Below are 40,812 nucleotides of genomic sequence, written 5' to 3'. Positions count from 1 at the left end.
CCGATTATAATAAAGCGATTGAACTTCAGCCTGACTTAGCTCAAGCCTACTACAACCGGGGTCTAGTCCGTAGCGAATTAGGAGATAAAAAAGGGGCAATCGCCGATTTTAATAAAGCGATTGAACTTCAGCCTGACTATCCTCAAGCCTACTCCAACCGGGGTGTAGTCCGTGATGATTTAGGAGATAAAAAAGGGGCAATCGCCGATTTTAATAAAGCGATTGAACTTCAGCCTGACTTAGCTCAAGCCCACAACAACCGGGGTAGCGTCCGTAGCGAATTAGGAGATAAACAAGGGGCGATCGCCGATTATAATAAAGGGATTGAACTTCAGCCTGACTTAGCTCAAGCCTACTACAACCGGGGTCTAGTCCGTTATGATTTAGGAGATAAAAAAGGGGCTCTTGAGGATTTACAGAAAGCCGCACAATTGTTTAAAGCACAAGGCCAAATGGCTTACTATGAAAAGGCAATGGAACTATGGTACAAGGTGATAGTCACAACAGGGTAAGGATTAAAGTTGTTGATGTTGGTCGTTCTGGTAATCCTGAGTATGATGAATATACCCAGGCACAGATTGAAGAGTTCCGCTCCACAATCGTCACAGTGCTGACAAGAAACTTGATGCCTACTGCTGATGATTTTATTGAGACAGTTTTAGGTGCTTTTCTTGCGTGTCATTACTGGCGCAAAGATTTAAGTTTTGTTGGTGCTGTTGAACAAGTTGTACAAGATATAGAAAGAACTATGGGAAGAGGATATTGACATGGGAAAGGCAAAACGCCTCAAGCAACTTGATCCTAAAAGCCAACCTTAGATGCTAGAAAGAGATTACACATGAAGAAACCTATGCAACCACCCCCAGGATTTATTATAGACTCCGATTATTTATTTGAAATTGCAAAAGATGGATACCAGAAAGCAAGTAAAGGTAATGAAAAGCATAAACAGAGGGATGCAATGGTCGCAATTGTTTTTTCTGCTCTGGCACTTGAGGCATTTATTAATGAGTTGCTAGCCATTGCAAAGATGGAAAAGCTGTCTGGATTTAGTGAGAATTGGCTTGATAAGTTAATCGATGCAATAGAGGAATCTAGCACAGACGGTATACCTGCCAAAAAGCCTAATGGTAAGTGGAAAAGTACAGGGGAAAAGTTTATGTTAGCCAGCGAGGCATTGGGAAGCAAGTTTGACAAAGGAAGTTCCCCTTACCAAGACTTTGCAGACTTATTCAAATTACGTGATTGCTTAGTCCATCTTAAGCCCGAAGATCTGATAGAGCCTGATGAAGATAAAATATATAAGTATGTAGGACGGAAACTCATAGAAAAGCTCCGAAGTAAGGGAATTTTTCAACAGCATACAAGTGTTCAGTCAATAACATTGCTAGTTAGCAATGCTAAGGCTGCTAAATGGGCTTGTGAAACTACTTCAAACATGGTTATTGCAATATTGGATAAATTGGATAAAACTGCCACATCAGATTTTACTCAAAATAATCAAGTATTGGCATTGTATAGGAAAACTTTTCAGTCTCCTACTTAGATGGCGTGGATATTCAGTTTATCGGCAGAGTGTGGCTCTGATGAAGCCAATGTTAATAAATTTGCTCAACACTTTGAGGGCATAGAATGGATGCTGTCAAATAATCGCAAATGTCTATGTCGAACAGATACTTTTCAAGATATGGATCGAAACTGGTGGTGTCGGGTTTATCCCAATAATGTTAGTGAAGCGGGAATAGATAGCCCTGAAAGTGCTTATGTGATGACTGAGTTAGGTATTTTATTTTATCTAAATCTACGGTTTGCTCCTTGCTTTCGCTATGCTTTGGTTGGGGTTGAAGTTGATGAATTCAGAACCTATAGTGAACTTATGGAGGATTTATCTAATTTATCTATTCCGGGATTAGTTTTGGCAAAGGAACTTACTCATGGGCTAGAAATATTACCAGTTTTTCGACCATTTAGTCCTAGTTATATATGGCAACCATATGAGGGGGAAGTCTATAATCCATTAATGGCATCCCCAGAGTTAAAAAATAAGCTGAATGAGCTTCTGGCTGTGAGTTGAATTTAATTCGTCTATCTAAGCCAACATAGGAGGAACTATTCGATATTTCATGTCAATTGACACATCAGGCCGATCGCCCTCTCCGCTAACCGCCACAATATGTTTTAATTTATATTTGAGCAAAATCTAAACAAAGCCAGCCATGAGTCCAAAATCCATAGCCGTAATCAACTTTAAAGGCGGTGTCGGAAAGACCACCGTCACCTGGAGCCTGGGAAATATTATATCCCAAAGCACAGACCTAGAAGTTCTAATGTTAGACTTAGACCCGCAAATGTCGCTCACAGAGGCGATCGGACTTAACGAAAATACAGGTCATTTAGATGACAAATTTGGTAAGTGGTACGAAAAATCTCTCAAGCATAGACTTACAATTTACGACGCCCTAGAAGTCTTTAAAAAAGCCGGACAGAATTTTAAATTTCCCGTTGGTTTCGACACCATTTATCAGATTGACGAACAGTTGCATTTTGTCCCTTCAGTTGAAGAATTGTATTGGTTGGATATCGATGGATTTGAGGGGAAAAGTGTTAAAGACTTCATCCGCCGATTCATCGGCAAAATCGCCAACTCTGCCAATCTCCCCAAATACGACTTGATGCTTTTTGACTGTTCGCCTTCCTTCAGTCTCCTCACCTACAGCGTACTCTCTTGCTGCGACTTAATATTAATTCCCGTCAATCCCGATTATTTTGGTTCTAGGGGATTGAGTTTAGTTTTAAACTCGCTTCAGAAACGGATTGAGCCTTATCCGTTTCCCAAGATAGCAGTCTTTATGAATAAAGCTAAAACCTATGGAGGATTGCTGACAAATGAAGTTCAGTTTTACATGAGAGAAGTAAAGAGACTTTGCGATGAGATATCCAAAGATAATAACATAGAAGTTAGATTTTTAGAATCGACGATTCGGGAAAGCGTCGGGCTAAAACGGGCGATTAATGAGGGAGAACTGCCGCGAGAATTAGTTAGAGAATTTGAAAAACTCTGGCGCGAGTGTGAGGAGTATCTGAAATGAGTAAAAAAGAAAGTTTGGCTGCTTCCGAACAAGAAAGCGGGGGGTTAGTTGAGGAAATTGGCGAACTTAAGGAAATCTTGCGGGACGTTGCTCGAAAATTAACCCGGCTTGAGACTCAAGTCAAGCGGGGAGTGATGTCTGCTGGCTCAAAAGCTTCGGATATCCCTAGGGGTGCTGATGTTAATAAACCTGCTAATTTATCGGCGGCTAATGTTCTAGAAGTTTATGAAGAACTGCGTTTACAAGCTAAGAATGGTAATGAAGAAGAGGTGAGGCAAAAGTTGTTGGCCATGAGTGCAACTGACTTGAACTTAATGTGTTGCGAGTTAGGGATGCCACCCAGCAGCAAGAATCCGTCCCGCAAAAAAATGTTTGAGCTAATTATTGGCAGAATTAAACAGAGTTTGAGGCTGTCGCGGCATATAGACCGACAAACACTTTGAAAATTAGCAGAGGAATCGATAAAATGCGTTTTAACTTGCATTTCCCTCTGCGATATGGAACAGGCAAGATGCCCGTTCCACAAAAGCTTGTTCCACAAGATTTTCAGTTGAGTGTGGGGACTAGGGGTTGGGAATCTTGGCCGCCCCTGAAAAGCTTGTGGCAAATTCTGCAACTTTTCAGCTTCCATAAATTATGGCCGATAAGTGCGATCGCCCTCATCTCCCTAACAGTCTTAATCAGCTTGTTTTTGAGCCTTCACAGCCCTCCCCCAACCGCAGCCCAAAAACCAAGGATACTAGCGTTTACCGCCCTCCAGATGCGGGGCAGCGAGCCCAGAAACAGTTTATTTGCCCTCAATGCTACCAGTTCCGGTCGCCGCGAACTTACACCTAATATAGATGTTAACAGTCCCCTCGTGTGGTCGCCCAACGGCCAGCGACTGGCTTTCGTTGGCGGATACAGCGACATCTATACAGTCAATGCTGACGGTTCTCGACTAACTAAACAGTTTGCTGAGGGTGGTTGCAAAGCACCTAATTTTGAAATAGCTTGGTTTTCCAACAGCCAGAAATTTATTTTTGCCCGTTCTTGCGACGGGTTTACCTCTGATACTCCCGGCAGTCAATCACTTTATACAAGCGACACTTCTGGCATCCAAGGAACTAAATTAGTTAGGAATTTGGAAGTAGGAGGAGAGCCGCCTAAAACAGAAATTTCATCAGAATTTTACCTTTCGCCGGACGGTCAGCAAGTAGCATTTGTCAAGGATAAAAATATCTACAAAATGAATGCCGACGGTTCGGTAATGACCAAACTAACTAAAACTCCCGGCGAATATATATCCGGCGGCAGTCAACTTGCTTGGTCGCCCGATCGCACAAAAATTGCTTTCCTGTTCGGCGCTTATCCGAAACAGCAAATTTACACAATTAATGCCGATGGAACCAACCTCAAAAATTTGACAAACAACCCGCAACATCAGGTTTACAACGTCAAATTATTTTGGTCGCCAGACAGCAGCCGAATTGCTTACTATTACAATAAACCAGGCGATTCAGCAGGCGAACAGCAAGATATTTACCTGCTCGACATTAACCGGGGGACAGCCAAGAACCTCACCCAAAAACCCAGAAACTACGACGAAATTTCGTGGTCGCCGGATGGCAAATTTATTGCTTTCGTCGCCGGAGAGTTCAACAATCAAAAACTCTACACAATCAATGCTGACGGCAACCAGCTAAATCAACTAGCTACCAGGCTAAAACCGTCACAAATTTCAGAATTAGCTTGGTATTCTGACAGCAACCAAATTGCTTTTATATATAATGAAACCGAAGGCAAAAAAAGCAAGTTGTATGTAATTAATCTGGACGGTTCAGGATTGACTAAATTGACAAACGACAAAGATTTGTATCCTGGCAATCCGGTTTGGCAACCGCAGTAAACTTAAGAGCCACAATATGCTGTAGGGGTGGGTTCGATCACAGATAAACCCAGCAGGGCGGGCTATATTGGCATTCCCCCGCAGCGAAAGCGGGTTACTTAACAAGAAAAAATCCACCAAACTCAACACTCAGAATAATTCTCAAATTGGGGAAGATGAAAGAATTTTTTTCTCCTTTAATGGCTGGTGAACTTGCAATTCATTTGACTCAACTTCCTGCTGTTTTTCATCCTGTACCTGTTTATCAATTTTGGGCAACTTTAAAATCGCTCCAGCTAAAACCCAATAATACACCGACACTGGATCTACATCCAGCGGATAGTATTGAGTATTGATCGTAATAAAGGCAACAAACACCCAAAAACTAGCTCCGTAACTCCGCAAACTTTTGTCCTTGACAGATCGGTAAGCTCTAAAAGTTAGAAAAGCTAAGTGTAAAAGCATCATCTGAAAACTAATCATTCCCGGATAACCTAGTTCGTATATCAACTTAGGTTGAAAAGTTTCAATTAGCTGCGTTGCACCAAATATTCGCGTTGAATTAGTTGCTCGTCCCACACCTCTGCCCAGAGGTCTATCAATGATAAAATTGTTGCTCTGCTCGAACTGATTAAAGAGAAACTGTTGGGGCGGTGCAGCATTCCAGCGACTAACAAAACTATCCCACCGCTGCTCGATAATTCCCGGGTTAATAGCTGCACCGACAAATAGCAGAATCGCCAGTCCTGCACCAATGGGAATAAATCGTTTTAAATTAACTAATTGACCGGTGAGAACTAGCAGGATTGCTGTAGCAACTGGAACCATAACTAAAGCAGCTCTTTGACCGGAAATAACTGCATTGGCAAATACTAATGCCATGCCAAATAAACCGATAACGCGCCACCAGAATGAAGGATCGCAAAAGGCAGAGGCAAAGGTTAAAAAAGCATTAGAAATTAAAAACCACGCCCACTGCCAAGGCGCGACAAAAGTTCCCGGCAAGCGGACAAACTTGACTTCTGGACTGAACACTAAAGAACCGCCGACAAAACATCTAGCTTCCAGCGTTGCTTTATATAATTCTGCTCCGATCATGCCTCTGGTTCCCGCACACTTTCCACTTTGCAGCAACAGGTACTGAATCAAACCGAGAAGGCAGCAAACGATCGCCAAAACGATGTGCATTCGACTAAAAAACACCAAATCCTTCTTAGTGCGGAGCAGATAATAGGTACAAGCAATCAGCGGTATGTAACCTATCAATACTTTTAAGCCGAGAATTCCTTGCAGAATTGGTTTGTCGCCGCCCCTAGGGTTGAGCTGCATCTCCCCGTTGACAAAAATTAAAGTCAGCATTGCCATCATCAACAGGATGCTGAAGGTAGAAAGCATTTGTTTGGGAATGAACAGGGGCAACTGTTTATTTTTGCAGCTTTGAATTAGGGCGATGAGAGCTGGTATGTAGAAAGCATCTTTGGCTACTTGAAATGCAGGATTGCCGCCGCCAATTGCGTAGGTAATTGTACCACTGAAAGGCAGGTAAATTAGAAAAGTCCACAAAGCTTGACGGGGGTATTTGTAGGAAAGCAGCAAGATGGCTGCGGCTGCGCCTCCTCCAATAGCAATCTTAGGGCCGGCTACGAAAAACAGGGGAATGCTGAGAGCAAAGGTGATTAAGCAGCTTATGGCGATCGCCTGCACCACTTCATTGCGCTTTTGGGAAATTTTGCGTTTTTGTGCAGTTACTTCTTTTTTGCTGAGCGCTGTGGTTTTTTCGCTGTGCTTGTGTTTGGATTTCTTGGATTTGCGCTTGGTTTTCAACATAATTTCTAAAAGGCACTTATGTAGAAGGCTGAAGGCACTCTGATGTAGAAGGCACTCTGATGTACAAGGTAGAAGGCAGAATGAAGAGAATCAAAAATAGGTCGGCAGATATGGTTAGGGATGAGAATTAAATAAAATCCACTTTTCATGACTGTTGTGGGATGGGCCTAAGAGCCCGTCCTTTCTGGGCGGGCTCTTAGGCCCATCCCACAAGAAAAAAGGGAAATTATTTAATTGACTATCCTTACTTATTCTTAAAGTCAAGATAAGAAAAAGTCTCGGTCGAGATTGTCGGTGTGACGCGGGCACAAATTAGACTGGCGACCTTGTAGAATATAACTGCTGCATCTATACTGTACAATGTACAAAAATGTACAAATCTCGAAAAAATAATTTTAATGTTGCGGTGAATATGAAATTAACAAAATTTGTATCGATCGGCATTGCCCTAGTTTTAGGAGCAAGCGGGAGCATATTATCTAGCAGCAGTAGAGCATTAGGGGCCGAAAAAGTAGTCCTCACATTTGGCCCGATCAGACAAGCCATCAATGTCAGCGACTTAGAAGAATTTGCTAAAAACGGCACGACGACGCCAACCCTCCAACAAATTATCCGGTTCTCCAAAATGGACGCGCAATTACTGCGGGGGTTCATGGGTTTAGAAATTGGTTTAAAGCCTGCTAATCTGGCGAGGGTAGTTTACAGCACCCCAGGAGAAAAGATCACTGACGACATCGGTCAAGCAATTCGGACTCAGCGCCGCACAGAAAGCGGGAAAGCTTTGCGGGCAGCGGTGATCCTGGCATCCGGGGATGACGGTAAGGTATCGCTGCTAGAAATCCTGAAAAAGTATCCTCTCAAGGAGGTTTACGTAGATGTTGCCAGCCTTCGCACCGCTGTTGGGAAAGTTCAGAGTATAGCTGGAACTCTGCGAAGCCTGCTTGAAGATGTGACGCGATCGACAACTCGCACAACTGAAACAAATCCCACCGAAAGGCCGATCGAACCTCGCCCCAGCGTGCAGCCAACAACTCCGCCTCCAGCGCCGCGCCGCGCCGCGCCATTGCCAGCACCCCAACCGCAGCCTGTGATGCCGGTCAGAGGGCTTTGGTAAAAAAATCATAAATGTGTCCTAAAGGCGGGTTGAAGCGGCTGTTGTGGCATTCTGCAGACACTTTTGATATCGTTTCCGGTTGCATCAGAATCATAAAATCGAGTCAACAGTCAACAGTCAACAGTCAACCATCATTCCGGTTTAACCGGAAATGATATGAGACCAAACCCGCCCCCGCCCTACCCTGATCCCAACCCCCAAGAGGGTTAGGACTTGTGTGAAAACTCCCAAAGCAATCAATTTTTCTTGAGCAATTTTTTGAGCAACTTAGGAATCTCGGAAGGTCGAGCCGCCACAGGTATGTCCGCCTCTTCAAAGGCAGCCATTTTGTTTGGGGCCGAAACTCCAAAGGCTTTCTGGGCAGCAGCGCGAGAACTGATCAGGATGCCGGCGTGGCCCAAAGACGGCCCCTTGGGAGCGTAGCGGCCGGCTAGATAAGCAACCACGGGTTTGTCGATCGCCGAGGCGATGTAAGAAGCTGCAGCTTGTTCACTCCACCCGCCAACTTCCCCCACCAAAACTATCGCTTCCGTACTGTCGTCTTCGTCCAAAATTTGCAGCCACTGCATAAAAGAAGAACCGACAATCGCGTCGCAACCAATACAAACCGCCATCGACTGTCCCAACCGGGCCTCCGTCAGTTCTAGGGCAACTTCGTAAGTCAAAGTGCTGCTGCGACTGATCACTCCCACCGGGCCGGGAGTGTAAAATTCCTTGGGGTGAGTTCCCAGCAGCAGTTTGTCGGGCACAATAATCCCCGGACTGTTGGGCCCGATTACCAAAGTTTCGGTGGCTTCTGCTTTTCTGACTAAGTGCACCATATCCAGAGGAGGCACTCCCCCTGTGACGATCGCGATTTGCCGAATTCCTCCGGCGATCGCTTCTAGAGCAGCATCCAGCACGGAGTAAGCGTCTACCAAAATTACCGCAGTGTCAACCTGACCCACTGCCGCCACTGCTTGTTCTACCAAATCAAAAATCGGAATTCCCTCCACTTCCTGCCCCCCCCGACCGGGACTAACACCGGCGACTACATTCGTGCCGTATGCTTTCATCATCAGGGCGGCGCGGGTGGACGCGGGAGATTCTGTAATGCCCTGTACTAGGACTTTGCTTTCAGGAGTTAAATTCATCTTTCTTCCCCCTTGGAGACTCCCGCTGTACCTGTACCCAGGTCAGCGGCGAGAGGAAAAGGGGGGCAAGGTTTATGCTGCATACGAATAACCATCTTTTCTGTGAATAACTGAACAATACTTGTGGCTAATCCCTGACACTAATTCGCTCGGCGGAAATATTGAATGAGCCACTGGTTCTTACGGCAACACGTCCAACGTATGTACCAATTTTCTTGCCAGAGGTTACAATCGCTTTGACAATATCTCCCGTTTGAAAACCTTTAACAAACTTAAACCGGGGAACATAGCGAGATGGAAAGCCGAATTTGCCAGTGCGGCACATTTGACGTGTCCCGTGACCAGTTGCTTTGATCGATAGTGGCTTGCTTGTTAAAATCTTCAATGACTCAACCTTTCCGACACAAGCTGCATCTAGCCAATGAGTTTTAGGTAAATTTAATTGAATGCGGTTGAACTTCGTTAAGCCACCACTACCTGTAGAAACAGGCAAGCCAGTTGTACGGAGTCGATTAAATAATGTCCAACGAGTCGAATTGACGGCTGCTGCGTCTTTTAACGGACGTTTTGCTTGAGATAGAATCCGCTTCAAAATCTCTGGCTTTTTAGACAAGAATTGCTCAACATCTTGAGTACCTTTCTTTTTGTTGCAAGCATCGCAAGCAAGGCAAAGATTAGAAATGCGATTAGCTCCGCCTTTGGCTTTGGGATGAATGTGCTCGACTTGTAATGGTGTATTTATTTCACCACAGTAAGCGCATTTTCTCTCCCATTTGTTCAACAAATACTCGCGGATATCATAGCCATGCAAAACGCCTTGTTGGTACTCGATTCCAGAAATTTCTGGGTTTTCTAATTGCTGTAAGTCAAATCGGACAAGCTCTTGAGCAATAGAAGCAATGGGGGCGAGTTTCATCAATCTAGTCACCCATGTCAGTGTTGTTTCGACGCGGTGCTGCAAACTTGGGGCTAGCCAACCTTTAGGGCGAGTCCTGTTTGAGAATCTAGCCCGACGATAGCGGGTATGGCGATTTCTCCTGACTCTACGCAATGAAAGGCGAGATTCAAGGCTGGCTTTAATAGCTTGTCCTCGGTGTGTTAGCTCTGCACCAAAGATTACGTTTTCTCCTTGTATTAACGCAATTCCAGTAGTTCGAGAGCCAGGATCTATTTTGAGAGTGATTGGTTTTTGCGGTACTGTTACCTCTACTTTCAAAATTAGCGTAAATGGATACCTTTTGAAGACAGCAGCTTTGCCAATAGTTAGCAATTTACGTGCCAATCCTGGGCGGATTGGATTGAGCGGTCGTTTTTTGGTATCAAGTACAAAAACCAAATTAGACATTTAAGTCCTCCCTTACGGGGTAATGTTTGCTTCGTCAATGTTTAAGGTCGGTAACTATCTTAAAAGCACTGGCTTAACCCTTACACCTGTTTAACTTTTAAGTTCTAGAGCGGAAGACTAGCACGCATCCTCCGGTAGGTACTTCAACACTTACCTTAAACGTAGTGGGCGAACCACTTAGACTGGTCAACTAGGCAATTTCTGTGCCCGCGCTGTCTCGGTACTCCGAGCAGCGCCGGGTGATTGACTTTTTCCCACTTGACACTCGATCTGTAAAAAGCAGAAGGCCTTCATCTGTAAAGAAATCTCATTTTTTGCCGATCGACTGCCCCTACTTGGCGGAGGATACAGAAGCGGCCGCAGCCTCATCCAAAGTGCTAGCTAGCTGCACCGGCAACTGTCCCAAACGCTTTTTAACAGCATCAGCATCGATCTCTACCAGTCGCAGCACAACTTGGATGTGGCGGTTAGCGCGAGCTTTCCGTTCCAAATAGCCGGCTACTGCAGCGATTATTTCCTCAGTCTTGGAGGCGCTGCCCAAAATATTTACAAGTATCACCTTAACGCTTTTATCCTGAGCGACTAACTCCAGACCCAACTCCACGCGATCGCGCAGGGCATTTGCTGCATAGTAGCGGTCTAGGGAACCAATATTCACAAAATTAGCTGGTTTTCCTCCTTGGTGGGTTACAGCATCTAGAGTTGCCATTGTCAGGCCCACTCCGTTGCACAAAATCGCAATATTCCCGTCTAGTTCGATTAATTGCAGGGATTCGGAATTCGAGATTGGGGATTTAGATTTGGGGTCAAACTCCGGCGACTGCTGAACCTTGGACTGGGAATGGGAGCGATCGCCCCCAGCATGGGGACTTCTTCTTTCCCGTGCCAACCCGCCCAAGAGCTTCTTCTCCGAGAGTGCTGCCAAATCTGGATGTCGTCCCAAGGCATCGTCGTTGGCGGTGACTTTACCGTCTAAAGCCATTACCTCTCCCCTTGGACTGATGCCGAGAGGATTGATTTCTACTAAATCTAAATCTTTTTCGACAAACAGTCGGTACATTTTTTCGACAATAGTGCTCACCGATTGAATCAAGTCTCCCTGCAATCCCATTTTCAGCGTGAGACGCCTCGCGTAGAATGGGGAAAATTCTTGATCTACGGCAACTTGCTGCATTTGGTCGATCGACCCTTCGACATCCATACCTCCTTGGCTCGACCCCAGAAGCACCGGGCGTCGCGCTACGGGGTCTAGGAGTACCGCTAAGTACAATTCTTGGTCGGCGTTGTACTTTGCTTCTGCCAGCAGGACTTGGGGATATTCATCCTCGATCGGCAAATTAAAAATTGTTTGGGCTGCTGCTACTGCATCGATCGTATTTTCTACAAACTTGATACCGCCGGCCCTGCCCCGTCCCCCAGCCCGCACTTGCGATTTGAGTACAACGGGGTAAGGAATTTTCAGTCCTTTGAGGTCAGCGGGATTGTCAATCCGCTGCGACGGCAAAATCGGAATTGCCATCTGGCGAAATAATGATTTAGCTTGGTACTCTAACAAATCCATTTATCAATTACGGGTGACGGGTAGTTGGCAACAAGCAATTCGTCCTAATTGGCAATTCATAATTAATAGATAGTAATTGGTTTTTTGTCAAGTTAAAAGTTAAAAATTCTCGCTTTTATCTTTTAATTTTAGACTTTTGTATGGCCGATTACTTATTCGCTATTACCGCTCGCCGATTACCTATTACCTAAGCTGTTTCAAAGTGTTTTTTTCTCGAAATTGCCAAATTTTACTCTTAGGATCTGGCAGGGAGATATTTGGCGAGCGTTGGTGTTTTTTTGTCTCGCAAAATCTTCGGACTTTCGGCCATACTGTGCCGAGATATTTCTGCGAATTGTTTACTTGAGGCTATTAACAGCGCCTTGATGGACGGTTTTGACCCATTTGAGCCGCTTGGGCCGTACCGCAATCCGAGCCGTTACAGTCCCTACCAGCAGCCAGTGGAACATATACACAGTACCCCGCAGCGTTTGCAGCCCGGTGAGAAAAACTCGCCTTACGTCAAATTTGGTTTCTTTGCGAGTGCGGCGCAAACCGACAAACATTCCCACCACCGACAATGTAAGGGTCATAAAAGTTATGGGACTGGCGATCGGCATCCGGCGCAGCGCAATTGACATCACAAAGTCGGGTAGGGCTACTGTGGGTAAGAAATATTGAGATACCCAAAATCCAAATAAATCCCAAGTTTTCCCAGTTCCCATGCGGTTCCGCAAAATTAGCCGCCAGTAGTCAAGATAACGCTGATAGCCACCTTCTGCCCAGCGATTGCGCTGATGCCACAGAGCGCGAGCGTTAGTGACTCCTTCTTCTGACACGGCTGGGAAAGAGAGAAATTCAATGTCCCAGCGGTCTAGGTGCAGCCTCACCGTCAAATCCAGGTCGTCGGTAATCGTCTCCTCGTTCCAGCCTCCGCAGCCTTCCAAGGCGGTGCGGCGCATGAATTGGCCGTTACCGCGCAATTCTCCAATGCCGCCGATCGCAATCCGCTGCTGCTGGAAAAAACTGTCGAGAGCCATTTCTGCTTCTTGGCCGCGAGTCCAAAAATTTACCGAAGCATTGGCGATGGCTTTTCTGACTTGCACAGCCCCTACCTTTTCTGCATCGAACACCGGCAGTACCAGGCGCAGCAAGTCTGGCGTTACCGTCGCGTCGGCGTCAAATATTCCCACAAATTCCCCGCGAGTCAGCGGTAACACTTGATTCAGTGCTCCCGACTTGCCGCCGCTGGCATTTGCTCCTCTGCGAAATACTTTGAGCTGGGGGTACTTTTTGGTTAGCTGTTCCAATACTAGCGGCGTGGCGTCGCTGCTGTGATCGTCGATCGCCCAAACTTCGTAGCGGTCGATCGGATAATCTACATTGCAGATGGATTCTACGAATCGGGCAATCACCGCTTCCTCATTTTTCGCCGCTACCAGCAGCGACACATAGGGCCAATCCTCTCGACTTTCATCCGCAAGAGGCGGCAGTGCGGGCTTGGGCTGGGCAAACAAAACTCGAAATGCTTGCATCCACAGCAGTCCCGTCAACCCCCACACTACCCACGCACCCCAAGAAATCAAGTGCAGGGCGATCGTGCCGGCCCAAATCGCAGCCAGCACTGCGGCAGCTTTTCCGCGCCTTCCCCGGTACAGATTTTGAGGAAAGGAGGGAGTTCCCGGCACAGACACCGCCACCGGGAGCTCTGCTTTTGTTTCCGCGTCAAACACCCTGTCGCCAATGTCTGATATAGCAAATACTTTGCTCAGCTTCGAGTTCGAGGTCAAACTCTTGAGCTCTTCTTGAGCTAAATCAGAGATGTCCAAGTTAAGCTCGCTGCGAGCGTCGTTTTCTGGCCAAGAACTCTCCTGCATAGGTTACTTGATTCAACCACCAATAGTTTTTGATTTTAGATATAAGCATCTACTGTATCAGTTTCTGGGCTTTTGTCGAAAGCGGACGGGAGGACAACCAGCGGGTTCGGTGATTGTACGGCCCTGGTAAACAGGTACTGCATAGAGTATTTAGCTTGACTTTTGCTTGCGATCGACCTGGAATATCTGCTAGTTTTTTCAGGGGATCTAAACTATCTGTTAGTAATAATTGTCTGAGGTGGAAATATGTCTATTCCTCAACTCAAGCCAGCCGATGACAAAGAAGTGAAAGTCTACGCGCCTTTCTGTCAAGAGCCCAGGCGTAAGTTTTTACCGCACGCTATTGGCCTCTACAAGCTCAAAACCTTGGAGGGAGCAAGAAAAATTGACGGCGGGGAGAGCGTGCCGTTTGTCGCTAGTTGGAATATCTCGTCGCTGCCGATCGACTTAACCCGCTGTCGGGTGTTGTTTGACGGCAATGCTGATCTCAGCTACGAAGTGACTATGCAAAGCTCTGAGTTTGTTAGTTGCTTAATTGAGGTTCTCCTGACTTTTCAGCGAACTCGTACTGTCGATTTTTCTAAAACGTTTTACCGCAAGCTGATGCGAATGGATGAATAACTTTCACCGCAGTCGCACTCCCGAAAGTCCGCAATTGACAATCAAGCAATTTAATCCGGGGCCCCCGGATTGATTCGTGGATCGAGAAAAAAGCTCCTCGCTCCCGATCGCCAGCCCCCGGATTTATCAGTGGGCTTGCTTTCTTCAATCTAAAATCTCAAATCTAAAATCTAAAATCGATAGTCGCACTCCCGAAAGTCCGCAATTGACAATCAAGCAATTTAATCCGGGGCCCCCGGATTGATTCGGGGATCGAGAAAAAAGCTCAGAATCCCGATCGCCAGCCCCCGGATTTATCAGTGGGCTTGCTTTCTTCAATCTAAAATCTCAAATCTCAAATCTCAAATCGATTGACGGGCGCTATAACTGACCCACCAATAGTGTAAAGCCACGACGGCAACATTACATGATTGGGGAGCCAATTTTATTTGAGAAGCGGAAATAGTAAGTGAGTTGTTGGATCGTTCTCAATAATCCCTTTGGGGGTCAGCACTTATCCCCATTGCTAAAGTAAATCTACCGCAGTTTTCAGTTGAGCGTGATACAGAGTTCGCTACCTGTATTTCATCCAATTGAAAACTACTGTACTTTGTTCTGGTAAAAGTCCAAAAGTCTATTTCGGACATGGGTGCTGTGCGAGTAAGCGCGAGCGAAGCTATCGCCGTTAGGCGAATCGCGCCGTCCGATTTCGTTCAAATTTTGCGACTCGGTAGCTGAGAGGAAAGCGCTGTAGATCCGCCCAAGGAAAATTAATCTACAGCCCTTGACGGCGATCTGCCTAGCATCGCAATCAGCCCAAAGGCTGCCGAAATTCCAGCCCGCGCCGCCCGACAATTTATGTGTTTAGAAGCTAGAATCCCGATTATAAGGAGCTTATTGCTCGCATTGCCAGTGTTCAGCTTTAACGCGGGCGATCGCACTAATAATGAATAACTAATAATACATATAGCAACCCTAAATCATTCGCGTAATTATTGTAGGGGCAATCCCACGCCCAGTTGCCCCGATAGATAGGGGGTAGGCACTCTTAGCACTACCCCTACAAATTTACATGAATTATTTATGATTGCTATATCGATTGTCGATTATATGCAAGAATGATCGGGCAAGCACCGGGCTTGATTCCTACAAAATACCTGTATTATAACAATCCTTGCAGGAGTCGTATTTTTTTTACCCCACCCCAACCCTCCCTTACGAAGCGGAGGGGGTAAGAAATTCACAAATGATGCGAGGATTGGTATATACCCAACAAAAACTGCACCAAGCCCTATTAATAGGTTATTCCTAGTCAAATTCCCACTTATACCCTGTTATATTTATTTGATAAAAGTCGGTATTAATATCTAATTATAGCAAGAAACATGACTAAAAATTTATAATTTAAAATTTTTGATTAAAAAAATATCAGCGATAAATAATTATCAAAAACTGCTGGCAAAACAAACAATTTAAAAACTGGTTTTCCAAAATCAAGTAAAAAGAATGGGAAGAAAATGGTTGCGAACAGGTAAATAAAAAATTTTCGCCAAAAAACAATCTGCCCAAAAGCGACAAAATCGAGTATAATCGAGTATAATATATTATTTCTAAATTGAGGCTCAGTTCAGAAATACTGTTGAAAAACTAAATTTATTGAAATAGACAGGTGCACATTGAGGATTGAAGGCGTACCCAAATTGACTAAATATTTGCTGATCGGTTCCACAAAAGCTTACAGTGGCAAGTCTGCCATCGCCCTAGGGATGGCACTCGGACTCCGGGGAAAAGGACTGGCAGTCGCCTACGGCAAACCTCTGGGAACCTGTTTGAGCTCGCCCGGAGCTGGGATAGAGGACGAAGACGTGCGGTTCGCCGTAGAGACGCTGAATCTCTCAGAAAGTCAGATGCCGTCAACACTGCTGTATTTGGATGAAGAGACGGTTCACAAGCGTTTGCGGGGAGAAGACAAGACAGATTACCGCCAGTCTTTAGCGCAATATTTGCAAGCTCCCAGCGGAGACTTGGCGCTGTTAGAAGGCCCAGCTAATTTGGAGGAAGGCAGTCTGTTTGACTTGTCTTTGGCTCAAATCGCTGAGACAGTTGATGCCTCTGTGCTGTTGGTAGCTCGCCCGATCGATCTGTATATAGACGATTTGCTGTCGGCTAAACAGCGTTTGGGTTCGCGGTTGCTGGGCGTGGTACTCAATGACGTTCCCTCGGACAAACTCGAATCGGTAACGGCGACTGTGCGGCCTTTTCTGGAGGCTGCGGGTATTCCAGTTTTGGGAATGCTGCCGAGAAGTGCTTTGCTGCGAAGTGTCAGCGTCAAAGAATTGGTGCACCAATTAAAAGCTGATGTGCTGTGCCGTCGAGACCGTTTGGACTTGATGGTGGAAACCTTGACAATTGGCGCGATGAATGTTAGTTCGGCTATGAAGTATTTCCGCAAAGCGAGAAATATGGCGGTGGTGACGGGGGGCGATCGCACGGACATTCAGCTAGCTGCTCTGGAGAGCTCGACTCAGTGCTTAATTTTGACAGGCCACTTGCCTCCTTCTCCCCTAGTGATTGGCAGGGCAGAAGAAATGGAAATTCCGGTTTTGTCTGTTGATTTGGATACCTTAACCACGGTAGAAATTATCGACAGCACCTTTGGCAGCGTGCGCCTGCACGAACCGATCAAGGTGGAATGCGTTACTCAGCTAATGGCAGAACATTTTGACCTTGATGGCATGATGGCATCCTTGGGCCTGGGCGATCGAGTCCATTAAGAAGAGAGCCGGAGCTGAGAGAAGAAGGTATTCGGCAGAGAGAACTTTTTGTTTAAATAAATAAAAAGGTAAAATTCTTAAATTCTCAATTTTTCTTGAATTCTACCTTGATCTCTGGCTTCCTCAACTCTCCCGCTCCTCTAGTCTGATCCCGTAAATCAGCAATTCTTAACTTCTTTTTGGCGGCAATGGCTAGTGAGTCTGCTAAAATCCACAACGTAGTTTTATTTAATTTAATAAATTCTTTGAGTCAATCAATTGAGCTACCCAGAGTAGATGATTTTTTACAAGAACTTGCGGCGATCCAGCAAACCGGCTCCAAGCGGATTGCTCTTTTGGGTTCTCGCCACGTTCCTATTACCCACCAGCAGCTAATTGAGATGCTGAGCTACGCCATAGTTCTGGGAGGCAATCAGCTCATCACTTCTGGCGCTACAGGCACCAATTCAGCCGCAATTCGGGGGGCAATGCGAGCAGATCCTAATCTGCTGACGGTGATTTTGCCACAAAGCATGAGTCGCCAGCCTCGGGAGTCTCGCGACCAACTCGAACAAGTGATACATTTGGTAGAAAATCCCAAAAATGATAGCTTGTCTCTCCCGGAAGCAAGCGCCATGTGCAATCAGGAGATTATTTCTCGCTGCCAGCAACTGATATGTTTTGCTTTTCACGAAAGCCACACTTTGCTGAAAACTTGCCAGGATGCGGAGGAACAGCGCAAGGTGGTTACTCTGTTCTATTTTGATTGAACTGCGAGGCGGATGATGCTGTTGGGATTACCTGTGTCGGTTATTCTGCTTGATTGTATTGCTGCTGCGGCTGCGCTGGTGTACGCACCGTTTTTGGTGGTGGCGTTCGCCCGCTTGCAGCTAGGCTATGACCAAGCAGCCCCCCGCGCTATGTTTGAGAGGTTGCCTGCTTACGCTCAGCGGGCAACTTGGGCTCACCAAAATTCGTTTGAGACGTTTATGCTGTTTTCAGCGGCGGCTTTGATGGCTTTTGTGACGGGGGTAGATTCGGAACCGGCGGGTTGGGCTGCGATCGCTTTTACGATCGCCCGGTTGTTGTTTTCGGTTTTCTATATTCTCAATGTGCCACTGGGGCGATCGCTCATGTTTGCGATTAGTTCTTCTTGCACTGTTTCTTTATTCTATTTCAGTTTAATGGCTGTTAACGGCTAATTTTCAGTAGTCATTGGTTATTGGTTATTGGTTATTGGTTATTGGTTATTGGTTAGTTGTTAATGCCCAATGCCCTGTTTGGCCAATGCCCAATGCCCAATGCCCAATGCCCAATGCCCCATTACCAATTACTAATTTATGGCTGCTAGTTATTCCTTTGATATTGTCAGCGAGTTCGATCGGCAAGAATTAGTCAATGCTGTTGACCAAACTGTGCGGGAAATTCAAAGCCGCTACGATTTGAAAGATACAAAAACCACTCTAGAATTGGGCGCTGAAGCAATTACTGTCAATACGGACAGCGAATTTACTCTCGACGCAATTCACACTGTTTTGCAAACTAAAGCCGCCAAGCGCAATTTGTCTCTGAAAATTTTTGATTATGGGAAAATTGAAGCTGCTAGTGGTACTAGAGTACGCCAAGAAATCAAACTGAAAAAAGGGATTGACCAGGAAATTGCCAAGAAAATCACTAAATTAATTCGAGATGAGTTTAAAAAGATTCAAGGCTCGATTCAAGGTGATGCAGTGCGGGTTTCGGCTAAGGATAAGGATGAGTTGCAGTTGGTGATTCAACGCTTGAAGCAAGAAGACTATCCGATGGCTTTGCAGTTTACCAATTACAGGTAAATTTGATAGTTTATCGGGACTTCAGTCCTCATACGTGGTGACGAATCAGGACTTTAGTCCTGATTAGAAACAACTTTTTACCTACTTAATATTAAATATCTAAACCCGTGACAGTTAAGTCGGGAGGATGTTCGACAACAAACTGGTAATATAACTCTTGCTTTGCTTGCGGCGGCAGAGACATTATCCATTCTAGCAGTCCCATTTCACCTGCTACTATCTTCGGATTAGTGAGAGTCGATCGCACTTTAATTTGTTCATTGCGGCTGACTGGCAATTGCTCTTGTAGTGTCAGGTGTACCTGCACCTGCTGCAAGTTTGTCACATTTAAGCGATAAGCGTAACTCGTGCGCCTCTGCTGACCGATCAGTTTTTTATCTACTTGTCTTTCTACTAATTCCCGCTCTATTTTTAACCGTTCATCTATTCCTAAATTCAGTTTATATTCTTGGCCGGGGGAAACATTTTCTAACTGCAAACTGCCGACAAAAGTGTTATCGCGAAAGATATTTGCTTTACCGGGAAGCAGAGTTGCACCTGTCAGCGGATTCACAACAACTGCTTGCAAATAGGCAAAACTGACTAATCGCGGGACGGCTATATATTCAGGTTTAAACGGATAATTTTCGCCGAAAATAGTAACTTTGTGCGGTGTGCCGTCGCTGGGAATCTTGGTATTTCCGCCTACTTGAAATGAGACGGTGCCGCCTTCTTTCGATATTTGGGCTGTGGCGGTTTGAGCTTCTATGGGTTCGGGTGCTGCAGAAACACTAGGCTCAGTCATCATGGCTAATGCTACTTCGTTTGCACCTGATTTAGAATCGTATGATGCCATACTTCTTGTCATTCCCGCTCTGTGAAATTCTGCTGGAGGCGATTTTGAGCGAAGAATATCGATATACCAGGATTCTAATTTGGGGGGTAGCATTCCCATTCCGGGTTTTGCTGTAGATAAAGTCAGCGCTACTCCCGTCCAATCTTCGCCTGTATTTTGATTGACTTCGGCTAGGTAATTGAGATTAATTTGGTTGTTGTTAGTGTTGACTCGCAAGTCGTAAAGGGGAGTCCAACGGGCTCGCATGACTACATAGGAAACTTCTAGTTCAAAATTGCCGATGCCGCTGGGTTCAATGGCAACAATGATGTTAAAGCTTTGCTGAGAATGGGGAGTTTGTACTTGGCGCAACTGTTGCTGCAAAGCTTCTATTTGCTTGTCTAATTCGCGCTGCTGTTTTTCGTGTTGGGCGATCGCACTTATGTATTTTAGGTAATTAGTTCCTAAAAAGTTGAGCAATTCGCCAGTTTCGTTTAAACCTACCTGCTGTTTGGCGATGCTGCTGGAAAAGAATCCGACGCTTTTTTCGCTCAAACCTTCCACAAATTTGAGCTGAATTTTTCTGGCGGTTATTTTGTCGTTAATTCCCCGTCTTTGGGTTTGTAACTCCTGAATTTGTTGGGTTAATTCGGCGGTGCGATCGCCCACTGGTTCGCTGCTAAACACTGTTTCGGTTCGCACTCCCAGCAATCGCACTGCAACTGTACCCGCACCCGTGGCCCTGACTGACTCTGTGTCGAGGGTTGCGGGTACAGAGGCGATCGCCAATTCTCGCTCGTTTCCCGTCAGAGATACCGTACCGCGGCGCGTCACCAAAGCGCGATCGGTGTAAACTGTAACTTCGGATATGCTAGTATTTAGTGTTTTAATGGTATCAGAATTAAGTATTTCTGAGTCAGTCATTGCCAGTTGCTCCTATTTAATAACCGTTTAGTCGATCGAGCTATTTCAAAAGTAGTTGGTCGATTAATTTTCCCGATCGCCCATTCCTCTAGAAAATTCCTCAAGCGCATCCAAAGGCGAAGCAAACAAAATACAGCGCTTCAGCAAAGACAACTCTAACTCCGGCAGTATTTCGCTGCTAGCAATGCGATCGTAACCTTCCTCTCGCAGATGGTAAAGCTCTAGAGTGCCATCTTCCCAAAACCAGACTTCCGGGACTCCCATCAGTCGATATTTCTGAAGTTTAATCGGACTACCGCTAGTAATGACTACCTCAATACACAAATCGGGAACATCTTTATCTGTTCCGAAACAATAAGACAAATCTGCCTGATACTCGACTTTCCCCTCAACAATTTGACTGTAACTGCCACTCGGAAAAAATTGTATTCTATTAAATTGAAAAAAATTGCTCAGTAGCGCTGCAATCAGACATCTAATTGCCTCGTGAGGTTTACTGATTCCCACAATTTCTAGAACTCCATCACAATAAAATAAGCGTACATTCGGCACGTCTTCAAAACTAGCTTGAATTGCTTTGAATTGATGCCATGTCAAACCGCGCCAAGTAAAACGCTGTTCGGCCGCAGGAGAAATTGTTGGATTGTCTACAGTTTGAAGCATGATTTTTTTATTGATGTTCAAAATGGTAGCGGGGTGGGCGGGTTTACGAGATCGTTAGTTTTAGAACATTGATGGTTGCTCAAACCCGCCCCGTGGGTTAATTTTAGCTCAGTGGCTCGATTCCCGCCAAATCCAAAATTTGAGGAATTAAATCTTCTCGTTTGACGGCCATCATGTGAACTCCTTGACAAATCTGCCGCGCTAGCTTGACTTGTTCGGCAGCAATTTTTATGCCTTCCTGCAAGGGTTCTGGAGATTTTGCTAAACGATCGATCGTCTCTTGTGGGATGTGAACTCCCGGCACGTATTTTTTAATAAATTCAGCATTTTTAGCTGATTTAAACAAAAATATTCCTGCTAAAACTGGCTTGTTGCAGCCCGCAGCAATATTGTGCATAAACTTATCTAAAAGTTCAAAATCTGTTATTAATTGACTCTGAAAAAACTGTGCTCCAGCCTCTACTTTTTTCTCAAATCTACTTTGTAAACCAGACCAACTGGGGCATTGCGGATCGACGGCAGCACCGACAAATAAATCGGTAAATCCGTCTGTTAAAGGTTTGTCATTCCAGTCTTTGCCGCCATTCATTTTTTGAATGACTTGCAACAGTCGTACTGATTCCAAGTCGAATACACTTTTTGCTTTAGGATGGTCGCCCGCTTTGACGGGATCGCCTGTAAGTGCTAATACATTGCGGATGCCTAAAGCGTGGGCTCCCATGAGATCGGCTTGCAGACCAATTTGATTGCGATCGCGACAAGCAACTTGACAAATTGGCTCAATTCCGTGCTGCACTAAAATTGCCGAAACTGCTAGGGGGCACATTCGCATCACTGCGCGACTCCCGTCGGTGATATTAATGGCGTGCACTCTGTTTTTGAGGCGTTGGGCCATTTGAATTGTGTGAGTCATGTCGCCACCTTTTGGCGGGGCCACTTCGGCGGTAATTATAAATTCTCCGGGGGTGGTGCAGGCTGTGCGAAAACGGTTCATGATTATTTTTCTGTTATTGGTTATTTGTTATTTGACAGTTGACAGTTGTTAGTTGACAGTTGGCAGTTGTTATTCTTAACCAGTAACCAATAACAACTAACCACAAACCACTAAACAGGTAAAGAATAACCGAAAGCTGTCTTAACCTTAGTTAGAGTTTGATTAGCAATAGCTTCTGCTTGTTCTCTTCCACGACGTAGTACAGACTCTAAATATCCCGGATCGTCGATTATTTCCTTGTATTTATCCTGAATTGGTTTGAGGGCATTAATTGTCGTCTCTGTCAGCAAGGGTTTAAAATCTCCCCAACCCATGTTTTCACATTCTGTGGCTACTTCTTCCTTAGATTTGCCGGAAAGCAGGAGATAAAGTGTCAGCAAATTTCTAGCTTCGGGGCGATCGGGGTCGTCAAAAGTCAAACCGCGCACGGCATCGGTTTTGCAGCGCTTGATTTTTTTGGCGATCGCATCTGGCGAATCCAATAAATTAATTCGACTTTGTTCGGAAGGGTCAGATTTCGACATTTTGCGCGTGCCATCTGTCAAACTCATCACCCTCGCACCGTCAGTCCGAATTAAGGGTTCGGGAAGTTTCAATACGGGCTTTTCGGGTGTGCCGAATTGGTGATTTAATCTGATGACAATATCGCGGGTGAGTTCCAAATGCTGTTTTTGGTCTTCTCCCACTGGCACTTTGTCGGCATCGTAAAGCAAAATGTCTGCTGCCATTAACACCGGATAATTTAGCAAACCAGCGTTGACATTTTCGCCTTGTTTAACTGCTTTTTCTTTAAACTGAATCATATCTTCGAGCCAGTTAATCGGCGTAATACAGTTGAGCAGCCATGCTAGTTCTGTGTGCGCCGAGACGTGGGATTGCACGAAAATAGTAGAATATTCTAAATCGATGCCGCAAGCTAAATAGAGTGCGGCGATCGTGTAAGTGTCGGAGGCTAGAGTTGCTGGATTGTGCGGTGCGGTAATTGCGTGCAAATCGACTACGCAGAAGTAATTTTCGTACTGACTTTGATTTTCTACCCAGTTGCGAATGGCACCGAGATAATTGCCTAGGTGAAGATTGCCGGTTGGCTGAACTCCAGAAAGAACGCGCTGTTTGCCCATGAGGAAAGAATAGAATTGAACTCACATTTCTATATTGACACGTTATTTCAATTTCAGAGCCACTAATTTTCTGGCGGTTGACTGCTGACTGCTGACTGCTGACTGTTGACTGACAACTAACAACTGACGACTGACAACTGACAACTGACTAATTACCAATCTGTCAGCAACCTTGCTTTCCGCAAAACAAATGTCAGAATAGTTTCTTCGCCGGTAATAATATCGGCTCTGCCTTCCATTCCCGATTGAATCGAATACTGGCGGGGGACATTAGCCTGGGGGTTGCCGAAGAATTGGCCCTTGGCGGATTTGAGTTTTGTTAAATAAGTTTGTTCGGGCTTAATTGCCACTTCGTAATAAGCTGTACCTAAATTATTAGTGGGATTTTGAGGGGCGATCGCATCTGGGGCGATTTCGCTGACAGTGCCTTTTAATGTGCCGTAATCGGGGAAAGGTAAAGCCGAAATCCTGATCTGTACGGGTTGACCGATTTGGATGCGGGCGATGTCTTGGGATGTCACCTTGGCTTTGACTACCAGGGGTACGTCGCTGGGGACGATTTGGGCGATCGCACTGCCGGCTTGTACGGTTTGACCAGTATTTCGTACTTCCAATCTGAGAATTGTACCATCCGTGGGCGTGCGGATCACGCTATTTTCGAGTTTTAACTCAATTTGATTTAGTTCTTTTTTAGCTTGAATTAATTGTTGTTGAATGGACGATCGCTTGACGAGCAAAACCCGCCGACTTCGGCCCAGTCTCTCGGCGACATCCGGCAGCGGTGTGGCGATTTTTACTAAAGCGGATTCGATTAATTCCTGTTGGGCGGAAGTTTCACTTTGGATGCTTTTAAATTGGGCGCTGGCCAAAATTTGATTTTCTAAGTCGCGAAGTTGCTGGTTGATTTGCTGTGCTGTGGTTTGAGACTGATTAATTATTTCTTGTAACTGCTGTTGTTGAGCGCCCAAACGCGAAGCATCTACAACTGCGATCGCATCTCCTTCTTGTACTCTCTGATTCTCGCTGACAGCAATGCTTTCGACGGTTCCTTCGGTGGCGGCTTGCACGACGCGCACTTCTCCGGCTGGACGGACGATCGCGTCTGCTTTGACTGTAGCGCTGTATTTGGTGACGCTAGCAAGGGCGATCGCCCCGCCAAAGGTCGCCACCATCAAAATGCCCCCCAAAGTCGTCCAGCGGCTGACAGGGGGCAAAAACTGGTCGTTATCAAAGGTTTCAGCGGGTGTGGCTTCGGGAGTCAGAGACATGGCGGCAAGGGGGAGAGGGGAATAGTTTGGAGTTTGGAGTTTTGAGTTGGGGAAGAGGGAGAGATCGCTGATTTCTTTTGTCACTTTTACTCTCACCTTTCCGGAAACCAAGAATAGGTTTAGAAGTCTAAATCAAAATTCACAGGGTAAAGGTAAAAATCCGCACAGCTTTGCCGTTCCCACCCACAAAGTTCGCCAAATATCAAGAGGAGTGAAGCCAGCGGGCTACTGTCATTCGATTTTAGATTTTAGATTTTAGATTTTGGATTGACTTGCGCGAGATAAATGCTCTTTCTTGAGGATTTTCGATTTGGGATTGATTGCACGGATAAATCACGTGGCGGGTATCACATGAAGAAATTCGCGGTCATGAAAATACGGCGTTTCCGCCATAACTTTTGGCGCTGTTACCGGGTTTTTACTGTATGCGTAGGTAGTAAGTAAGTACATAGGTATCAATAGGAGTTATTTATGCCAGAAAACCAACAAGGTTCACTCTTCATCGAACTAACCGATGGAGAATCTGCTACTGTCAACGGTGGCTGCATTACCAGCGGTGTTAGTAGCGCTAATAACAACAGCGAGACGGATAACAGCAGCAGCTATGGCCTGAATATGCTGTTTTTCCTGCCACCGCCTAGGCAGTTTTATCTGTACGATCCGAGCCGCGATCGCCCTTACCCAACCCTAGTGGTTTAGATAGCTGAGTCAAGTTGTGCGATCGAGTAAATTTTGAAATTTTATCAGTAGTATTCCGGAGGTCGTACAGAACCACAAGAAGTATTACTCAGTATTTACACTAGGGTCTAGAAATTAAATAATATTTCTAGTTTTCCTTCAATTTTATTAAGTTAAACGGAGTCCAATCATGAAAGAAACAAAGGACAATTCACTGTTTGCTGAACTTACATCTGAAGAATCAGCTAGCGTCAACGGCGGTCACTATTATGCCAATCGATACAATTGTCACCGGCAGCGGCGCAGTTGGGTCGTGTACCGCCGGAATTACGACGGTTCATACAGAAGAGTAGTCCGCTACGCCTACTACTAAAGTTTAGTGCTAGTCAATTCAGATTTATAACTGTGGAATCGAGAAAGCACCCATAACTTTATGGGTGCTTTTTGCTGATTGGGTAGTTGGTGATGAGTAATCTTCTTTATGCTCTACCATTATTCATTTTGCAAAATGTTAAAGAACATCCCTTTGATCGGCAAAGTGCCATTATTCGGACAAGTTAACAGGTTTAAGAAATATCAGGTTGTTCTCCAGCAGAGCGAAGAAGATTGCGGGGCGGCTTGTTTGGCTTCGATCGCGAAATTTTACGGACAAAATTTTACTATTAGCCGCTTGCGAGAATGTGCGGGCACCGACCAAAAAGGGACGAGTTTACTTGGCTTGAAACAAGGTGCTGAGGCGATCGGCTTTAATGCTCGATCGGTGCGAGCAGCCGCTGCAATTTTAGACAAGCTCGATGATGCCCCTCTACCGATGATTATTCACTGGAGCGGCTCTCACTGGGTTGTTTTGTACGGAAAACAGGGCAACCAATATGCGATCGGCGATCCGGCTGTTGGTATGCGCTATGTTTCCAAAGAAGAATTAGCAGCAGGTTGGACAGATTGGCTGTGCTTGCTAGTAGAACCCGATGCTGAGCGTTTTTTTGCGGCCGCAGAGGGCCAACCGCCCGCCAATTCCTTACAAAAATGGATGCGCCGGATTGGGATTTATCGCCCGATTTTAATGGAAGCATTTTTGCTGAATGTGGTGTTGGGTTTGCTGTCGATTTCTTCGCCTTTTCTAGTTCAAATGCTCACCGACGACATCCTGGTGCGGGGAGACAGACAACTCCTGGCAAGCGTGGCGATCGCAGTTATAGTTATGAACCTTTTTAGCAGCAGTTTAGGATTGGTACAATCGAACTTAATTGCTCAGTTTTCCCAGCGTTTAGAATTGGGATTGGTGATGGAATTCGCGCGCAAATTCCTGCGATTGCCTTTGAGTTTTTACGAAACTAGACGCAGTGGCGAAATTGTCAGTAGATTACAAGATATCCAAGAAATCAATAAATTAGTTTCTCAAGTCGCTATCAGCTTGCCTAGTCAATTTTTTATAGCTGTAGTTTCTTTTATTTTTATGTTATTTTACAGCAAGGAGCTGACGTTAGCCGCTACAGCTATAGCTCTGTTAATGACTGCCTCTACAGTGGTATTTCTGCCCGCATTGCAGCAAAAAACGCGCAGTTTATTGGTGTTGGAAGCCGAAACTCAAGGCGTTTTAGTAGAAACTTTTAAAGGCGCGCTGACGGTCAAAACTACTAGCAGCGGCCAGCAACTTTGGGAAGAATTTCAAACCCGCTTCGGTCGCTTAGCAAAGCTGACTTTCCGCACTACACAAATTGGCATTCTCAACAATATATTTTCGAGTTTTGTTGCCTCTGCTGGCAGCATTACTCTGCTGTGGCTTGGTAGCGGTTTAGTGATTGACAAGGTATTGAGTATCGGTCAGTTGCTAGCGTTTATTAGTATGAATCAAAACGTTACTAATTGGGTAAATTCGCTAGTAGGATTTACTGATGAAATGACTCGCGTGCAGACAGCAACTCAAAGGCTGTCGGAAGTGATCGATGCTGAACCGGAAACTAAAGACAATACGAATAAACCTTTTGTAACTATTCAAGACCGCGACGGTATTGTTTGCAAGAGTGTTAATTTTCACTACCCCGGCAGACTTGATTTGCTGGAAAATTTTTCTGTCACATTTCCCGGCGGTCAAGCAATTGCTTTAATCGGCCATTCCGGCTGCGGAAAAAGTACGCTAGCCAAAGTAATTGCTGGTCTGTACCCGCTGCAAGCTGGTAATATTAGAATAGGCGGTTACAACTTGCAGGATTTGTCTCTTGACAGTCTCAGACAGCAGGTAGTATTGGTTCCCCAAGAAGCGCATTTTTGGAGCCGTTCGATTCTAGAAAATTTTCGATTGGGCAGTCCAGATATCAGCTTTGAACAGATTGTGAAAGCGTGTAAAATTGCGGGCGCGGATGAATTTATTAGCCAATTGCCGGATAAATATCAAACTGTTTTAGGGGAGTTTGGAGCGAATATTTCTGGCGGACAAAGACAGAGATTGGCGATCGCCCGCGCCATTCTCAACAACCCACCCGTATTGATTTTAGACGAATCTACCGCAGGGCTTGACCCCGCAAGCGAAGCGGAAGTTTTAGAACAGTTGTTGATGTATCGGCACGGGAAAACGACGATTTTTATCAGTCACAGGCCGCGAGTGATCGATCGCGCCGATTGGATTATCATGTTAGAACGGGGTAGGTTGAAAATGCAAGGCTCGGCTGCAAAATTGCGATCGATTCCAGGAGACCATTTAGAGTTTTTGCATCCTTGAGCTAGTTAATAAAACAACAGGTTGAAATCTGTCCCTACACAAACAAAACCAGCCTCGGCGGTTTAACACCCAGTCAATCGATTTTAGATTTTAGATTTTAGATTAAAGAATTGAAGCATTGACCCCACCGATAAATTCGGGGGCTCCTTTATCGGATACAGGTTTTTTATTTCACCGGTCCTGAGTCTGCTTTCGGAATGAATCACGTGGCGGGTATCCTGGATGCTTTCGGTCAACACTCAGCAATCAACAGTCAACAATCATTTCGCTCGTGCAACCGGAATTGATATCACTCATGACTAATAACTTCTCTAAGGAATGAGAATTAAATAACTTCCACTCTTGAAAGTGGGATGGGCGTCCCGCCCGTCATGAGTGGACGGGCGGGACGCCCATCCCACAATAACAATTAAAATTGTAAGTTATTTAATTCGCGCTCCTAAGATTCTTGAGCCAAAGTACATCGATCGCACAATCCAAAAAACTCCAAAGTGTGATAATAAATCTTGAAAGAATGAGATTGTTGTAGTTGGCTTTCTAAGTGGTGGACGGGGCATTCGTCGATCGTAATGGACGCGCCACATTCCAGACAAGTTAGGTGGTGTTGGTCTTGGTGGGCGGCACCGTAGAGAGACTCGCCACTAGCGAGAGTTCTGACGTGAACGAACCCCTCTCGCTTTAAACCGTCGAGGGAACGGTAAACGGTTGCTAGGCCCATGCTTTGGTCGCTGTTACGCAGTTCTAAGTAGATATCTTGCGCTGAGAGCGATCGATTCAAGTGCTTGAGCAAGTGTAAAATACGCTCCTGACTGCGGGTGCGGTTGGTTCTCATAATTTTTTTGTGTAATCTGCTGGAATCACATCTGTCCCTGTTTCTAGGCTATCTTACTTGGGCGAACCAAATGGCGATCGGCGCGCAGCTCGGTTGTAGAATACAATGGGGCTAACTTTCACATCACCTACCGCAACATTCCCGTGACTCAGAAATATCTTGCCCAAATCTATGTTACCCTCCGCCCTTCTGTTTTAGATCCCGCCGGCACTGCCGTACAGTCTGGTTTGCAACACATGGGATACGACAATGTTGAGCGTGTGCGAATCGGGAAATACGTTGAATTGACGCTGACTGCTGCTGGTGAGTCCCAGGCCCGCGAACAACTCGATCGCGTTTGCGACCAACTTTTGGCCAATCCAGTGATTGAAAATTATCGCTTTGATTTGACTGAAATTCCTGTTGCTGTGGAGACAGCGGCGGCCTAAATTCGATCGCCCGTAGCTCTTCGATCCCCCCTAACCCCCCTTAATAAGGGGGGGACAAGAGGGTTCTGAAAGTCTTTGCTAAAAAGCGGGGACAAGAGCATTCACAGTCTTCGTTAAAAAGCGGGGATTCGGAACACTCAAAGTCCCCCTTCTTAAGGGGGATTTAGGGGGATCGAGACTTAGATACAAGCGAGAGAAACATAAGATTTCAGTCTTAAGTTTACACCTCTTCCCTCTTCCTTCTTCCCTCTTCCTTCTTCCTTCTTCCTTCTTCCTTCTTCCCTCTTCCTTCTTCCTTCTTCCTTCTTCCTTGAGCTTATGAAATTTGGAGTTATTGTTTTTCCGGGTTCAAATTGCGATCGCGATGTGGTGTGGGTGACTCAAGGGTTACTGCACCAACCAACTCGCATGATTTGGCACGAAGATACCGATATTTCGGATATTGATATCATTGTAATTCCCGGTGGTTTCAGTTACGGAGATTATTTGCGGTGCGGCGCGATCGCCCGTTTTTCTCCGGCGATGCGGGCTACGGCGGAACACGCTAAACAAGGAAAGCTTGTATTAGGCATCTGCAACGGTTTTCAGGTGTTGACTGAAGCTGGTTTGTTGCCCGGTGCTCTGGTGCGGAATGCGGGATTGAATTTTATTTGCGATCGCGCTTCTTTGAAAGTCGAACGCGGTAATACTCGTTGGACTGCGGCTTATACTACGGGTGAAATCATCGATTTGCCGATCGCCCACGGTGAAGGCAATTATTATGCTGATGCGGATACATTAGCAGAACTAGAAGAGCACGAGCAAGTGCTGTTTCGCTACTGCACAGAGGCGGGCAAAATTAGCGATGCTGGGAATCCCAACGGTTCGTTAAATAATATTGCCGGTATTTGCAATCGCCAAGGCAATGTATTAGGAATGATGCCGCATCCTGAGAGGGCTTCCGATCCGATGTTGGGCGAAACTGATGGGGTCAAATTGTTTCAAGGGTTGCTGATGGCTACTGTGGCGGCTGTTTTGTAGTTGATATTTACGACATTGTTGTAGATACCGTAGGGTGCGTCGCTCTTGTAGGGACACGGCATTGCTTTTGGAGGGACACGGCATTGCCGTGTCCCTACTTTTGAGGGACACTCGAAAATCTCGCAGCGACGCACCCTACAAAATTTAAAATGCTAAAATGATTTGAGAGTCAATACATCGGAGAACAGTCCTATGCCTTCACCTTTTCCTGGAATGGACCCCTACTTAGAACACCCCGATTTCTGGCAGGAAACTCACAATCGATTGATTATCGCGATCGCTGATACCATCATGCCTCAAATTCGGCCTAAATATGAGGTTGCAATCGACAAACGAATCTATGAAATTACCGATCCAAATGACAGTAACAGCGACTCCCTTTTAGTAGGTATCCCCGATGTCGCGATTAAGCGTCAATCTAATAACCCGAATATTCCTACAGGTTCAGTTGCCACTGTAAGTATAACACTTCCGACTACTGTTAAAGTGCCTGCTCCTGAAAAAATTAAACAGACTTACTTGGAAGTGCGAGAAATGGCAACGAAACAAGTTGTCACTGCAATTGAAATTCTTTCTCCTGTGAACAAACGTAGTGGAGAAGGAAGAATTACTTATCTCAAAAAACGCCAGACTATTTTAGGTAGCTTAACCAATTTAGTGGAAATTGATTTACTACGAAAATGGGAATATATGCCCATTCTTAATAATTCTATTCAAAGCGATTATCGGGTTTTGGTCAGTCCCAGTAATCGCCGTCCGTTTGCCGAACTTTATGCTTTTAATCTTCGCGATTCTCTACCTATATTTCCGCTTCCCTTGCGCGAGGAAGATGTAGAACCTATTGTTAACTTACCAGAATTATTTGCAGGTGTTTACGATCGCGCTGGCTATGATTATCGGATCGATTACGAGCGAGAACCCGTACCGTCTCTATCGGAAGAAGATCGGGTTTGGGCTACCCAACTTTTGCAAGAAAAAGAACTTCGAGATAATTAATTATATTTTACTTTATATCCTAGGGTTAGTCGCGATCGACAATCTCTAAATCAACTAGAAAATCTCCCAGCGACGCACCCTACAACTATGATAATTCACGCAATATTGTTTCTATCGTCACATCTGGCAGACCAAGCAACTGAGCAATTTGGCATGGTTCGATACCTTGACTGTGCAACTTACAAACGACATCAGCAACATCAATTTCGAGCCGTTCGATCTGAGTTTTGAATCTGGATTCAGTGGCGTATTTGTTGTCAGATTTGCTAGGCCCAGAAGGACAGGGGTTAAAGTTTAGTGTCTGAACGTATTCAACGTATTGATGAATATAATCTCTACCGAAATTTGAGTTATTACTGGAGGTATTGCTAATATTTCTACGATCGATCGCAGCTTTGAGATTGCCTTTTTGCATCTCTTCATTCATCACTGCGGAGAGACTTTTGAGTAGCTTGTAGCCGACTTCTCGGACATATTTTGTAGTGTAGCGGGTGTCGCGGGCGATCGCTTCGTAGGTTTTGCCATCATACATTCCCTGCAACACTAACTGCTGTAGCGTGTTGAGATGTTTACCTGTTTTTTCAAATATTAGACCATCGACCAATTTCAGCAATTCGTTATCGTCAGGGACGGCTTGCAACGGGCGATCGTCGTTGGGCTGCATGGGTTAAGTGAAGAAATATAAAGTTAAGGAAACTTCGGGCTTTTTCAGTCTTTTTCAGGCTTTTTCAGCCATGACATAGATGAGACAGGTGAGGTAGATTTCTTAAATCACCAACACAAAGCAACAGTATATGCCTGACAATTTAGCTTTGCTGGACAAGAACGATGACATATTGAACGGTAGCAGCGCCAAGAATCAAGCGGATTGTGGCTGTGGCTCGAAAAAAGCCACCACTCAAGAGACGGTATCGAATGCTCAGAATATCCAGAATATCTTTAGCTTGGGAAGCAACGATACGCTAGAAAGTTCGATCGCGCCAGACTTTTTGAATGGTAACACGGGAAAGGACTTTATCTCCGGTAGTGTTGATGGGGATATCGGGCGATCGAGTTCTCAACTCAGCGATGGTCGGGCTTTTCGCTTATCTGAAAGTGGCGACTTGTTTAAGGCGACATCCGATCAGTCAGGTCAATATATCCAGGGTATCCTCGGCCTGGGGGGTAACGATACACTAGAAGGCTCTGTCGCAGAAGATTTTTTGAGTGGTAACGCAGGAAACGACTTCATTTCCGGTCGTGCTGGTGACGATTTGCTCTCCGGCGGTGCCGGTGCCGATACGATCGCGGGTGACGAGGGCGATGACGTTCTTAGCGGTGGCGAGGGCAACGATCTACTGCGCGGTGGAGCAGGCATAGATGCTCTCAATGGCAATCAGGGGGAAGACACGCTGTTTGGGGACGAAGGTAACGATATTTTGCGGGGCGGTCTTGGAAATGACCTTCTCAACGGCGAGGCTGGTAACGATCTGCTCATCGGCGATTTTGGCATTGATACACTAACGGGTGGCTCTGGAAACGATACATTCGTGCTGCGCTCTAATACTGGTACATCTGTCGCGAGCGAGGCAGATATTCTGACAGACTTTAATAAAAGCGAAGATTTCATTGGTATCGATCTCGATCTCACCGAGGCAGATTTAGTTCTTCAACCAACGGTCGCCAACAATCGATCAAGTACAATTGTCCGTGTTGCTACCACCAATTCAGTATTGGGAGTTGTTCAGGGGGCGGCACCTGACGATTTACGCGGTCGCTTCGTTAATCTGGATGCTAACCCTGCCCTCCGAGAAGAGACTGTGACCTATGACGCGCCGGTTGTCCGCAGTACCGGGTCGAATACCTATGATTTCATTTTGAACGGCAGCGATGGCAGTCAATATGTTGTCAACATTAAGCAATCGAGTGATGAAATCAGCGCTCGTGAGTTGCGCTACCAACCAGGCCCTCAAAGCAGTATGCCCGCTCACACCCTTAACATGAGTGCTGATGGTAAGCGGATGGAGGCTCAGGTTCAGGGTTCGACCAGCAAATCAATTTTCGATCGCCAAGATGATGGTTCAATCGTTGCCAAGCGAAAAAATGGGGCTGGTAGTGAGGAGACGATTGGTACCGTAGTTGGCCCAAGTGACCCCTCAATACCAACTACGCCGACTACCCCAGCCACACCAACACCAATAACCCCCTGCGAATTATTTAAGGGACTTTGCGCTCTTTCAGAAAATAATAATGTTTCTGATAACCTTGCTCTTGGAGGCCTTTTCGCGGTAGGAGTTGGAACTGTGGCGGCTCCAGCGACATTAGGGACGAGCGCACTGATAGGAGCAACAGTAGGTGGTGCTTTGGAAATAGCCGCTGCTGGTGTCAAAGTGTTCGATACTGTTTGCCTTGTTCTCAATGGTAATGATGGAGATATAGCCGAGGAAGCCTTTGGTTTAATTCCTTTCGGTAAACTATTGGCTAAAGGTAGTGCACTCGGTAATGCTGCGCGTCCTCTCCAAGCTGGTGTATTGAAAGTAACGAGAAAGGCAATCAATTTTGTTACAGAAAGAAGCGAACTGGCTGGTAATGTAGTTAAGACATATGGTAAGATAGCTGCTAATGATCTTTTTGGGCAAGTGGGGGGTGCAGCAAAAGATATTGCTTATAACTTCACTTCCAAGCTTTACGACAAGGTTGCTAATACAGTTGGATTTAGCAAAGGGGATGGAATGAAGACGCTCAGAAAGAGTCTTGGACTAGATTTCTGTGATGAACCTTCGACTACTCCTGTAACACCTCCACCAACACCATCCACTCCCTTCTTAAAAATAGAGGTAAAACCTTCTGCTATTCCTTATCAGGGGACTGCTAACCTGAATGTCAAATACTCGAATCCAGACAACAATAGCACAAATATAGATATCACAGGTGTTGCTCAAAAAGGTCTTGGACTTAACAGTTTTCTAATTCCAGATGATAAAAAAGGTCAAGGAGAGTTAAATTTCACTTTGACCAATATCGGTACAGAGTTAGGAGGACCGGGTAGTGCAAGCCGGGAGGATTTATTAGAGGTTTCGATTGGGACTGTAGGGGGAGGAGAACTATTTGATACTGTTAATTATCGTCCACAATCATTCGATCTTCTAGAAGCTTCAGGTCCAAATGTTGACTTTTTGCCTAATGTCTATACGGTTAGTTCGGTAGATGGTTTGACACGGCGGCGATAATTGATATAGTCGGGCGGGCACGGGGGCACCGCCCCTACAGTCATCATTTGGAATTTCAGTGTGATGTGGAGTTGGTTTAAGGGCGATCGAGTTTTTGGTGGATGGGCGATCGGATTTTTGGGTTGATGGGCGATCGAATTTGAGAGAAATGTGCGATCGAATTTGATTTGTTAGTCCCTTAGTTTTTCCGCGCAGTCCGGGCTAGTTGGTTCGTTGCCGAGTCCGCCAGGGGTTGAAACCCCTGTCTCATAGCGAAAGTCCTCTGAAAGAGGACTGAAGAGTTAGTTGATGTGTATCGGTTTCATGCGAATTTTCAGTCGGTTTCAACCGACTTTAGCTATGAGACGGGGGTTTCAACCCCCGGCGGGCTGTGTCACAAAGCAGACAAATTTTCACTCGGTTTCAGGGCGATCGAATTTGAGAGAAATGTGCGATCGGATTTTTGGTTTATGGGCGATCGACTTTTTGGGAAACGGGCGATCGAGTTTTTGGTTGATGGGCGATCGAATTTGAGAGAAATGTGCGATCGGGCAATAAGTTGTTCACCAATAAGTGATTAATGGAAACCCGATTAGTGCGATCGTTACTTGTTTCTCAGATTGTATCAGGTTCAAAAAGATTGTGAGTAAAATAAACGGGGTTTGCGTCAGTTGTTTTTGTAATTGAGCCTGGTAAAATGTTGGTAAAATATTTTTTGGGATAGGCAATCGTGTAATAATTCTGCTGCCTATCTTTTTTAACCACAACACAAATCAATCCTTATCCAGTCTGGATTTGGGGCGGGTTGTCACCCCCCAGCACACTAACAATCCTATTTTTTAATAGTCGCTTGCAAATAAAGCAGCGGGTCTTCAGCAACCCAACCCAAACCCGAATTGTACCGAACTTCAAAATGCAAATGAGATGGCGGAATGTCCCGTTTTCCCGTCGTCCCGACAGTTCCCAAAACTTCTCCAGACTCCACTTTTTGACCGACTTTGACCGCAATATCTTTCAAATGAGCGTAGCGCGTTTGCTTCCCCGCTTCATGGTTCACCACCACTAAATTCCCGTAATCCCCCTGCGGCCCGGCAAAGGCGACAGTCCCCTCGCCTGCAGCCAAAACCTGCGTACCCTCCGACGCCAAAAAATCTACGCCGCTGTGGAAAAAAAATTCGCGCCGCGCCGGATGCAATTGCCGCCCGTAACGCAAAGCTGCTACTGCTGGGGCAGGCAGCGGAAATCCTTGCACCGATGGCGTTGCATCGGGATTGATAGAAGGCCCGATCGACCTATTCACCGCAGGCACAAACACCGTTTTCCCCAACGGCCTGCACCCGTTCGCCTCAAATAGCAAATCTGCGGGCACTTTGTAAGCTTCTGCCAGTTTTTGCCAATTCGAGCCTGCAGGCACTTCTACCTCGATGCCACTGTACGGAGGAATGATGATCGCACTTCCAGCAGATACTCCACCGCCCCGCAACGTCGGATTTATCCCGATCAGCGCCGCAGGAATCACATTGTACTGCCGCGCGATGCTTTCTATTGTCTCGCCCTGGGCCACAGTGTGGCGACGCAACCGAGACATAGCCGGACTCGGGCAATCGCGGGCGGGGTCGGGGTTTTCTACAGGTGTACCTAAAGGAAGATTTGCAGGTGGGATTTCGGTATTTGCCGCCGTTTTCTCAACGGGTGCGATCGACCAAATTAGTGCAAAAATCAGCGGAAATAAGCGTTTAAAAGTCATTATGTACATAAAAAAGTATTCCTTTCGGACAGTTGACAATTTTAAAATCCTGTAAAATTGCATATTTGAAAGCTCTAGCCACCCCCCAGAGTGTAAATCCCAGGCTAAGCCAAGTTAGGATGAGAATTATTAGTTTGATTCGCTCTAGGCAAATCCGGCAAAATTGCCTGTAATGCCGATGGGCGCCGGCCTGTTAACAGCTATGTTCTTGAGGAAGCGGTACGCCCCGCCCCGCTTCCTTCCCGTCGCCAAGACAAAAATGCTTGATTCGGAACCTGTCTGCGGGGATGAGGTATTTAGCGGGAGTTATTAAATGAGTTTATCTTTTAAGCAAGCGACCCTTTATGTGACTCTGCTGTCAATCGGCGGAGGTATGGGATGGTTGGGAAATCGCTATCTGCAAGGCTCAAACAATCTGGAAACCGGATTGGTTTTGCCAGTAGTACGCCAGCAAATCCCCCCCTATTCGTCTCCTCCAGTTCTGGAAAATCGGGCAGTCGATCGCAGCAATCCCAATTTTATTGCTGAAGCAGCCGAAAAAGTCGGCCCGGCTGTAGTGCGGATTGACGCATCAAGCAAGGTGGCGAATCAAGTGCCGGAAGCATTCAAAAATCCTTTGTTTCGTCGGTTTTTTGGGGAGAATTTGCCACAGCCGGAAGAACGAGTCAAGAGAGGTACCGGTTCCGGGTTTATTCTCACTTCTGACGGCCGCATCGTTACTAATGCTCACGTTGTCTCCGGGACTGATACTGTTAAGGTGACGCTCAAAGACGGCCGCGAGTTTGAGGGTAAGGTGCAGGGAGTCGATCCGCTGACGGATGTGGCTGTGGTTAAGATTAATGCTAAGGAACTGCCGCAGGTGGCTTTGGGTCGATCGGACAATATTGTACCGGGACAGTGGGCGATCGCGATCGGCAATCCTTTAGGTCTCGACAATACCGTGACTGTGGGCATTATCAGCGCTACGGGTCGATCGAGTTCCCAAGTCGGCATCCCCGACAAGCGAGTCCGCTTCATCCAAACCGATGCTGCCATCAACCCCGGCAATTCTGGTGGCCCGCTGCTGAATGACCAAGGCGAAGTAATTGGCATCAATACCGCTATCCGCGCGGACGCTCAAGGCTTGGGATTTGCAATTCCGATCGAAACCGCCAAACGAGTTTCCGATCAGCTATTCGCCAAAGGTAAAGCCGAACATCCCTATCTCGGCATTCAAATGGTCAGCTTGACTGCCGCCACCAAGGCAGAACTCAACAAACAGCTCGATAATAATAAAATTACCCTCGATCAAGGCGTAGCCGTGGCGCGAGTCGTGGAAAATTCCCCCGCTCAAAAAGCAGACTTGCGTCCCGGAGATGTCATTCAAAAAGTTGACGGAATTGCGGTTAACACTCCCGGTGACGTGCAAGAACGGGTGGAAAACACGGTTGTGGGCAAAGAACTCGAACTGGAAATTAACCGTTTGGGTCAAGTTCAGAATATTAAAGTACGTCCGGGTGCTTTTCCCCTATCGGGTAGCTCCGCCGGTGGGTAATACCATTTTCGATTTTCGATTTTCGATTTTCGATTTTCGATTAAATAATTAAGAATGACTTACTGCATAAGGATTTGGAGCTTATCAGCAGTTGCATTCTTTTTTTAAATTGGTATTAGTTGCAAGGGTGGAGGATGGAAGATGAATCTGATGCTTTATAGTCCTAGAAGCAGTAACCGGGTTTTTTTACCAAAATCCTCGGTGTAGCGCGAGGGATAGCCGGTTAACAGCCCGGTTTCTTAATTCCCTGTGCCTCCATGATTCAGGATTATGGATTTTTCTGAACAACTTTCATCTTTCTTGCTTCCCCAACCCGTTGATTTTTTTACTTGTCTTTGGGTGAGTTTGGTTTAATCGAGCTGGTGCTTGCTAAATTTTCTTCTAGGTGCATCCTTTGCTCCATTTGCCTCAAAAAATAGCCTGTCATCATCGCTGAAGCTAGCAAACCTGCTAAGTTTTCGCGATCCGTGGTAATTTCGACGTTAAAATTTTCGGAAGGCAAAACGCCGACAAGTCCTTGAACGTTATGAGAGATTATTTCTCTGATGTCGGGGCTCACAGACTTGGCGACGCGGGCTAGAACCTCCGGGGATTGGTGTTGGAGGTACTTCAGCAGTGGATTGACTGCGGTTTGTTGGGCATTGGATGTGTCAAAGTCAGGGTGAAAAACCATTTGGCGATTCTTAATTTCTGGCTGGTTACATTCTACTTCAAACTACTCGTCATTGCTTGGGTACAAATTTGCCTGAAAGTCAAGTTGCAATTGTTTTGGCAGTTGGTCTACTTGAAAGTACCGATGAAATTTCTCGGTAACTTGTAACCAATATGACCGCCCCTCACTCGGTCGCCGTTTGCGGACGAAACCCATCTCTACAAGTTCCTGCACTTGTTGGTAAGCGCCTGAACCTCGCAAGTTAACTAAGTCTGGCTGAGCGATGCCGCCTTTGAGGGCGATCGCAGCCAGCGTTCGCAAAGCTCCCACACCTAATTCTGGAGGTATTAAAGTTTGCATTAAACTGGCAAACTCTTCTCTGAGTTGCAGGCTGTATCCTGTGGGGGTTTCGACGACTTCTAATGCACTGTCGCGGTGGGACGAGTCAGACATGAGTTCGATGATGGCGTCTTCGGCTTCGGCTCGATCGCACTTGGCAATCTCGGCAATTTCTGCGATCGACACTGGCTGACCTTTTAGGTAAAGTATGGCTTCTATTGTTGTGGCTAAGCGAGTCATTTGGGAATTAGTAACGAGGAATTGGGAGGTTGAAAGAAGAAGGAATAAGCAAAAAAGAAGAAGGAATCAGGAAAACAACAGTTATCCGTATTTCCGTAACTTCCGTGTCGTGAAGAATGAGAGTTAGGAATAAACATTCCCCTTACACAAATTATTAATAGTGTAGGTTAGGTTGAGAAACAAAACCTACACTATTAATTTTCTTTTTTTATATCAATCCGAGACGCAGGAATATATAACGTTTCTAGCTCTCCTGAGCTTATGGTAAAATATATCAACCAATACAGATGACGGGGCTAGAACCGATTTTTGGTAAAAAAATATGGGGTCAGTCTTGTTAAGAAGCCCCATCAGTTAAAAATGTTACCTCAATCATACCAAATTTGTTTCCAACAGCAGCTCAAAAACACCGAATACTTGACTGTGACTATTTGAGTTTTTCTGCTCCCAACCCATAAACAAGTGAGTATGGAGTTATTGGCGAAATTGATGCCATACCCAATCATGTTTGAGAGCCGACGACGTTCTATTCAACGGTTTCTCAAGCTACCTATCCTCAAGATTGAAAAGCTTTGGTTTCCTGTGCTTAAATATATCTGGAGAACTCAATTTAAAAAGAAACAAGAGTTGAATGTCGCCATTGATAGAACGCAGTGGCGAGATAAAATATGTTGATGATTAGCCTGATTGGGGACAAGAGAGCTTTACCGTTGTAGTAGCAGATATTGCCTTCGCTGTGGCTGTAGCAACATCCGAGAACAACAAAGCTTAATCTGCCCCATTCTTGGTCTGCTAAAAAAATATAAAATGGTCCTTTTAGGAAACGCCTGAATTTGCGATCGTTAAGCTGGCAAGTGGGCTGTGTGAAAAGAACATAAGGTGTGTTTTGAGAGTAAAACAGGGACGCTATATTCAAGAAGAAGGAGAAGAATTTAAGCGGTTGAGTGAGGGTGGTTTAGTCGCAGGTACGAGCTTTTATGTGACAGGAGTTAAAATCAGCAGCAAGGATTGGGCTGTTTTGATGTCGCTGGTTATGGGCAACGAAAATATCGAAATAGTGGCGAAGATGAAGACTGGTATTGACTCACCAATATCGCCAAATTGAAACAAGCTGTAACAGCGTTTAAATGTCGCAGTGGTATCGAAGCAATGTTTAAGGACTGTAAAACAGGAGGCTATAATCTTGAAAAAAGTTACCCTTGTGACGACCGCCTCAAAACTTTCTCAAAACTTTAATATTATAAAACTTTAATATTTTTAATAGCTTTAGCTTAGAGTTGCTGATAGTTGTGCGATTTTACAAGGACACAAGCTCAAGCTTATGGGAATTCCGAAATAGATCGGTAGCCTTACGGTCGTCGAGGCGATCGCAACGCCGTCATAGTAGCTTTTGAATGATTATACGGTAAATCGTGGGCGCAGCGAAGCGGAGGGAGTAGGGAGGGAGCTTTGCCATGCACCTATTGCGGAATTGATGAAAATTAGACGCAATCAGCTCCTATTCCCTCAGATTAGCAACCCGGAGTTTTAACAACGGAAAAAGGAATAGTATCCCAGTGATCCCACTGCGTCTTTGTAGAGACGGAAAAAAAATAAGGGTAAAAAACCCTGAAGACTGCAGAGAATTAAGTCATCATCATCACCATGTAGAAAGAGAGGTCAAGCCCTCGGTCTATTA

Annotated in this window: 37 protein-coding genes and 1 pseudogene; 23 read left to right on the top strand and 15 right to left on the bottom strand. The window is 45.7% G+C overall.

What is annotated here, in order from left to right:
- The 7 genes from QUB51_RS24405 to QUB51_RS24375 all read left to right on the top strand — a co-directional run.
- Window positions 1-512 (top strand): tetratricopeptide repeat protein (locus tag QUB51_RS24405; protein ID WP_333263625.1); only part of this gene is annotated, 512 nt, incomplete at its 5' end.
- Window positions 482-766 (top strand): hypothetical protein, encoded by a 285-nt coding sequence (locus QUB51_RS24400; RefSeq protein ID WP_333263622.1) that lies wholly within the window; start codon window positions 482-484, stop codon window positions 764-766. The genes QUB51_RS24405 and QUB51_RS24400, both read left to right, overlap by 31 nt.
- A 72-nt stretch (window positions 767-838) precedes the next feature.
- The gene (locus QUB51_RS24395) at window positions 839-1,546 is read left to right on the top strand and encodes a hypothetical protein (RefSeq protein ID WP_333274265.1); all 708 of its coding nucleotides are present in this window, start codon (window positions 839-841) and stop codon (window positions 1,544-1,546) included.
- A complete protein-coding gene (locus QUB51_RS24390; RefSeq protein ID WP_333263617.1) occupies window positions 1,547-2,074 on the top strand; it encodes a hypothetical protein in 528 nt (175 codons plus the stop codon).
- 142 nt (window positions 2,075-2,216) lie between these two features.
- On the top strand, window positions 2,217-3,089 hold the full coding sequence (locus tag QUB51_RS24385) for a ParA family protein (protein WP_333263615.1): 873 nt from the start codon (window positions 2,217-2,219) through the stop codon (window positions 3,087-3,089).
- The gene (locus tag QUB51_RS24380; RefSeq protein ID WP_333209002.1) at window positions 3,086-3,532 is read left to right on the top strand and encodes a hypothetical protein; all 447 of its coding nucleotides are present in this window, start codon (window positions 3,086-3,088) and stop codon (window positions 3,530-3,532) included. The genes QUB51_RS24385 and QUB51_RS24380 overlap by 4 nt, the downstream gene beginning before the upstream one ends.
- Window positions 3,533-3,600: 68 nt before the next feature.
- Window positions 3,601-4,977, top strand: coding sequence for a DPP IV N-terminal domain-containing protein (locus QUB51_RS24375; protein WP_333263612.1), 1,377 nt, complete (start codon window positions 3,601-3,603; stop codon window positions 4,975-4,977).
- Window positions 4,978-5,118: 141 nt separating this feature from the next.
- Here QUB51_RS24375 and hpsL read toward each other — a convergent pair whose 3' ends face one another.
- A complete protein-coding gene (gene hpsL / locus QUB51_RS24370; protein ID WP_333055460.1) occupies window positions 5,119-6,783 on the bottom strand; it encodes a hormogonium polysaccharide biosynthesis protein HpsL in 1,665 nt (554 codons plus the stop codon).
- A 412-nt stretch (window positions 6,784-7,195) separates the two neighbouring features.
- Between hpsL and QUB51_RS24365 the strand changes: the two genes are divergently transcribed.
- On the top strand, window positions 7,196-7,897 hold the full coding sequence (locus QUB51_RS24365; protein WP_333055461.1) for an alpha/beta hydrolase: 702 nt from the start codon (window positions 7,196-7,198) through the stop codon (window positions 7,895-7,897).
- A gap of 236 nt (window positions 7,898-8,133) precedes the next feature.
- Here QUB51_RS24365 and QUB51_RS24360 read toward each other — a convergent pair whose 3' ends face one another.
- The 4 genes and pseudogenes from QUB51_RS24360 to QUB51_RS24345 form a co-directional block, all read right to left on the bottom strand.
- Window positions 8,134-9,030 (bottom strand): CoA-binding protein, encoded by an 897-nt coding sequence (locus QUB51_RS24360; protein ID WP_333055462.1) that lies wholly within the window; start codon window positions 9,028-9,030, stop codon window positions 8,134-8,136.
- Between the two features lie 72 nt (window positions 9,031-9,102).
- Window positions 9,103-10,375: pseudogene (gene iscB / locus QUB51_RS24355) on the bottom strand (RNA-guided endonuclease IscB).
- Between the two features lie 331 nt (window positions 10,376-10,706).
- Window positions 10,707-11,936, bottom strand: coding sequence for a succinate--CoA ligase subunit beta (locus QUB51_RS24350; protein WP_333055463.1), 1,230 nt, complete (start codon window positions 11,934-11,936; stop codon window positions 10,707-10,709).
- 338 nt (window positions 11,937-12,274) lie between these two features.
- Window positions 12,275-13,792 (bottom strand): glycosyltransferase family 2 protein, encoded by a 1,518-nt coding sequence (locus tag QUB51_RS24345; RefSeq protein ID WP_333055464.1) that lies wholly within the window; start codon window positions 13,790-13,792, stop codon window positions 12,275-12,277.
- Window positions 13,793-14,038: 246 nt separating this feature from the next.
- Here QUB51_RS24345 and ebsA point away from each other — a divergent pair, with 246 nt between their 5' ends.
- The 5 genes from ebsA (at window position 14,039) to QUB51_RS24320 (ending at window position 18,977) form a co-directional block, all read left to right on the top strand.
- A complete protein-coding gene (gene ebsA / locus QUB51_RS24340) occupies window positions 14,039-14,413 on the top strand; it encodes a type IV pilus biogenesis protein EbsA (RefSeq protein ID WP_333208996.1) in 375 nt (124 codons plus the stop codon).
- 1,655 nt (window positions 14,414-16,068) lie between these two features.
- Window positions 16,069-17,166 (top strand): phosphotransacetylase family protein, encoded by a 1,098-nt coding sequence (locus QUB51_RS24335; protein ID WP_333055465.1) that lies wholly within the window; start codon window positions 16,069-16,071, stop codon window positions 17,164-17,166.
- Between the two features lie 245 nt (window positions 17,167-17,411).
- Entirely contained in the window at window positions 17,412-17,915 is a 504-nt protein-coding gene (locus tag QUB51_RS24330; RefSeq protein WP_190744281.1) for a DNA recombination-mediator protein A, read from the top strand.
- A 15-nt stretch (window positions 17,916-17,930) separates the two neighbouring features.
- Window positions 17,931-18,347, top strand: a complete 417-nt coding sequence (locus QUB51_RS24325; RefSeq protein ID WP_333055489.1) for an MAPEG family protein — start codon at window positions 17,931-17,933, stop codon at window positions 18,345-18,347.
- Between the two features lie 138 nt (window positions 18,348-18,485).
- On the top strand, window positions 18,486-18,977 hold the full coding sequence (locus QUB51_RS24320) for a YajQ family cyclic di-GMP-binding protein (protein WP_333208994.1): 492 nt from the start codon (window positions 18,486-18,488) through the stop codon (window positions 18,975-18,977).
- Window positions 18,978-19,068: 91 nt separating this feature from the next.
- On the opposite strand, the gene QUB51_RS24315 is transcribed toward QUB51_RS24320, so the two are convergent.
- The 5 genes from QUB51_RS24315 to QUB51_RS24295 all read right to left on the bottom strand — a co-directional run bounded on the left by QUB51_RS24315 (window position 19,069) and on the right by QUB51_RS24295 (window position 24,845).
- Window positions 19,069-20,715 carry a mucoidy inhibitor MuiA family protein gene (locus QUB51_RS24315; protein WP_333208992.1) on the bottom strand — a complete coding sequence of 549 codons (1,647 nt, stop codon included), beginning with the start codon at window positions 20,713-20,715 and terminating at the stop codon, window positions 19,069-19,071.
- Window positions 20,716-20,778: 63 nt separating this feature from the next.
- Window positions 20,779-21,378, bottom strand: coding sequence for a Uma2 family endonuclease (locus QUB51_RS24310; RefSeq protein WP_333263609.1), 600 nt, complete (start codon window positions 21,376-21,378; stop codon window positions 20,779-20,781).
- Between the two features lie 103 nt (window positions 21,379-21,481).
- Entirely contained in the window at window positions 21,482-22,372 is an 891-nt protein-coding gene (locus tag QUB51_RS24305) for a methylenetetrahydrofolate reductase (RefSeq protein WP_333263606.1), read from the bottom strand.
- 110 nt (window positions 22,373-22,482) lie between these two features.
- The gene (gene trpS, locus QUB51_RS24300) at window positions 22,483-23,493 is read right to left on the bottom strand and encodes a tryptophan--tRNA ligase (RefSeq protein ID WP_333234038.1); all 1,011 of its coding nucleotides are present in this window, start codon (window positions 23,491-23,493) and stop codon (window positions 22,483-22,485) included.
- Between the two features lie 152 nt (window positions 23,494-23,645).
- Window positions 23,646-24,845: an HlyD family efflux transporter periplasmic adaptor subunit gene (locus QUB51_RS24295; RefSeq protein WP_333208989.1), complete on the bottom strand. Its 1,200-nt coding sequence runs from the start codon at window positions 24,843-24,845 to the stop codon at window positions 23,646-23,648.
- 387 nt (window positions 24,846-25,232) lie between these two features.
- Between QUB51_RS24295 and QUB51_RS24290 the strand changes: the two genes are divergently transcribed.
- The 3 genes from QUB51_RS24290 to QUB51_RS24280 all read left to right on the top strand — a co-directional run bounded on the left by QUB51_RS24290 (window position 25,233) and on the right by QUB51_RS24280 (window position 28,158).
- A complete protein-coding gene (locus QUB51_RS24290) occupies window positions 25,233-25,460 on the top strand; it encodes a secretion protein HlyD (protein ID WP_333055472.1) in 228 nt (75 codons plus the stop codon).
- Between the two features lie 169 nt (window positions 25,461-25,629).
- Window positions 25,630-25,812, top strand: a complete 183-nt coding sequence (locus tag QUB51_RS24285; RefSeq protein WP_333055473.1) for a hypothetical protein — start codon at window positions 25,630-25,632, stop codon at window positions 25,810-25,812.
- 135 nt (window positions 25,813-25,947) lie between these two features.
- On the top strand, window positions 25,948-28,158 hold the full coding sequence (locus QUB51_RS24280; protein WP_333263603.1) for a peptidase domain-containing ABC transporter: 2,211 nt from the start codon (window positions 25,948-25,950) through the stop codon (window positions 28,156-28,158).
- 439 nt (window positions 28,159-28,597) lie between these two features.
- Here QUB51_RS24280 and QUB51_RS24275 read toward each other — a convergent pair whose 3' ends face one another.
- Window positions 28,598-28,990 (bottom strand): Fur family transcriptional regulator, encoded by a 393-nt coding sequence (locus QUB51_RS24275; protein WP_333055475.1) that lies wholly within the window; start codon window positions 28,988-28,990, stop codon window positions 28,598-28,600.
- 143 nt (window positions 28,991-29,133) lie between these two features.
- Here QUB51_RS24275 and purS point away from each other — a divergent pair, with 143 nt between their 5' ends.
- From purS to QUB51_RS24260, 3 genes are all read left to right on the top strand, one after another.
- Complete coding sequence (purS, locus tag QUB51_RS24270; protein ID WP_333055476.1) at window positions 29,134-29,418, top strand: phosphoribosylformylglycinamidine synthase subunit PurS; 285 nt, start codon at window positions 29,134-29,136, stop codon at window positions 29,416-29,418.
- A gap of 318 nt (window positions 29,419-29,736) precedes the next feature.
- Window positions 29,737-30,438 carry a phosphoribosylformylglycinamidine synthase subunit PurQ gene (gene purQ / locus QUB51_RS24265; protein ID WP_333055477.1) on the top strand — a complete coding sequence of 234 codons (702 nt, stop codon included), beginning with the start codon at window positions 29,737-29,739 and terminating at the stop codon, window positions 30,436-30,438.
- Between the two features lie 192 nt (window positions 30,439-30,630).
- The gene (locus QUB51_RS24260) at window positions 30,631-31,434 is read left to right on the top strand and encodes a DUF4058 family protein (protein WP_333263600.1); all 804 of its coding nucleotides are present in this window, start codon (window positions 30,631-30,633) and stop codon (window positions 31,432-31,434) included.
- An 85-nt stretch (window positions 31,435-31,519) separates the two neighbouring features.
- Here QUB51_RS24260 and QUB51_RS24255 read toward each other — a convergent pair whose 3' ends face one another.
- Complete coding sequence (locus QUB51_RS24255) at window positions 31,520-32,098, bottom strand: hypothetical protein (RefSeq protein ID WP_333263597.1); 579 nt, start codon at window positions 32,096-32,098, stop codon at window positions 31,520-31,522.
- A gap of 130 nt (window positions 32,099-32,228) precedes the next feature.
- On the opposite strand from QUB51_RS24255, the gene QUB51_RS24250 reads away from it, so the two are divergent.
- Both QUB51_RS24250 and QUB51_RS24245 read left to right on the top strand, forming a co-directional pair.
- Entirely contained in the window at window positions 32,229-34,643 is a 2,415-nt protein-coding gene (locus QUB51_RS24250; protein ID WP_333263594.1) for a calcium-binding protein, read from the top strand.
- Between the two features lie 303 nt (window positions 34,644-34,946).
- Window positions 34,947-35,156: a hypothetical protein gene (locus tag QUB51_RS24245; RefSeq protein ID WP_333055481.1), complete on the top strand. Its 210-nt coding sequence runs from the start codon at window positions 34,947-34,949 to the stop codon at window positions 35,154-35,156.
- Between the two features lie 298 nt (window positions 35,157-35,454).
- On the opposite strand, the gene QUB51_RS24240 is transcribed toward QUB51_RS24245, so the two are convergent.
- Window positions 35,455-36,378, bottom strand: a complete 924-nt coding sequence (locus QUB51_RS24240; RefSeq protein WP_333055482.1) for a M23 family metallopeptidase — start codon at window positions 36,376-36,378, stop codon at window positions 35,455-35,457.
- Window positions 36,379-36,682: 304 nt separating this feature from the next.
- Between QUB51_RS24240 and QUB51_RS24235 the strand changes: the two genes are divergently transcribed.
- Complete coding sequence (locus tag QUB51_RS24235) at window positions 36,683-37,903, top strand: HhoA/HhoB/HtrA family serine endopeptidase (RefSeq protein WP_333208983.1); 1,221 nt, start codon at window positions 36,683-36,685, stop codon at window positions 37,901-37,903.
- Window positions 37,904-38,228: 325 nt separating this feature from the next.
- On the opposite strand, the gene QUB51_RS24230 is transcribed toward QUB51_RS24235, so the two are convergent.
- A complete protein-coding gene (locus QUB51_RS24230) occupies window positions 38,229-38,576 on the bottom strand; it encodes a DUF760 domain-containing protein (protein WP_015177249.1) in 348 nt (115 codons plus the stop codon).
- Between the two features lie 42 nt (window positions 38,577-38,618).
- Window positions 38,619-39,134: an SMC-Scp complex subunit ScpB gene (gene scpB, locus QUB51_RS24225; RefSeq protein WP_333055484.1), complete on the bottom strand. Its 516-nt coding sequence runs from the start codon at window positions 39,132-39,134 to the stop codon at window positions 38,619-38,621.
- Between the two features lie 886 nt (window positions 39,135-40,020).
- Here scpB and QUB51_RS24220 point away from each other — a divergent pair.
- Complete coding sequence (locus tag QUB51_RS24220; RefSeq protein WP_333055486.1) at window positions 40,021-40,239, top strand: hypothetical protein; 219 nt, start codon at window positions 40,021-40,023, stop codon at window positions 40,237-40,239.
- Window positions 40,240-40,812 lie beyond the last annotated feature (573 nt).

The organism is Microcoleus sp. AT8-A3, assembly GCF_036705675.1.
GTDB lineage: Bacteria > Cyanobacteriota > Cyanobacteriia > Cyanobacteriales > Microcoleaceae > Microcoleus.
This window is presented reverse-complemented; position numbering and strand designations above follow the sequence as displayed.

Bases quoted from the DNA above. Each gene is read 5' to 3' on its own strand.
- ebsA (WP_333208996.1), top strand. From the start codon at position 14,039: ATGTCTATTCCTCAACTCAAGCCAGCCGATGACAAAGAAGTGAAAGTC.
- QUB51_RS24235 (WP_333208983.1), top strand. From the start codon at position 36,683: ATGAGTTTATCTTTTAAGCAAGCGACCCTTTATGTGACTCTGCTGTCA.
- QUB51_RS24365 (WP_333055461.1), top strand. From the start codon at position 7,196: ATGAAATTAACAAAATTTGTATCGATCGGCATTGCCCTAGTTTTAGGA.
- QUB51_RS24285 (WP_333055473.1), top strand. From the start codon at position 25,630: ATGAAAGAAACAAAGGACAATTCACTGTTTGCTGAACTTACATCTGAA.
- scpB (WP_333055484.1), bottom strand. From the start codon at position 39,134: ATGACTCGCTTAGCCACAACAATAGAAGCCATACTTTACCTAAAAGGT.
- QUB51_RS24255 (WP_333263597.1), bottom strand. From the start codon at position 32,098: ATGCAGCCCAACGACGATCGCCCGTTGCAAGCCGTCCCTGACGATAAC.
- QUB51_RS24360 (WP_333055462.1), bottom strand. From the start codon at position 9,030: ATGAATTTAACTCCTGAAAGCAAAGTCCTAGTACAGGGCATTACAGAA.
- QUB51_RS24245 (WP_333055481.1), top strand. From the start codon at position 34,947: ATGCGAATTTTCAGTCGGTTTCAACCGACTTTAGCTATGAGACGGGGG.
- QUB51_RS24385 (WP_333263615.1), top strand. From the start codon at position 2,217: ATGAGTCCAAAATCCATAGCCGTAATCAACTTTAAAGGCGGTGTCGGA.
- QUB51_RS24400 (WP_333263622.1), top strand. From the start codon at position 482: ATGGTACAAGGTGATAGTCACAACAGGGTAAGGATTAAAGTTGTTGAT.
- QUB51_RS24260 (WP_333263600.1), top strand. From the start codon at position 30,631: ATGCCTTCACCTTTTCCTGGAATGGACCCCTACTTAGAACACCCCGAT.
- QUB51_RS24250 (WP_333263594.1), top strand. From the start codon at position 32,229: ATGCCTGACAATTTAGCTTTGCTGGACAAGAACGATGACATATTGAAC.
- QUB51_RS24375 (WP_333263612.1), top strand. From the start codon at position 3,601: ATGCCCGTTCCACAAAAGCTTGTTCCACAAGATTTTCAGTTGAGTGTG.
- QUB51_RS24320 (WP_333208994.1), top strand. From the start codon at position 18,486: ATGGCTGCTAGTTATTCCTTTGATATTGTCAGCGAGTTCGATCGGCAA.
- QUB51_RS24305 (WP_333263606.1), bottom strand. From the start codon at position 22,372: ATGAACCGTTTTCGCACAGCCTGCACCACCCCCGGAGAATTTATAATT.
- QUB51_RS24240 (WP_333055482.1), bottom strand. From the start codon at position 36,378: ATGTACATAATGACTTTTAAACGCTTATTTCCGCTGATTTTTGCACTA.
- QUB51_RS24395 (WP_333274265.1), top strand. From the start codon at position 839: ATGAAGAAACCTATGCAACCACCCCCAGGATTTATTATAGACTCCGAT.
- trpS (WP_333234038.1), bottom strand. From the start codon at position 23,493: ATGGGCAAACAGCGCGTTCTTTCTGGAGTTCAGCCAACCGGCAATCTT.
- QUB51_RS24310 (WP_333263609.1), bottom strand. From the start codon at position 21,378: ATGCTTCAAACTGTAGACAATCCAACAATTTCTCCTGCGGCCGAACAG.
- QUB51_RS24390 (WP_333263617.1), top strand. From the start codon at position 1,547: ATGGCGTGGATATTCAGTTTATCGGCAGAGTGTGGCTCTGATGAAGCC.
- QUB51_RS24380 (WP_333209002.1), top strand. From the start codon at position 3,086: ATGAGTAAAAAAGAAAGTTTGGCTGCTTCCGAACAAGAAAGCGGGGGG.
- QUB51_RS24290 (WP_333055472.1), top strand. From the start codon at position 25,233: ATGCCAGAAAACCAACAAGGTTCACTCTTCATCGAACTAACCGATGGA.
- QUB51_RS24275 (WP_333055475.1), bottom strand. From the start codon at position 28,990: ATGAGAACCAACCGCACCCGCAGTCAGGAGCGTATTTTACACTTGCTC.
- hpsL (WP_333055460.1), bottom strand. From the start codon at position 6,783: ATGTTGAAAACCAAGCGCAAATCCAAGAAATCCAAACACAAGCACAGC.
- QUB51_RS24325 (WP_333055489.1), top strand. From the start codon at position 17,931: ATGCTGTTGGGATTACCTGTGTCGGTTATTCTGCTTGATTGTATTGCT.
- purQ (WP_333055477.1), top strand. From the start codon at position 29,737: ATGAAATTTGGAGTTATTGTTTTTCCGGGTTCAAATTGCGATCGCGAT.
- QUB51_RS24350 (WP_333055463.1), bottom strand. From the start codon at position 11,936: ATGGATTTGTTAGAGTACCAAGCTAAATCATTATTTCGCCAGATGGCA.
- QUB51_RS24230 (WP_015177249.1), bottom strand. From the start codon at position 38,576: ATGGTTTTTCACCCTGACTTTGACACATCCAATGCCCAACAAACCGCA.
- QUB51_RS24315 (WP_333208992.1), bottom strand. From the start codon at position 20,715: ATGACTGACTCAGAAATACTTAATTCTGATACCATTAAAACACTAAAT.
- QUB51_RS24345 (WP_333055464.1), bottom strand. From the start codon at position 13,792: ATGCAGGAGAGTTCTTGGCCAGAAAACGACGCTCGCAGCGAGCTTAAC.
- QUB51_RS24280 (WP_333263603.1), top strand. From the start codon at position 25,948: ATGTTAAAGAACATCCCTTTGATCGGCAAAGTGCCATTATTCGGACAA.